Genomic DNA, 57,671 nt, shown 5'->3' with positions numbered 1-57,671 from the left:
CCTCTCCAATGCGGTCTGCTTCACCCCTCAGACGGGCCGTATCGAGGTGAAAATTTATGAGGAGATGCAGCGGATTGTCATGCGGGTGGAAGATGACGGCCCCGGTTTTTCAGAAGACTATCTGCGGCGTAAATTCCAGCCATACATGAGACCTGGAAATGAGCCGCCTTCCGCAGCCCTTGGAGTGGGTCTGGCAGCGGCAAAACGCATTGCCGACCGCATCCATGCCACCCTGACCATCGGCAACCGTTCCCGTCCAAGCGGCGGCGGCTGTGTAATGGTCCAATTTCCCTTGATGGAGGAACTGGCAGAACTCAAAGTGAAAAGCAAGGACACATCGGCTGCAAACTCCGGCAAGCCCACTCCCAAATCTGCCTCCAGGGGTTCTGCAAAGGAACCTTAAAGCACCGGTTTTTCCAACCAGGAAAGGTCAGGCCCCACCGGCACAATCCGGGTGGGATTGATGTCTTCATGGGTCATGTAATAATGCCGCTTGATGTGGTCAAAGCTGACGGTCTCAGCAATGCCTGGCTGATGGTACAGACGGCGGAGATAAGTGGACAGGTGCCCGTAGTCACGAATCTGCCGGAGGTTGCATTTGAAATGGCCATGATAAACGGCATCAAAGCGGATGAGGGTGCAAAACAGCCGCCAGTCTGTTTCGACAAAGGTATCGCCTAACAAAAAGCGTCGATTGGATAGCCGGTTCTCCAGTTCATCCAGGGCGTTGAAAACCTCACCGGCGGCTTTGGCATAACCGATCTGCGTGGTTGCAAAGCCGGCCTTGTAAACACCGTTGTTAACCTTCTCATAAATGAAGGTGCTGAGAGCAGTTTGGCGGTCCTGCAAGGCAGCAGGAAACAGATCGCATTCACGGGTGTGGAATTGCCGGAAGGCCTGGGCGAACATCTGGCAGATATCGTCCTCCGAATTGTTGACGATGGTCTTCTTGTGACGGTCCCAAAGAACCGGAACAGTGACGCGCCCTGAAAAGTCCCGGTCGCTGGCTTGATAAGCCTGGGCAAGGAACTGAAAGCCGTTGACCTCATCCCCGGAGTGCCCTTCTCCTTCACGAAAGGCCCAGCCACGTTCATCACGAACAGGATCAGCAACGGTGACCGTGATCACATCCTCCAGCCCAAGCAGATGACGGACGATCAGCGTCCGGTGAGCCCAAGGGCAGGCCAGAGAGATGTAGAGATGATAGCGTCCGGCTTCCGCAGGAAACTCACCGCCTTCTCCGGAGGTGACAAAATGCCGGAACGCGTCCTCCTGCCGTTGAAAGCCGCCTTCTTCATCTTGTTCTTTGGGAAACTGGGCCATGTGAAGAATTAATGGATGATTCAGTCTGGTGGAGACACCAGGATTTCTGGCGAAGGCCTGATTTTAGGCGATGCAGAGGCGGGTGCCGGCAGCCACATGGCATGGCACTTGCGGCAATAGAATTTCTTCTGGTAAAGTCCCAGGCTGGCCGCCCACTCAATCAGCAGCGGGGTGATCAGAAATTTGCGGGTAAATTGCGGGTATTCCACCGCCAGCGAGCCGCATTCCGGACAGGAAAAAATGTGGTCGCAGATGGGGTCATTGGCCTCCTGCAGTTCCTGGATCAAAGAGACGGCCTCCGGATAAGCGCTCTCATTGACCTGCACGATGTAATGGCCTTTGGGTTTGGTGAGAAACAGAAACCTCTGCATGTCTGCTTCATCATGTACCCGGGTGGTGATAGCCCGGTCGGCGAGTTTGTCCGAGAGCTGGTCAGCCTCCCGAAGACGGTCCATGGTTGCAAGATTGATCATGTTCATATGAATGGGATTTATATGAATTCGTCTCCCGGAAGGCCGGTGCGCTTGTTGAAAATATAGACAGCCATCAACAGGCAAAGAAACGATAGGATTTTCGCAAGCTGCAAGGTGCCGGTCTTGCATTTCGTCAATCTGTGCAAATTTGCATGCCGCCACGTTTTAATTAATTCGTTGATAATCAACGAAAAGAGTCGCCGGAAGGAGCGGGGCATGGGGTGTGCACTGGTAGGAGGGGAACCTGCTCATTGAGCGGCACACAAACTTCATTGCGACTTCCCCATGAACATTGCCCCAACATCCTCCTTTGCCGAAAAAGATGACGAAGCCCTGATGGCCTGCCTGGCAGCCAAAGAACCTAACGCTTTGTGGATTCTTCACCAGCGTTATCACTCCATCCTGAAGTCCATCATCATCTCTGTGATTCATGATGAAACGGAAGCTGATGATGTGCTGCAGGAAGTTTTCATCCAGATCTGGACGCATGCGTCCAACTACTCGGCCGCCAAAGGCAAAGCAGCTGGCTGGCTAATCACTTTGGCCCGCCGCCGTGCGATTGACCGTCTGCGTCAGCGCCACGCCTACCAGCTTGCGACTGACCGGCTGGAGAAGGCTTCCAAGCCTTCCAATGCCTATGAGATCGAAAGCGCTGAGCATGACATTGAGCGCCAGGACATCAGCAACTATCTGAACCAGCTTCTTCAGCAGCTTCCTGTGCCGCAGAAGGAAGTGGTCATCCTGGCCCACCTGCATGGCATGAGCCAGCGCCAGATTGCCGTTCACATGAGCCTGCCCCTGGGCACTGTCAAAACCCGCCTGGAACTTGGCATGCGCAAGCTTTGCCACGCGGCCTGCGCCGTTCATCACAAGGTTATGTAAGCCTAACAAATCATTGAACAAGGGCCGGATCCTGCAAGGGGTCCGGCCCTCTTTTTGACAATCAGCCATTTTGATTGACGGCCACCAGATAATCAAAAGCACGGCGTGCGCGATGTAACGTATCGTGGGTGGTCTCACCGGGGTAGCCTGCAAGCTCCAGAATGAGTGAGCCTTTGAAATGGTGGTGCTTTAATTCAGAAAGCAGCCAGCCCCAGTCTATGCGGCCATCACCGGGATTCAGGTGGGCATCGGAATTACCGTGGTTGTCGTTTGCATGGAGCATTTTCAGGTGGCCGGAAAGCTTGTGGATCACGGTTCCGATTTCCCCGGCCAGGCTGGCATGGCCGGTATCCAGGCAGGTGCCGACATTGCATTCGCGGATCTGTCCCAAGAGGTAAAGCATGTCACTGGTGTGGCCGAACAAAAGGTGTGGAAGCATGTTCTCCAGCAGCAGGTGCACATCCAGCTCACAGCAGCGGCGGGCGACGATGTTGAGTGACTCGGCCGCATAGTTCATGTGCCGCAGGAATTCCTCCTCAGGCGGCCGGCCTTCCCGCTCAGGACCCGGATGCAGGACAATGTGACGTGCTCCCATGGCGGCGGCGGCTTCACAGGCGACAATCAGTTCCTGCACGGCACCCCGACGGGTGGATTCATCGAGGGAGGTGATGTCTATATGATCAGCAAAGGGAGCATGAAAGGAAAAGGGGTGGAGTCCCAGGTTCCGCATCATTTCGCCAGCCTCGCGCACCTGGTCTTTTTGGTGATAGTCCAGGTGTTTGGGGTAGGAGCAGATTTCAATCTGCCGGAAGCCGCTGGCGTGGATGTCACCCAGCACGTCAAAGATGCTGCGATGATAAAAGCAGCCGGTGGAAAGTCCGATGGGCCATTGGTTCATAACATGGGGTGGGTGAGGAGGGTTTGACGTAACGGGGCCAGGCAGTTCCCGGCATCGCAGGGATAGTGGCAGAAACCTTTTTCCTGGGTGGAGACACAGTTGAAATCCACCAGTTCATCCAGGCCGGTGGCACGCAGTCCGGCAAAGATGCGGGTGTAAAAATCAGCCCTCACGGCAGCATTGTAATCGCCCCAGTCCAGTCCCCAGCCGTAGTCCGGGTTCTCGAATTTGGAGCGTATCAGGCCGGCGATGTGGCGCGGATGCCAGCCTTTGGCCAGCAGGCTGCGAGTGACAAGCTGCATGCCCGCCGGTTTCAACAGCCGGTCATTGGGGTCATCCAGCAGCACCCGGATGCATGGGGGCAGGAGATGCGAGGGCGTCTGATGATAAGTTTGTGGCCAGCGTTCGACGGGGTCGTGATGGTCTGAATAGAAGAACTGGTGAAAACGCCGCAGCGGAGAAGTGAGGTATTCTTCCACCAGCTTGGCGGTGCCGTGGGTCTGTTCCGGGATGCGCACGCAGGCACGGCGGGCCAGGTCGCGCACCTCCGCCTCCTCCTGACGAACCTTCAGGGCAAGACGGACATCCATTTCATGCAGGGGGACGACACGGATGAGCGGGATTTGGCCTCTCACCGCTGGGTCGTCCGCCAGTCCCTGCATCCAGGGTTTCAGGTAATAAGTGAAGGGCTGGCGGACCATCCGCGAATACAGTGGATCCCCATACTCAGAGATATCCACAGAGACGATTTCACGGCGGCCAGACCGGCTGGGGCCGACATGGACGGCCGTAATTTCCACCGGGATTTCCATGAGTGGTGCGGCGTCCTCCTTGATGCGGTGTGCGACGTATTCCATGATCAGCGATTGCGCGGAGAAGGAGCTCTGGGCCGTCGCGTCAATGAGATGGGAGAACTCGGGCGGCACCTTCTCCATGCATTCCTGGCGCAGCTCCGGGGCGGGCTCCAGCAGGACAAGACGTTTGGCCAGGGCCGTATGCCTGCCCACGCGCCAGACAAAATGATGCCCCTGGCCGGTCAGGATGTGCAGCGGGCGGATGCCCCAGTGCAATAGCAGGCATTCGATTACACGCACCACAGGTTCCTGAATTTCAAAAGTGCGCTCGGGGTCCAGGTGCGCTTCTGCCGGAGAGTCAAAATTCACATACTCAATGTCGAGATGGAAAATGAGGGATTCTGAATCCGCCAGCGAGCGGGCAATGTCCAGATCCCTCTCCAAAAACCAGTCCAGCTCCTTTGGCGGCATGAGCTGGTCACGGCGAAACTGGCTGCGGTCCGAGTGGGTGACGTAAGCAGCCGTCACCTGGTCCAGCGTTTCACCACCCAGAAATTCGATCAGACGCTGCCGGATGGCATCGTCCCTGTAAAAAGGAGTCATCCAGGGTATTCGTTTCACACGGAATCCCTGCGTGCTCATGGCGTGGCATAATCGCAGCTGATTTTGTGCCTTGGGCAGGTGCTTCAGGATTCCATGTGCAGGCCCTTGAAAAGTGAATAAAGTCACCGGTTCACTGCCTTGCCTGAAAGACCATGCCCCAGACCGCTCCAGCCCCAGCCGCCATTACCAACATTGCCGCCTATCAATTTGCTTCTCTCAGCGACCTGAAGGATCTGCGCGAGCGGCTGGTGAGCCAGTGCAAGGACTGGGGCCTGAAAGGGACCATTTTGCTAAGCACGGAAGGCATCAATCTGTTCATCGCCGGGGTGAAGGAGAATGTGGACCTGCTGGTGGCCGAGCTGCGCAACGTCCCTGGTCTGGAAGGCCTGACGCCCAAGGTCAGCGAGAGTGCGGAGCAGCCTTTCCGGCGCATGCTGGTGCGGATTAAAAAAGAGATCATCGCCTTTGGCGTGGAGGGGATCGAGCCGGCGAAATACACCTCGCCCCGGATGGAAGCACGGACTTTGAAACAGTGGCTGGATGAAGGCCGCCCGGTGACGCTGCTGGACACGCGTAATGATTATGAGGTGAAGCTGGGAACCTTCAAAGGGGCTCATGTCATCGGTGTAAACAACTTTCGGGATTTCCCGGAGGCCGTGCGCCGCCTGCCGGAGGCCATGAAGCAGCAGCCTATCGTTACCTTTTGCACTGGCGGCATCCGCTGTGAAAAGGCGGCTCCATTCATGGAGCGGGAAGGTTTTGAAAAGGTGTGGCAGCTTGAGGGCGGTATTCTGAAGTACTTCGAGGAAGTGGGCGGTGCCCACTACGACGGCGAGTGTTTTGTCTTTGACCAGCGGGTGGGCGTGGACCCGGCGCTGAGCGAGACGGAATCCACCCAGTGCTATGTCTGCCAGTCGCCCCTGACGGAGGAAGATCAAAAAGACGAGCGTTTTGTGGAGCATGTATCCTGCGTCTATTGCTACAAGACCACGGAGCAGAAGATGGCGGAAAACATCGCCGCCCGGCATGAGGCCATCCGCGCGGTGTGCACGCCGCTGCCTGGCAGCGCGCCGTATGACCATCAGCAGCCGCTGAATGTGCCTAGAGCTTGCGATGGCATGACCCTTCTGGACACGTTGACCAGCATCCTGCCGCATGTGCCGCAGGAAGAACTGCTCTCGCGGTTCGCAGACCAGCGCATTTTGAACCAGGACGAGAAGCCTGTGGCCCCAGATCTGATCGTCAGGGCAGGGGAGCGCTACCTGCGGCTGCTGCCGGGAAATGTTGAGCCGGATGTGAATGCGGACATCCGTCTTCTGCATGAGGATGAAGCTGTGGTCGTTCTCGTCAAACCCGCCCCGCTGCCCATGCATGCGGGCGGGAGATTTAACCGGAACACCCTGCAATACATCCTGCAGGAGGTCTATCTGCCGCAGAAGCCCCGGGCCTGCCATCGTCTGGATGCGAATACCACCGGGCTTTTGGTGGTGGCACGGACGCGGCACTTTGCCGGGCTGGTGCAGGGCCAGTTTGCCCGTGGCGAGGTGGAAAAGGTGTATCTGGCCAAGGTGCAGGGCCATCCTCCTGAAGACTCTTTTTTCTCAGATGCACCGATCAGTGATGTGCCAGGTGCCATGGGCAGCCGGGAGGTGGACGAGGAGAACGGGCGCGAGGCCCGCACGGAGTTTAAAGTCATCCTCCGAAATGAAGACGGCACTGCCCTGGTGGAGGCCCGGCCCATCACCGGCCGCACCAACCAGATCCGCATCCATCTCTGGCAGCTCGGTTTCCCGATTGTGGGAGATCCGGTGTATCTCCCCGGCCAGACCGTGGGCGATACGCAGACCCTGGATACTGCAGCCGCCCCGCTCTGCCTGCATGCCTGGCAGGTCGCCTTCACGCATCCCATGACCCAGGAAAGGGTGCGTTTTGAGGCTGAAAAGCCAGCCTGGAGCTAAAAAACTGCCAGGGCTGCCCTTCATTCACCATTTGCCAACTGCCCGATCCGGGGCATTCGTATGTCCTCGACATGGCCTGCAAAATTGACCCCGCTCTGCACACGGAAAAGAAGCCCGACTGGATCCGTGTGAAGCTGCCCCGCGACCCCGTTTTCTGGAGTACGAAGTCCCTTATTTCGGACCTGAAACTGCACACCGTCTGCGAAGAGGCCCAGTGCCCGAACCGCTGGGAATGCTGGAGCCAGGGCACGGCCACCTTCATGATTGCCGGGGACCGCTGCACCCGTGCCTGCGGCTTTTGCGCCGTCAAAACCGCCAAACCCTTTGCCCTGGAGGCCGATGAACCTCAGCGTGTGGCCGCTGCCACGAAGCGCCTCGGTTTGAACCATGTCGTCATCACCGCCGTGGCGCGCGATGACGTCAAAGACGGTGGTGCCGAGCACTTCGCCCGCACCATTGAGGCCGTCCGCGAGGCTGTTCCCCACATCACCATCGAGATTCTGGTGCCCGATTTCAATGAGAAGGAAGACTCCCTGGACGTGGTCATGAGAGCCCGGCCGCACATCTTCAATCACAACCTGGAAACCGTCGAGCGCCTCACCCCCCTCGTCCGCAGCCGCGCCCAGTATCATCGCAGCCTGAAGGTGCTGAAACGCGCCAAGCAGATCTCCCTGGAGCTGGGCACCAAGTGCGCCACCAAAAGCGGCCTCATGCTCGGCCTCGGTGAAACGGAAGTGGAGCTCTTCCAGGCCATGGACGACCTCCTGGAGCACGACGTCACCGTCCTCACCCTCGGCCAATACCTGCGCCCCTCCGCCCAGCATCTCCCCGTCATCGAATACGTCCACCCGGACACCTTCGAAAATTACAAGGAGATCGCCCGCAAAAAAGGCTTCCGCCACGTCGCCAGCGCGCCTTTGGTCCGCAGCTCGTATCACGCGGCTGATTTCAAGCCGGAGCTGGATGTGGAGTGAGTTGTTAACTCGCCAACTCGCCTGTTAAGCTATCGTCACAAAGTGTCGTCTGACGGTTTGCTGCGGGGTTATTCCAGTCCAGGTTTACAGTCGACGTCGCGGCGCGCAGAAACGCTTGAACGTCCCCATGGTTTGGCTTGCTGACAAACCAACACCTGATACGTGTTGAAAAAGCATGCCATTGTTTACCGAAGAAGAACTCAAACAACTTCCAGAGTTCGATGACCTCAACCTCGCACTCCGCGATCCGGAAGAGGTGTTTCGTTTTAGGGCTTATCGGCTTGAGAATGCTGCCGACGTGGCGCGGATCGCTGAATTGGAAAATCTTCAATCAATTTCTATTTCGTTTTCAGATGTCAGTCAGCTCCTGCCAAGATTAGGCAGCTTAAAAAACCTTCAAGCAGTCTATCTTCAGGCCTGCAATATTTCAGATTTCCCTCAAAGTCTTTTCAAGCTCCGCTATTTGCGCTCTCTGTTTATGGGAAATAATTCCCTCACCCATGTGGCGGAGGAGATAGGCGATTTGGTTGAGCTTCAGTGTCTCGGACTGTCTCAAAACAAGCTGCGGCAAATGCCAGAATCAATTGGCCGATTGAGCCAGCTTAAGACACTTGTTCTTTCCTACAACGAACTTGAGATGCTGCCTGAAGCGATTACAAAGTTAGAAAAACTGGATTTTTTGTCTATAGACGTCAACCATCTGAAAAGTCTCCCGAATGACATTGGGAATCTGTCAAATCTCGAATGCCTATCTTTGGATTTCAACAAGCTGACCACCCTGCCAGATTGCATCTGTAGGATGCCTAACCTTCGTTCGCTGTCTTTGGAGAACAATCCGTTTGTTACCCTCCCTGAAGATCTGTCCAAGGTGGAAAATCTCAGCATCTCCATCGAAGCCTCAAAACGTGCGATGTACATGGACTGGTCTTATACACACAGTGTAAAGCCTCCACAGGTTGAGCTGAAGGACATGAGACTTTTGGTGGCTCCTGGCAGCCAGATGTACCAGCCATTCCTGGCGGCTATTCAGGAAGCGCAACTTGCGGATATGAGTGAGGCCATCGTGAAATGCAGCCGGGAAGCTATAGCCCTTGAATCCTCTTCGCCAGATGATTATTCGCAAAAGGCTAGTTCGCGTTTGGGAGGCTTTCCTGATCTGCCGGATCCTTCATACTTTCCGAAAACGGATGGATTTTATTGGATTTTCTTGGCTCAGCTTAATCTAGAGGAAATTGCTCCTTTAAACAGCTTTTTACCACGGTCCGGTTTGCTCTCGTTTTTCCTGGATGATACTGAAGCACTAAACGGCAAGGTTCTTTACAACAGAGGTGATTTTCAGGAGTTAACCACCGTCCGTCACGCAGGTGCCGACGAAATGTTAAGTCCTGAAGATGACTACACGGAAAAGGCTCATCGAATAAAGTTTGGGCGTTTCATCTCATGTCCGCACTCTCCGTCCGAGGAAATCGCAGACGATCTCACTTACGAGAAATGGGAGGCTTTCATTGTGCGTGCCGAGCATCACATCAACGGATACACATTCACCCAACATGAATCGCCGCAAGAACTGGCCGCCAAGGATATGCGGGGCCAGGCGAAAGAGTGGGTGCCATTGCTGAAATTGGGCTGGGATGCCAACGTCGGTTTCTGTTTTTGGGATGCTGGCACCGTGACTTTCAGCATCCATCAGGAAGACCTCCGACGAGAGGATTTTTCCAATGTGCATGTCAGTCTGGAATCATCGTAGAGCGGAATGAAACAGGAAACCTAGTGTTGGCATGGAGCCAATTTTGTATTGAACCCCAGCTCTCTGTACCGCCCCAATACATAACATGATGCCGACCACCCCATGAACCCAACCCTCACCAAAGCCCAGAAGACGGAGATCATCGGTTCCCTCCAGCGTTATGCCTCCAAAGAGCTGGACTGCGAACTGGGAGACATCCAGGCCGGGCACCTGCTGGAGTATATTCTCAAAGAGATCAGCCCCTTTGCTTATAACCAGGGCGTGGAAGATGCGAAGGGATATGTGGCAGCAAAGGTGGAGGAGCTGACCGGAACCTGTTTTGAAGAGGGACTGACTTATTGGAAGTCCGCTTCAGGGGCCCGGCAGGTCAGACGTAAGCCCTGAGCGGGTCTGTCGAGGCCGCGACATGATGGGGCAACCCTGGCGGGTTGATCTTCAGCGAGAGTCCTTCGTTTTCCCTACCGGAGGTCTGGCTCGCCAAGGCTCGCCTGACACTCCGGCTACCATGGGGCAGCCCTGCGGGCTGATGGAGCCAAAACCCTGCCCTTTGCTCATGGCCGCATTTGCCGGAAAGGCCCGAGTTTCGGACATCTTTTTTTGAAAACGGTATAGACTTGGTTTCCAAAAAGAGTGTCCGAAATGCCGCTGAGCTTGCCAGGTTCCCTCAGCCCGTAGGGCTATCCATCAATAGCCCAAGCGTCGGCGAGTCTGGACGAGCCAGACCTCCGGTCAAAGATCACGATGTTTCCAATCTGCCGCCTACTCCGAAGGAGTAGCCGCACCGGCCACGCCACGCCAAACCCCATCCATGCGGCAGACCGATGGGGCAACCCTGCGGGCTGATGGAGCCAAAACCCTGTCCCTGGGTCATGGCGACATCGCCAAAAGTCCCTGGTTTCAGACAACCTTTTTGGAACTTGGTATATGCAGTTAGAAAGGGCAGCATATTAAATAACCTTGTTTATTTCATCGGCCGGATGACCACGATGTCACCCAGCATCTGCTCCTGCTCCACCATCAGGTGGTTCAGCTTCATCAGCTCCAGCATGGCGAGGAAGGTGACGATAACCTCCACCCGGCTGGCGGCGGTGCTGAAAAGGGAGTCAAAGCGCACCCGGCCGCCCATCGGGATGGCCTCAAGCAGGTGCTCGATTTTGTCCGCCACGCTGTACCGGTCACTGACGATCTCGCGGATGTCCGTGGTGTTCTCGAAGCGCTTCAGCACTTTTTGAAAAGCGCGGATGAGGTCAAAGATGCCCACCTGACCGACCACATCCGGGGCAGGGGCGCTCAGGTCCGGCAGCTCTGGGGTGGTGGCAAAAAACTCGTCCGCTTTCACCTCCTGTGTGCCCAGGAAGCTGGCCACATCCTTGAACTTTTTGTATTCCACAAGCTGACGGATGAGTTCCCAACGCGGATCTTCTTCATCCGCATCCTCCTCCGGCGGCTGCTGTATCTGGGGCAGGAGTTCGCGGCTCTTGATGTACATCAGGTTGGCCGCCATGACGATGAACTCGCTGGCCACCTCGATGTTCAGCATCTTGAAGGTGTTGATGTAATCCAGATATTGTTTTGTGATGCGTCCGATGGAGACATCGTAAATATCAATCTCATCCTTTTTGATGAGGTACAGCAGCAGGTCGAGGGGACCCTCGAAAATTTCCAGTTTGACCTTGTAATCCTTGTCTTCCACGCGCGGAGCTTATGGCCGGGATGAGGAGAGATGCGAGGAGAAAAACACCATCCTACGGTGGGATTATGGCGGGCCCGTCATTCGCTCATTGTTTCATCCGGGACTTTTCCGCGAACTCAAACTTGGTGATGTCATCCTTGGGGTAAACCCTCGCCGCAACCTTCGATTTGTCACCAAAGACCACTACTGCGCGCTTCCACTTGCTGCTGCCTTTGGAATACCGTTCTGGAATGGCGAAGAAAAACTCATGCTTTTTACCCTTCTCCAATACATCCGGGACCGTCTCCATCGTGTATTTGGTGAAGGAGGCAGATGGTTTTTCAGCGACATACTGCACCTTCCCTTCGGCTGAATAGAAGTAGGCCTTGATCACGATGTCCGACTTCTTCAAAGGCACTTCACTGGTCACTTTGACGTTGACGCAATCGGTGCCCTCTTTCCAGACGTTGTTATGGTGCAAATATTGTTTGCTCGTCCCCATCAAATCAATGGAGTAGGGGCTTTGAGCCCAAGATGTCAAAGCCGTGAAAAAGATCAATCCGTTCAGCACAAAGGTTTTCATCATAATCAGTGCGGTTAAGTCCTGAGGTTAATACAGGGTCTTAACTCTTCATTTTGCATAAAAACAACAAGTACGTCAATCTTTAGAAAGTAAAGCGACAGCCTTAATGGCATTTACATCCGGCCGTGTGAGATCCTCCAACAGGGCAGGCAATTCCTCCCAGGGGCGAGCATGGCTGATCCAAGGGAGGGTATCAATCCTCCCGCTGTGCATCAGATCAAGGATTCGGGGAAAATCTGAACTGACGGCATTGCGGCTGGCCAGCAGGGTGAGCTCCCGGCGATGCAGCAGGGGATCATCCAGGAGGACGGGTTCCTTGGTAATGCCCACATAAACAATGCGACCGGTGAACCGGGCCAGACGCAAAGCCTGGGCCATGGAGTGAGCGTTGCCAGTGGCATCAAAGACGACCTGGGCCATCGGTTCATCCGGCAAGGATGCCACCACTGAAATGCCAGGGTAATACTGCTGCACAAAGGCGCGACGGTTGGCGCTCAGTTCCAGCACGGTGATGCGGCGAGTGGCGAGCCGGGCAAACTCCAGCACGGTCAGTCCGATGGGACCTGCACCGATGATCAGCACATCATCCTCTTCGGAAAGGGCTGCACGGTTCACCGCATGGCAGCCGATGGCGAGCGTCTCGACCAAAGCAAGCTGCCCGAATTCCAGCGCATTGCAGGGATGCAGTTTGTGGGCAGGCAGAACCATGCGCTCCCGCATGCCGCCGTCGCAATGCACGCCCAGCACGCTGAGCGATTCGCAACAGTTGGTTAGCCCTTTTTTGCAGGCATGGCAATGGCCGCAGTTCAAATAAGGCTCCACCGAGCAGCGGTCGCCCGGTTTCAAATGCGTGACCTGCTCCCCTACGGCCAGGACCTCCACCCCCAGCTCATGGCCCAGGATGCGTGGAAACTCGATGAACGGCATCTTGCCCAGATAACCACTGATGTCTGTGCCGCAGATGCCGATGGCACGGATGGCCACCAGGGCTTCACCCGGCTTGGGGGCAACCGCTTCGGATAAAGGGATCCATTCAAAATGCCGGGGACGGGTGAGCTGAAGAGCGCGCATAGCTGTTGTTGTGCTAGCAGGTCCATCCCGCCAAGGGAAGTGCAATGCGACCGCTGCAGTTATTAATAACTTTCAGGCAGGCCATTCCAAGCCCCGCCCAAATGATCCACCACGTCCCCGGGCAGATTGCTTTCAGGAGCGTTTGACACGGCATGCAGTTCCGCAGCACGTCCGCACAGCCAGGCTCCAAATGCGGCAGCACGATGAAGCGGAATTCCTTGGCCAATGAGCGCGGAACAGACACCCGTGAGAACATCTCCCATGCCGCCCGTGGCCATGCCAGGATGTCCGGTGGTATTGAAAAGTGTATCCTGACCATGCGTGGCGATGACCGTCCGGGAACCTTTTAGCAACAGCGTGTGACGTGGATGGCTGGCCGCCCAAGTTTCCGCCTGATCGCAGCGGCACAGGATGCCCCCGTCCGGCATGAGCCGGGACATTTCCCCTGGATGCGGGGTTAGCAGACGTTGTGAGGAGGCGGTCTGCAGCAGGTCGGGCCTCCTGGCCAGCATAGTAATGGCATCCGCGTCCACGACAGTGGGTGCTGATGCCTTTTGCAGTACTGCCTGGCATTCTTCTTCATGGTCAAAACCCAGGCCGGGGCCGATTCCCAGGGCATCAAAACGCATTTCCAGAGTCTCGCGATAATCCTTCACCATCTTGACCATGACTTCAGCCGGCACCCGGCGCACCAGGATGTCATAAGCCTCCGCTTTGACCAGCAGGGTGACCAGTCCTGCCCCGGCACGCAGGGCACCCCGGCAGGCCAGTTCAGCGGCACCATAAAAGCCCCGTGACCCGGCAAGGATGCCGATGCGTCCGGCCTGGCCTTTGTGAAAATCAAAATTACGCCGTGGCACAAAGCTGCGTAAGAGGGAAGGCGTGACCAAGTCGGACCGGTCCGCATTCTCCGGGCTGAAACTCTCCAAGCCAGGCAATGGTACCAGCGCCAGCCTGCCCACATGGTTGACGGCCAGATCGGCCAAAAGCCCCTGTTTGGCCACGGCCACAGTCGCGGTGACATCGGCAATGACGCAGTCCTTCTCCGGCACCCCGGCATCCCCGTCCAGACCTGAGGGGATATCCATGGCAAAAGTGAAAGCACCATGGCTGCGCCGCAGGGAATTCATCTCAGCGGCCAGAGCCTGAACCGGCGGGCGCAATGGCCCCTGGCTGCCGATACCAAGCAGCCCGTCCAGCAGGACCCGTGGTCCTTTGCGGAACGAAGCCGGGGCGTAATTGAGTTTCCTGACTCCCTTGAGCGACTTCCAGTGTTTAAGCGGCAAGGGTTTAAATTTGGCCACCTCAGCTGCCAGCCGGGCCTGGACGTGCCAGCCGGCTTTTTCCATCTCCCGCGCTGCCACCAGTGCATCTCCTGCATTGTTGCCAGTACCAAGGTAGAGGACCAGCGTGCCTGGTGTTGGGAAAAACTGCCGCACCACCTCGGCGATGCCCATGCCTGCAGCGTCCATCAGAGCTTCTGCGCGCACTCCATTGGCGAAGGCGCGCTCCTCCATCTCCTGCATCTGGCGGCATGTCACCAGCATGGCATTGGATCATTTAGCGCGTTTGTAGGCCACGATGCCCTGGGCGATTCCCTCGGCAATTTTAGCCCGAAACTCTCCGGTCATCATGCGGGCGCGTTCGGTCGGGTTGCTGACAAATCCGCACTCCACCAGGACGGCCGGATTGCGTTCCGTTTTGCGGATGACATGGAAACTGGCATGTTTGACCCCCCGGTTGGTCATGCTGGTCCGCTGCACCAGATAGGCCTGAATGTAGGCCGCCAGGGTGTAGCCTTTGGAGAAATGATAAAAGGTCTCCACACCGGCTCCGCTGCCGCCACGGCTGTAATTATAATGCACGCTGACAAAGATGGCGTTGCCGTAGCGGTTCCCTGCGGCAGACCGGTCCTGCAGCGGGATGAAAACATCCCGGCTGCGGGTCATGATGACTTTGATGCCTTCTTTCCTGAGCAGTTGCTCCACGCGCCGGGCGGTATCCAGCGCCAGGTGCTTTTCATAAACATAACCGATGGAGGCACCGCGGTCATGGTCGCCATGGCCGGCATCCAACACCACGGTATCAAAAGCCTGGGCCAGGGGTGCAAGGCAAAAGCCGATGGCCAGCATAAGCCAGAGAGCCTGAGACCGGAGAGAGGTGACATTCATGCAGAAAAACGGGGGGAACTTTTGGCGGGCCGTCAAGGAACGGACAGGTGGAGAGAAAAGAAGTTGGACAGCCGTCTTCAATACTTCCAGTAAGCCCGGTTCACGAGGGACGGTCAAGCAGTTTGGCTCATCCGGAGGCAGGCATTTTCAGCGCCACCTTCCGGTTTTTGTGCCTTTCCCCCACAAATTCCCTGGATGACAGAGCAGGCTGCTACCTCTCAGTCTTCCAGGACCCGCTTCCGCAGTTCTTCGGTGGGCTGGCCGGCCAGATTGCGCTTCAAATTGAAGGCCAGCTTTTCACGCGTGGCCGGGGCCACCTGGTCCAATATAGCGTTATTAATCTCCGCTGCCGCAATGAGACCCCAGTTTTTAAATTCGTTTTCGACCATCAGTTCCTCAATCCTCTGACCGATCTGGCGGATGGAGCGCTGCTCCAGTTCCTCCAGCAGGGGGAGGCGTTCGCCGGTGGAATTGCCTTCACCATGAGATTCGCGAGATGGGAAGGCACCTGCCTGGTCAGTAACCTGCTCGCTCAATTTGTCCAGGGCTTCGGAAATCTGCATGTTATCCAAGGCGACCAGAGAAGCGCCATTATCAGACTGGTAGGCGTGAAAATGGCCGCGATCTGTGACAACAAGAAGGGAGGGAAGTTTTTTCATGGGTGAGTTTCCAAAAATTTGAAGATGAGGATAGCGGTCGCCACCGGATCAAAGAGATGGCGATGCTGTGCAAAAGTATCGGTAGAGCCAGCCCATCTGGACCTTCCAAGAGATGGAATGCATTTATGATCCAGTAAACAGACAGGTCTGTCTTTGTGGAGAGTGGCTAAGTAATTTGGTTGCGGGAATGTCCCCCGTTTGATCTATATCAGCGATGAGCCTTAAATATTTCGTTCTCAGCTTGGTTTTGCTTTATGGTGATTCACTTTCCATCCGGGCGGAAGAAGACCTGGACGGGCCTCCGGTAGTGACCGCTGCGGCCTGGGGCATCGCCGATGCTGAAAGCAAGAAACTGCTGTGGTCACATCTACCGGATGAACCGCGCAAAGCTGCCAGCACGACTAAAATGATGTGCGCTTATGTCATCCTGGAAATGGCCGACAAGACTCCGGATATCCTGGATGAATGGGTGTCCATCTCCAAACTTGCCGCCGGAACGGCCGGGTCCACGGCGGAGGTGGAGGAAGGGGAGCAGGTACAAGTCCGCGACGGTCTCTACGGACTGCTGCTTCCTTCTGGCAATGACATGGGCAATGCCTTTGCCGAGCATTTTCATCCACGCCTGCCGCCACCAGGAGAAGAGACGCCAGAAGGTGCCAAAACTCCGGCTTCAGGCACAAGGATGAATTTTGTGGCGGAAATGAACCGCACCGCTCAGCACCTCGGGATGAAGTCCACCCGTTACCACATTTCTTATGGGGATGGTGGCACAGCGGAGGACCGGACCACCACCGTGCGCGACCTCATCGCCCTGGCTCATGCCGCGCAGAAGCATCCCCTTTTCCGCCAGATCACTGCCACCCAGACTCACACAACCCGGGTACGCCGCGCTGACGGAGGCGAGCGTGAGGCTGTCTGGGAGAACACCAACCAGCTACTCAAGGTCGGCAATTATGATGGCATCAAAACCGGCACCACTCCCACTGCCGGCCGCTGCCTGGTGGCCAGCGGGAGCCATCAGGGCCACAAGCTCCTCGTCGTCACCCTCGGCTCCACATCCGACGAAGCCCGGTTTGCCGACAGCCGCAACCTGTTCCGCTGGGCATGGGGGCAGAGGAAGTGATTATTCGCGAAAGAACGGCCGACAGTTAACATCTGGTCATTAAATAAAACCAGTCAATGGTGGAAAGGGATGGCCCTTGCGGGTCTTTTACAAGTCTGCGGTTCGTGGGAACGTTCCGTCAGGCTTGCCAACCCTTCCTGCCATGAATTGCTCCGCTGTTGTTTCCTTCCTATTGCTCCTGTCCGCGACGCTGGCGGTTCACTCAGCATCCTTTGAACCGGAAGGCCGGCTTCTGGACCTGGCTCTGCCGCCTGGGGAAGGGGACCGGTTTCAGCAGGCGGATTTTTCCTTCTGGCTGGCGGACCCTTCACAGCCGGTGCGCGGCATCATCATTCATCAGCATGGTTGCACCAATGCCTCGCCGGACAAACATCCGCCCGTCACCGTGGATGCCCACTGGCGGGCGCTGGCGCGCAAGCACCAGTGTGCGTTGCTGTCGCCACAGTATCAGGTGGCGGGAAAGTGTGATGAATGGAACGATCCGGAAAGCGGCTCCGAGCGTGCTCTGCTCAGGGCGCTGGAGGACTTCGCCCAGCGCACCGGTCGCCCGGAGCTGGTGGAGGCACCCTGGGTCTTGTGGGGCCATTCCGGCGGGTCCAGCTGGTCCGCACAGATGATTGTCCGGCATCCAGGCAGGGTGCTCGCGGCCTCTTTTCGCGGCGGCTGTCACAAGCAGTTTGGTGTGCCGGAATTCCGCGCCCAGTTTGGCCCGGTGGCCCGTGAGATACCGATGCTTTTTGTCTGGGGAAAACGTGAAACGGTCCCTACCTCCAGCCACTATGTATCTTGGGAGCCGATGAACGCCATGTATCGCGATCTGCGCGCCCAGGGCGGTCACGTGGCGCGGGTGGTGGATCCACGCTCGGAACATGGATGTGATGATTCCCGCCTGCTCATCATTCCTTTTTTTGACCAGGTGCTCACGGCCCGCCTGGCCAGTGAGCAAATGCCCGGAGCTCTCATGGATCTAGCCTCGCTTGAGGCGCGAGAAAGCACCCCAGAGAACCTCCGTGACCCCGCTCTTGCCTGGCTGCCTTCGCCGGAGATCGCCAGCCTGTGGCAGGAGTTTTCCAGAACCGGCACGCTGAAGCCGGTCAGTCCTCGTCTCACTGCGCCCAAGCTCAAAGCCGAACGCAATGCTGACGGCCATATTCTTCTGACGTGGCAGGTGAAGCCTGCACTGGTGGGCGGACTGCGTGCATTGCGCATTCATCGCGATGGCAAAGTCTGGAAGCAGCTTGGCGTCCTGAAAGACGAGGCGTTTGTCGCTACGGCGCGTGATGCTCCACCGGAAGGTCTGCGCGATTCTTTCCTGGTGGATGAAAGGACCTCATCTGGTGAGAATCCCGTTTATACTCTCACCTATCTCGATGCTGGAGGCAATGAATCGCCTGCCAGCCCGCCGGTTTCAGCCCCTTAAAATACAATCATGAAAACGCGCAGCCCACTGTTTTTAATCTTTGTATTTTTGGGAGCATCCTTGGTTAGTCTGACATCGGCTGCCTCGCCAAACATTATTCTCTTTCTCATTGATGATCTCGGCTGGAAAGATCTGGGCTGCCAGGGCAGCAGCTATTATCAGACACCGAACATTGACCAACTGGCCCGCGAGGGAGTGCGGTTTACCGATGCTTATGCCGCCTGCGCCGTCTGCTCGCCCACTCGCGCAGCCATACTCACAGGCAAGTATCCCGCCCGGCTGCTGCTGACTGACTGGCTGCCCTCCGGGCGATGGAAACCCAAGGCACCGCTGCGTGAAGGCCGCTTCCTGCGCGGCCTGCCGGTGGAGGAATTCACCCTGGCCGAGGCCCTGCGCGAGGCCGGATACAGCACGGCCAATATTGGCAAATGGCACCTCGGCAGCGAGCCCTTCTCCATGCCTGAGCATCACGGCTTCGATGTCAACATCGGCGGCAATGCCCATGGTGCTCCCGGCAGTTATTTTTATCCTTATGACGGAGACTGGCTCGTGCCCTCCACCGGTCTGCGCACCCAGTGGACCATCTTCCCCGATGGCCAGCCGGGCGAGTATCTGACCGACCGCCTGACCGATGAAGCGGTGAAGCTTATCCAGCGGTCCAAGGACAAACCCTTCTTCATCTACTTCCCTCATTATGGTGTGCATTCGCCTCTTCAAGGAAAACCGGAGATGGTGGCCCGGTATGAAAAAATTCCGGAGGATCAACGCCAGGGAAACCCCAAATATGCCGCCATGGTGGAGAGCGTGGATGAAAGCGTGGGCCGCGTGATGCAGGCGCTCCAACAAGCGGGACAGGCGGACAACACGGTCATTCTTTTCACCAGTGACAACGGCGGCCTGGCCAGTGCGACCAAGCACGATCCGCTGCGCGGAAACAAAGGCGCCTATTATGAAGGCGGCATCCGCGTGCCGCTTATTATCAAATGGCCCGGTGTCGCCAAGGCGGGTTCGGTCTGCTCCGTTCCGGTCACCAGCACCGATCTCTATTCCACGTGCCTGGCAGCTGCCGGCCAGCGCCTGCGGCCTAACCAGCATTTGGACGGCATCAACCTCCAGCCCTTGCTGACAGGCGGCACGGAGCTAAAACGGGACTCCCTTTTCTGGCATTATCCGCATTATAATTCGCATCCCTCAAGCGTGCCATCCAGCGTCGTCCGCAAAGGTGCCTGGAAACTCATCGAGACCTTCGACCCAGCCGGGCTTGAGCTTTATAACCTCGACGATGACCTCAGCGAGACGCGCAACCTGGCCGCTGATAAGCCGGAGAAGCTGGCCGAATTGAAGCAGGACCTCGAAGCCTGGCGGCAGAGTGTGGATGCGGAAAAAATGCTGCCCAATCCGGACTATTCCCCCAAAGATGCGTCCGATGAAATACGCCCCAAAAAGAAGAAGGGAAAGAAGAAGCCATGAGGGCGATTACCCAAAGCGTGGCCTGCTTTTTGCTGGCCTGCAGCTCCCTGGTCCACGGCCAGGATAAACTGAACGTCCTCTTCATCGCCGTGGATGACCTTCGTACCTCATTGGGCTGTTACGGCGACCCGGTGTCCAAAACACCGCACCTTGATGCTCTGGCCAAAAGCGGTCAGATTTTCACCCGTGCCTACTGTCAGCAGGCCGTGTGCAATCCCTCCCGGCAGTCTGTCCTTTCCGGCCGCAGACCGGATTCCATCCGTATTTGGACACTGGTGGACCACTTCCGCCAAACTGCGCCGGATGTGGTTTCGCTGCCGCAATACTTCAAGGAACAGGGCTGGTTCGCCCAGGCCTTTGGGAAGATTTATCATGGCCAGACCGGCATGAGCGATCCGCCCTCCTGGTCCGTGCCCGAGCAGTTTCACGATGTCCCCAAAGGCGATGATTATCTGCTGCCGGAAAACCAGGCCGGACCTGACAATAAGAATGCCAAGATGGCTTCCTATGAGGCCGCAGACACGGGAGATGATGCCTACCGCGATGGCCAGGTGGCCGCTGCCGCCATCCAGGCGCTGCGGGAAAAGCGCACTCAGCCGTTCTTCATCGCCGTCGGTTTTCGCAAGCCTCATCTGCCTTTCAGTGTGCCCAAGAAATACTGGGATCTCTATGATCCGGCGGCCATCCCGCTGCCGGTGCATCCAACATCGCCGACGGGTGCGCCGGAGATTGCCCGTCATGAATGGAAAGAGCTGAGAGGCTATGCGGACATTCCCGCCGAAGGTCCGCTTTCAGCGGAAAAACAGCGCCAGTTACGCCATGGTTATTATGCCGCCGTCAGTTATACGGATGCGCAGATAGGCCGTGTGCTAGAGGAACTGGACAGCCAGGGCTTGCGTGACAAGACCGTCGTCGTTCTCTGGTCGGATCACGGCTTTCATCTCGGAGAGCAGGATCTCTGGTGCAAAGACACCAACTATGAACTCGCCACCCGCGTGCCATTGTTTCTGCGGGTTCCCGGTCAAAAAAATCCCGGTGTGCCTATCCCCGCCCTGGCCGAACTGGTGGACCTTTATCCGACACTGGTGGAGCTTTGCAGCCTGCCACGCCCCCAAGGTCTGGACGGGAAGAGCCTGGTGCCATTGCTGCAGGATGCGACAGCAAAGGTGCGTCCCTTTGCCATCAGCCAGTTCCCCCGGCCCTGGCAGCAAAAGGAGCAACCGCAAAACATGGGTTACACCCTGCGAAATGAACGCTGGCGTTATGTGGAATGGCTGGATTTTAACACCCGTCAGCACCTGAGCCGTGAGCTTTATGACATGCAGGACTGCCTCATCGAGCACAGCAATCTCGCCGAACAAGCAGAGTATGCCGCCACTGTGGCTGATCTCAGCCGCCAGCTTCACGCTGTGTTGGACCCGAATGTGCAGCCTCTCAAAAAATCACGGAAGAAGAAAAAATAGAACGCTTATGACATCTGCCTTTCGTATTAATACTGCAAAGTTTGTTAGCCTGTTGTCACTCTGCATTGTCCTGTTCCTTGCCAGTCAGCCTGTCCGCTCGGCAGAGCCGGAGCCGTCCGCTTACGATCTGGTCGTCATCGAGGCCACACCAGGCGGCATTGCCACTGCTGTGCGGGCTGCCCGTGAAGGCCTGAGCGTTCTGCTGGTGAACCGATCCCAGCATCTGGGCGGAATTGTCTCCAATGGCCTGGGAGTTTGGGACACGCTTTATGAAGGGCGGCGCTCACCCATTTATGATGAGGTCCGCCACGACATCATCGAACATTATCGCACCACTTATGGCGAAGGCTCCCCGCAGCACAAAGCCGCCCTGCCCGGTAAAAGCGGGCATACCAATGGACGTTTTGAACCGCGCATTGCCGAGAAATTTCTGACGGCTTTCGTGGAGAAGGAAGACAACATCACGCTGCTGAAAGGCTACGTGCCCATCGCACTCGCCCGCGATGGCCGCCTGCTGCGCTCCATCACTTTGAAGGAGTTTCACGGGGACAGGACTCGCATCATCCATGCAGCCGCTTTTGCCGACTGCACTTATGAAGGCGACCTTCTCCCGCTCGCCAGGGTGGCCTATCGCGTGGGCCGCGAAGCCCGTGGCGAATTCAATGAACCCCATGCCGGCAAGATCTACATGCGCGCCGTCAAGACTGCGCCCACGCCCCAAGCTGCCGGGATGGCAGAACTGCATGACCGGCTAAACCTGCGCAAATTCCCCGGTTTCCAGGAGATCGTGCAGCCGGAAAGCACCGGGGAAGGGGACCTAAATGTCCAGGCCTTCAATTACCGTACCCTGCTCACCTCGGACCCTGCCAACCGCCTGCCGGTGGAGAAACCGGCGGCTTATGATCCTGCTTATTTGAGCACGTTGGAATTCGGCTCCATCGTCTCCCCTTTACCTAACCAAAAGATTGGGTGGAACCGTCCGCAGCTTGTCGGCCCACACCAGGCCTATGTGGAAGGAGACTGGGAAACCCGCCTCAAGGTCATGGACCAGCACTGGCAGGCCACCATGGGCCTGCTTTATTATCTGCAAAACGATCCCGCCGTGCCAGAGGAGCGCCGCCGTTTCTTTAGTGCTTATGGCCTGGCCAAAGACGAATTTCAGGACAACGGCCACCGGCCGCATGAGTTCTATGTGCGCGAAGCCCGCCGCCTCACCGGCCGTCACATCATGACCCAGCATGATTTTTCCCTGGCTCCCGGCATCATTCGCACACCCATCCAGCCTGACAGCATCGCCTTTGCCGACTGGTACATGGATGCCCATGCCTGCACCTGGGGCAAAGTCCAGGGCAGCCTGGATGAGGGCAAAATGATGCTCCACGCCGAAACCTTTCCCGCTCAAATACCTTACCGCTCCCTGTTCTCCCCTGATGTGGACAATCTCATCGTTCCCGTCTGCCTCAGCAGCACCCATGTGGCCTGGGGGGCGATCCGCCTGGAGCCCACCTGGATGCAGGTCGGTGAGTCAGCCGGCTATGCCTGTGCCCTGGCCAAGAAAATCCAGACCACCCCCGCCGCGCTGGATACTGGCCTTCTCATCCGCACCCTGGCCAGTGCGCATTCCATGATCACCTTCTTCAACGACGTGGACATTTCCAAAGACGATCCCGCCATCACCGCTGCCCAGATCTTTTCCACGAAAGGCTTCTTCCACGATTACGATGCCCGCCTGGACCAGCCATTGAAAACCGATACCGCCCAAGCCTGGTTGCGTGCGCTAACTGATGGCGACCTGAATGCAGAAAAAACCGCCCAAGCCGTGGTCGAGGCCGATGCGGTTGATTCCCCCGCAGTCACTCGTGAGTCCTGGACGCGCCTCCTCAAAGAATACAAATTGAAAGCCTCATCTGATTCGACGGACAAATCTCTCACCCGCGGCCAGGCCCTGACGGAGCTGCTGAGCCTCTTGCAGCCTCCTTGACGCAGAATGCAATGCCAGCCCCCGTTTGCATATGGGAGCTTCCTTGTCATGTTCACGCCCACTCATGTCCGCCTCTGCCGCCCACGCCCCCACCGTCGTCATCGAGAATTTCTACCCCTGCATCGAAGGCGGGCGGCATCCCATCAAGCGGGTGGTCGGTGAGCCCCTGGACCTCTGGTGCGACATCTTCATGGACGGCCATGTGGTCATGTCCGCCGTGGTGAAATGGCGTCAGGCCGGCAGCCGTCGCTGGTATGAAAGCCCCATGCGCCCCTTGGAAAACGACCGCTGGCAGGGGCAGTGTATCTTTAACACGATGGGCCGCTGGGAATATGCCGTGGAGGCCTGGTCAGACACTTTTCGCGGCTGGAAAAAGACCTTCGCCATCCGCGTCCAGGCCCAGGATCCTGACGTGCCGGTAGAAGCTCTAGATGGAGCCCGCCTGCTCACCGAAGCCGCCGCCCGTGCCCGCACCGCCGGGGTGGAAGCCGCTGCCACTCAGCTTGAGGATGTCGCCGAACTCCTGTCCCAGCTTCCCCCCCAGGAGATTATGGATGTCCTGCTTTCCGATGATCTCCAGGCCCTGATGGACCGTTTCCCAGACCGTAGCCTCTCCACCACCTCCACGCCCATGCGCGTCATCGCAGAGCGTGAGCGTGCGCGCTTCTCCGCCTGGTATGAGTTTTTCCCGCGCAGTGCCGAAGGCCGGATGGACAGGCACAGCACATTCCGTGACTGCTTGCCACGTCTGGACGATGCCCGCGCCATGGGTTTCGATACCATCTACTTCCCGCCCATCCACCCCATCGGCATCACCGCCCGAAAGGGAAAAAACAACACCCTGACAGCCTATGAAGGCGATGTCGGCAGCCCCTGGGCCATCGGCGGACCGGCCGGCGGGCATCGGGACATCGAGCCGCAACTTGGCACCATGGAGGATTTCGTCTGGCTCGTGGAAGAAGCCAGCAAGCGCGGCCTGGAAATTGCCCTCGACTTCGCCATCAACTGCTCCCCGGACCATCCATACGTCAAAGATCATCCAGATTGGTTCTATCAACGTCCCGACGGCAGCATCCGCTATGCGGAAAACCCGCCCAAAAAGTACCAGGACATCTACCCCATCAATTTCCACTGCGCCGATTGGAAAAACCTCTGGCGCGAGCTCATTGACGTCGTGCTTTTCTGGGTCAGCAAAGGCGTGAAAATCTTCCGGGTGGACAATCCCCACACCAAGCCCGTCTCCTTCTGGGAGGAGCTCATCAGCACCGTTCATCGCAAGCATCCCGAGGTCATCTTCCTGGCCGAGGCCTTCACCAAACCCAAGATGATGCAGGTGCTTGGCAAAATAGGCTTCACCCAAAGCTATACCTACTTCACCTGGCGCGAGGACAAGGCCGGCCTAACCGAATACGCCCGCGAGCTCATGCAGGGGGAGATGCGCTGGTACTACCGGGGAAATTTCTGGCCGAATACGCCTGACATCCATCCCTATTACCTGCAAAACGCCCCCGCCAGCATGTTCCGCCTGCGCGCCGCCCTGGCCGCCACCCTCTCCAGCACCTGGGGCATGTATGCCGGATACGAGCTTTGTGAAAACAAGCCCCTCCCAGGCAAAGAGGAATACCTCGATTCTGAAAAATTTCAGCTCAGCCAGCGGGATTACAATGCCCCCGGGAACATCAAAGGCTTCATCGCCCGCCTCAATTCCATCCGCCGGGACAATCCGGCCATGCATCTTTACGACAACCTCGTCTTTCACGGCGCGGATCATGACCAGATGCTCTGCTACAGCAAATGCACCCCGGATTTCAGCAACCGCATCCTCTGCATCGTTAGCCTGAACGGCTACGATCCCATTTCCGGCATGGTCTATCTGGACCTGGGTGCACTGGGGCTCGGCCACGACCAGACGTACCGCGTCCGCGACCTCATGCACGGGGGGGTTTATGAATGGAGTGGAGCTGCTAATTTTGTTTCCCTCTCTCCGGATGGAGCCAGTTTGCACATCTTCCAAGTTGAACCGCTTTAGTCAGATTTAAGCTTTAGACCTAACTGCAGTGGGCTTTTAATCGGGCGTTATGTGGGCTTAGTTGACCTTCATGATTCCGATAATACGTGTTGATTGTAATTATGGTAATTCTATTGTGTTGAGTAATTTAGAATTACCTTTCCCCATGCAACTCTCTTCGACATCCACCAAAGGAGCTGGAAAATTTCAAGTCCTCATTGCCTCTGCCACGGAGGATACCGCGCGTCTTCTTGAGCCTCTCCAGCAAATCTCTTATCCGGATGGGAATTCTGAGAGCGGCGGTTTGTTCCGCCCGAAGCAGCGGATGCTCTTCCACCCGCTGGATTATAATTTGGTGGATCTGGTCATGCGCAGCCGCCAGTCCGAATGGCCTTTTGCCACGGTCATAGTGGATGTGCAGCCCGGCACAGAAACCAAGGCTGAGCAGATTCTGAATGCCCTTTATTATGCGGAACCTGCCCTGGGGGTCATCATTCTCCTTTCAGATGGCGCGGCCCTGTCCCAGCCGATGCTGGACCTCATCACCCACAGCTCGCGGATGACCTTTGTCCAGATGCCAGGCTCCATTGCCCAGATTTATCAGGCATTAAAAATGATGCTTGCCCTGTGGGATCTGCGCCAGCGGCAGGGAGAGGCTGAAAACTCGCGCCAGGGCACGGATGAGGGCGAAACTGGAATACGTGGGAATTTAATCGCTGCCGAAGGATCTGCCCCTGCCATGCATCTGGAGGTCGTGGGGAGCCTTGCCGCAGGCATCGCTCATGAATTCAATAATGTACTGACCGTCATCCAGAGCCAGATGGACCTGGCGATGCAGCAGGCGGCCAGCATGCCAGCAGTGATGAAGCTGCTTAACCAGGTCATGGAAACGGCACGCAGTGCCGCCACCCTGTCACGCAAGCTCGTCTCATTCACTCCAGACGAGGAAAGCAATCCGGAAGCCGTCAATCTGAACAGCGCCGTGGATGAAGAAGTGATGCTGCTCAGCAAAACACTGGGGGATCACATTCGTGTAGAGGTCAATCACTCTCCGGAACTTCCATCAGTCTGGGCAGATCCTGCCACCATCAGCCAGCTGATCATCAATGTGGCCATTCATGCCCGCAATGCCATGTCAGAAGGCGGCACTTTGCAGATTACCACCAACCGCATCAGCCATGAAACCGGCAGTAAATACGCACGCCTGTTCCCGGATGCCGCCCATGGTGACTATGTCATGCTGACCATGGAGGATCCCAATCCGACTGACGAGGCGGATCCTCAGCGCGTGGTGGTGACCCTGCCCAGCTCCGTGCAGCGTGCTGCCGATGACCGCCTGACCTGGATTCAGCACACCATCCAGGCAGCCGGCGGTGCTTTTAATGTGACCCTTCTCCCAGGGATGATCCGCACCTATCAGATGCTTTTCCCCCTGGCTCGAGATTCGTCCAAGATACCGGAGGAAACAGCTTCTTCCCATCAAATCACAGTTCGAAGTGAATCTATGGAGGTTCAGCCCTCCACCGTCCTGGTCGTGGATGATGACGATACCATCTGCATGATCATGAGCCAGGTGCTGGCCACCAAAAAGCACCGGGTGCTCATCGCCAAAAGTGCCGATGAAGCCTGGCAGCAGTGGTGCCAGCACCGCAGTACCATCAAGCTGCTCATCACGGATATCAACATGCCCGGCGGGGCAAACGGAGTGACCCTGGGGCATGCCATTCAGGAACAGGACGGTTCCGTGCCCGTCATCTATACCAGCGGTCACCGGGCCGTACACCAGTTTGCCGAGCTGGAAATTGGCAATAATTACCTGCCGAAACCTTTTGGGATGAATGATCTCCTGGCCGTGGCTAACCGGGCCCTCCTGTCCCATTCCCATGGGCAGTACGGATTGAGCTGAGGCGACGACATTCCGTCAGGCAGAAAGGAGGGAAGCAGCAGGCAGCACCGTGCTGTCTTCCTTCATCATTCTGCACTTCATTGAGATTAGGATTGTTATGCGGGGGATTCTTTCGTTATTAGACAAAGGAATTCCGTGAGCAGACATCTGCCATCGGAAATCCGCTGATTTCAATAGATGGCCAGTGCATTAGGACGGTATTTCCCCCGGTCTTTAATGCTTTGGTCACGTCCCTGCTCTCATCTGCCGATGTCGAAACTGGTTCCCTGGTCATTTCGTACTCTGTCCTGCTGGGTCTCCCCCGGTGCCAGTTTCGTGGCTGTGGCCAGCGCTCTCCTGGTTTTGACCGGCTGGACTTTTGACATTGAAGTGCTCAAGCGCATCCTGCCGGGGATGGTTTCGATGAATCCGGCCACGGCCATCGCGTTCATGCTGGCAGGGTTGTCTCTATGGCTTTTGGTGCGGGAACAATCGCTAAAGTCACAGAGGGTGGCCCAGGGGCTGGCATTGCTTGTATTGCTGCTGGGTGCGCTGCGCCTGTTTGGGTACATTTTGGGGACTGACCAGGGGCCGGACCAGTGGTTGTTTGCGGCCAGTCTGGACGATGAACCGTCACCTTTCCCCAACCGCATGGCCCCCAATGCCGCACTGGGTTTTGTCCTTCTTGGCAGCGGCCTGCTACTGATGCAGCGCACCACTTCGCGGGGCAGGAGGCCGGCTGAATATTGTGCCCTTCTAATTGGCCTGGTTTCCCTGCTGGCGCTGCTGGGTTATGCTTACCAGGTCACCTGGCTTTATGGGGTGGAGAGCTTTATTCCCATGGCTCTCCACACCGCTGCCGTTTTCCACCTGATGGCCGCCGGACTGCTCTTTGCACGCCGGGACCAGGGATGGGCCTCCTTCATTTTGAGTGACAGTCCGGGCGGTGCGCTGGTGAGGCACCTGTTTCCGGTCATGCTTCCATGCTTAATGTTGTTAGGCTGGCTGCGCCTGGAGGGGGAGCGCCGGGGGATGTTTGCCGCCGATATGGGCACGACGATGTACACAGTCGTGGCGATTCTGATGGTCAGTTTGTTAATTTGGTGGAGTGCGCGCATCCTGCATCGTGCCGACCAGGCCCGTTTGCATGTGGAGGAAGATCTGGAACGGTTTTTTACCCTGTCCCTGGACATGCTCTGCATCGCAGGCAAGGACGGTTCTTTCAAACGCATCAGTCCTGCTTTTTCCACCTGTCTCGGATATACAACAGAGGAACTGCTGGAACGTCCCTTCTTTGATCTTTTGCATCCTGAGGATCGCGACCGCACCCTGGCCGAGATGGAAAACCTCGACTGCGGCCAGTTTCCGGATCACTTTGAAAACCGGCTGCTGTGTCAGGACGGCACATGGAAATGGCTGTGGTGGAAAGCCCAAAGCCTTCCGGAAGAAGGTCTCATCTATGCGACCGCGCGGGATGTGACGGAGCAGAGAAAAGCGCAGGAGGAGATCCGCCTGCTCAATGCCGCCCTGAATGAGCGTGCCACCCAGCTGGATGCCTCCAACCAGGAACTGGAAGCCTTCAGCTATTCCGTCTCCCATGACCTGCGGGCTCCGCTGCGCGGAATCGCCGGCTTCACTCAGGCCCTGGAAGAACATGCAGGCCGCACGCTGGATGCCACCTCTCAGGGCTACCTCTCCCGCGTTCGCCGCGCGGCCGAACGCATGGGCTACCTGATTGATGACCTTCTGAAGCTTTCCCGGCTGACCCGGGCTGAAATGCATGTGGAAGCCGTCAATGTCAGCCACCAGGCGGAGTCCGTCCTGGCGCAACTCCGTCAGCGTGAACCCCAGCGCCAGGTGGAGTGTGACATCACCCCGGACATCATCGTTCACGCTGATGCAGCCCTTTTGCGCATCCTCCTGGAAAACCTTCTCGAAAACGCCTGGAAGTTCACTTCCAAAAATCCCTCCGCCCGCATTGAAGTGGGACTCACCAGCACGGCGGACGACGCCAAAGTTTGCTATGTCCGGGACAATGGCGTTGGATTTGACATGCGCTATGCATCGAAGCTTTTCGGGGCTTTTCAGCGCCTGCATTCCATGGTGGAATTCCCCGGGACCGGCATCGGGCTGGCCACCGTCCAGCGTGTGGTCCGGCGCCATGGCGGCAAGGTTTGGGCAGAGGCCGAATTAAATAAAGGCTCGTCCTTTTATTTCGTTGTATAAAACTTACCAAATTTCAGAATCCACCTATGAACTCCAAAGTCATCTTGCTGGTCGAGGATAACCCTGACGACGAAGAGCTGACGCTCATGGCTTTGAAGAAGAACAACATTCTCAACGAAGTCGTCGTGGCCCGTGATGGCGTGGAAGCCATCGAATTTTTATTCGGAGACGGCCCTGAATCCTGCTCCCAGCGGCGGGTGCTGCCTGCCATCATCCTTTTGGATCTGAAATTGCCCCGCATGGACGGGCTGGAAGTGCTCAAGCGTATCCGCGCTGATGAGCGCACCCGCATTCTCCCGGTGGTGGTCCTCACCTCCTCCCGTGAGGAAGGGGATCTGCTGGAGAGCTACTCCCTCGGCTGCAACAGCTACGTCCGCAAGCCGGTTGACTTTGCCCAGTTTGTCGAAGCCACCCGTCAGCTTGGCCTGTACTGGCTGCTGCTCAATGAAGGACCACCCGTAAAGCCATGAAACCTCTGCGTATCCTGCTCGTTGAAGACTCGGATGATGACGCCCAGCTCATTCTGCGCTGTCTGCAGCGGCACGGGTATGCCTGCACCATCCACCAGGTCATGACTCCGCAGGCTTTGGAGCAGGCTCTGGCCAGCCATAGTTGGGATATCATCTTATGTGATTATGTGATGCCCAGCTTTGATGCCCTCGCTGCCCTGGCCATCGTCAGCCGGCACGGGGAGGACATCCCGGTCATCATCGTCTCTGGCACGGTGGGGGAAGATGTGGCCGTGGCCTCCCTCAAGCACGGTGCACAGGACTACATCCTTAAACAGAATCTGACCCGCCTGGGACCCGCTGTGGACAGCGAGCTGGGTGCCGCCTCCGCCCGCCGTTACAACCGCCTCCTTGAGGCCATTGCGGCCAGCCACTCTGAGGTGCTGGAAATGATTCTGAACGGCTCCGCGCTCACGCCGATTCTTAACCACATTGTGCACAGGATTGAAAAGCTCAGCCAGAACAGCGCCCTATGTTCCATCTTCCTCACCAACGAGGCCGGCACGCATCTCATTTCCGGAGCTTCCCCCAGTCTGCCTGAGGAGTTCACCCGTCAGATCACGCCCCTGCCGGTCGGCGCTGAGATCGGTTCATGCGGACGTGCCGCTGCACTGAAGCAGTCCGTCATCATTGAGGACATCACCCAGCATCCCAACTGGGCCTCCGTCCGGCCGCTTCTTCTTCAGCATGGCCTTGGTGCCTGCTGGTCAGTGCCTGTGTTTTCATCCGGCCGGGAGGTGGTCGGCACCATGGCGGTTTATTACCGCACTCCCCGCGCTCCCACCACCGATGAGCTGCGCTGGGTGGAATCTGCGGCCAAGCTGGTGGGTGTGGCGATCGAACGCTGCCGCTCGGAAGTGCGCATCCGGGAGCAGCTCAATGAACTTTTGCGCTGGCAAAATGCGATGCTTAACCGCGAAGACCGCGTGCAACAGCTCAAAGGCGAGGTTAACGAACTGCTGCTGCGTCTGGAGGAGCCAGTCCGCTACCCCAGCCAGGCATGACCATGAAAGCCCCTATCCCTGAAGATGAAGAGCAACGGCTCGCCGTGCTCCGCGAGTACGAAATACTGGACACCCTCCCTGAACCGGCCTTTGACGAGCTCCTCGCGCTTGCCGCCCACATCTGCCAGGCCCCCCTTGCCGCCATCAGCTTTATTGATGAAGACCGCCAGTGGTTCAAGGCAGGCATCGGGATGGAAATGAAAGAGACGCCCCGGGACGTCGCCTTTTGTGCCCATGCCATCCTCACGAAAGACAATGTCACCATCGTGCCGGATGCCACCCTGGATGAGCGCTTTGCAGACAATCCGTCTGTTACTGGAAGTGCTGGCATCCGGTTTTATGCGGGAGCTCCCCTCATCGCCCGGGACAACCATGCCCTGGGCACCCTGTGTGTGATTGACCGCAATCCACGTGAACTGACTCTCAGCCAGTCGGCTTCCCTTCAGGCCTTGGGCCGTAATGTCGTGGCCCAGTTGGAATTGCGCCGCCATGCACGCCAGTTTGCCAAGGAAGTGGCGGAGAAAGAACGCATCGCCGCGCAGTTGAGGGAGCAGAACGCCCAGCTCATCCGCAGCGAGCAGGAGACTGTCCACCTTCTGGAACTGGCCGAAAAATCACGCAACGCCCTCCTGAGCGTGCTGGAGGATGAGCAGCGTCTAGGCCGCGAGCTGCGCCGCTGGGCGGATGCTTTTGAAAATTGCGCCCAAGGCATTCTTATCTGTGTCCCTTCCACCCGCCAGATCTTCGCCTGCAACAGGGCCTTAGCCGACCTGCTGGGCCAGCCGGCCGAGCAGATCGCCAGGCAGTCTTTGCTAGCCATCTTCGCTGCAGATCACCATCCCGACGTCTTGCTGGCTATTTCCGAGGCCGATGAAGGAGGGCAGGCCAAGCTTGAGCTGCCAATCCTCCGCGCAGACGGTTCCAGCTTTGTTGCCCAATTGGACATCGTCAGCGTCTGTGAGACAGAAGGGGCACCTCTCTATTGGGTGGTGACTGTGCAGGACATCACGGACCGCAAGACGGCAGACCTGCTCCTGGCCCGCACCAACCGTGCGCTGAAAATGATGTCCGCCTGCAATGAATCCCTCGTCCATGCCAAGGATGAGGAACATCTGCTTGCAGAAGTATGCAGGCTGGCCGTGGAAATCGGCGGCTACAGGCTGGCCTGGGTAGGGTATGCGCTGCATGACGAGGACTTCTCCATCCGCCCCATGGCCTTTGCCGGGCATGAGGAGGGCTACCTCCAGGAAATCCGTCTAAGCTGGGCTGCGAACGCGCCTTCCGGTCAGGGGCCTGCTGCCCGATGCATCCGGCACAGCCAGGCCTTTCTGTTTGAGGACATCATGGATGCATCCTCCGGGTTTGTATGGAAGCAGGCTGCTCTTGAAAGGGGGTATCGCAGCGTCGCCTGCCTGCCGCTGAATGACGAAAACCGCACTTTTGGCCTCCTTGCCCTTTACTCAGCCGAGGTTCAGCAGGTTGGTGATGACGAGATCAAGCTGCTCCAGGAAATGGCTGAAGACCTTGCCTTTGGCATCCGCCATCTTCGCAGCCGGCAGGAGCAGCAGCGCATGCAGGATGTGGTGCTGAAGGTCTCCCAGGCGGTTTCCGCCGGCCATGAAGAAAATTTCTTTCAGTCTCTGACACGCAACATGGTGGAGGCCCTGGGGGCGGATGGCGGAATGATCGCCCGTATTCACCCGGAAGACCGCCGGGTCATTGAGACACGCGCTTTGTATCTCAATGGGGAGTTTGTGGACAACCTCTCCTACGTCCTGGCCGGCACCCCTTGTGAAGGCGTCAGCCTGGGCTACACCTGTGTTTTTGAAACGGCTGTACAAGCACAGTTTCCTCAGGATGCCTGGCTCAGGGAGAAGGGCATGGATGCCTATGCCGGCATTCCCCTGATGGATACCCGCTCCAAGGTCAATGGCATCATGTCTGTTTTTTACAAGCGCCCTCTGGAGCAGGTCTCGCTGGTTCATTCCACCCTGAAGATTTTCGCAGCACGGGTCGCCGAGGAGCTGGAGCGCCAGGTGACGGATGAGCGTCTTCGTGAGCAGGCCTCCCTGCTCGACAAAGCCCAGGATGCCATTCTTGTTCGCGACCTTAACCATTGCATCACCTATTGGAACAAAAGTGCCGAGCTTCTTTACGGCTGGAGTGCGGAAGAGGTCCTCGGGAAAAAGGTCACGGATGTTTTCTATCAGGACAGCGCCGCTTTCGATGCCGCCATCCGCCAGCTCTTTGATGAAGGGGAATGGGTCGGTGAACTCGACCAGTTTTCCAAAGATGGAAAACCTCTGACCATCGAATGCCGGTGGACCGTGGTTAACGACAGCGATGGCAGCCCCAGGTCGGTACTCTGCATCAATACCGACATCACCGAAAAGAAGAAACTCGAGCAGCAGTTTTTGCGCGCCCAGCGCATGGAAAGCATCGGCACCCTTGCCGGCGGCATCGCCCATGACCTTAATAACGTGCTCGCGCCCATCATGATGGCGATTGACCTCCTGAAGATGACCGTGACGGACAAAGCCGGCCAGGACATCCTGGCCACCATCTCCCAGAGTGCGCAGCGGGGCGCGGAGATGGTCAACCAGGTGCTCTCTTTTGCCCGTGGCATGGAGGGGCGCCGGATGGATGTGCATGCCATTGCCCTCATTCGTGACATTGAAAAAATCGCCCGGGACACCTTCCCCAAAAACATCCAGATCTTCACCGAATGCCAGGAGCACCTCTGGCCTGTGGCCGGTGATCCCACCCAGCTGCATCAGGTCATGCTCAATCTCTGCGTGAATGCCAGGGATGCCATGCCCGAGGGCGGCCGCATTGTAGTCTCCGCCAGCAATGAGCAACTGGATGAAAGCTATGCCGTCATGAACCTGGACGCGCGGCCTGGCCCCTACTTGAAAATCCAGGTCAGCGATACCGGGACAGGCATCCCCCAGAATATCATTGAGCAGATCTTTGATCCCTTTTTCACCACCAAGGAGCTTGGAAAAGGCACCGGCCTCGGGCTTTCCACCTCCCTGGCGATCGTTAAAAGCCATGGCGGATTTTTCCAGGTAGATAGCGAGCGGGGGCACGGCAGCCGCTTTACCATCTTCCTCCCTGCTCTGGAATCCGCCGGCCCCGTCACCACGGAACTCCGGAGTGAAGACCTTCCCTATGGCTCAGGCCAGACGGTTTTGGTTGTGGATGATGAGGAGACCATTCGCGAAATCACCCAGCAGACTTTGCAGACCTTCGGTTACAAGGCCCTCCTGGCAGCGGATGGAGCAGAGGCAGTCACCCTTTACGCCCAGCACCGCAATTCCATCGCCATCGTCCTCACCGACATGATGATGCCGGTCATGGACGGCCCGGCCACCATCAAGGTGCTCAGGAACATGAACCCGGAACTGAAGATCATCGCTGCCAGCGGTATCTCCACCAATGATGCTGTGGCCAAAGCCACCAGCCTGGGCGTCCGGCATTTTGTCTCCAAGCCTTACACAGCCGAATCCCTCCTCCTTGTGCTTAAAGACTGTCTCACCACCAAGGGGTGACGATCCAGGAGTTCTTGATGATGGGATTTCCCGCCTGAATCTGCTTGCCCGGTCCCCTTCTTGCCCTACTTGAGGGAGATCACCGCTCCAGGACCGGCGCGGCCTTCCTCATGTCTGTCTCCAAGCATCTTCATTTCATCGGCATCTGCGGCACCGCCATGGGCTCCACCGCCGTGGCCCTCCGCTCCCTGGGTTATACCATCTCCGGCTCCGATGAAAAAGTTTATCCCCCCATGTCCGATGTCCTCCGGGATGCCGGCATCACCTTGACGGAAGGTTACACCGCTGAAAACCTGCCTCCTTCCGCTGATCTTTACGTCGTCGGCAATGCCATCTCCAGGGGCAATGAGGAACTGGAAACCCTCCTGGAGCGCAAGCTCCCCTATGTCTCCATGGCTGAGCTGCTGAAAACTGAGGTCATCCAGGGCAAGCGCAGCTTCGTCGTCAGCGGTACCCATGGCAAGACCACCACCAGCACCATGCTCGCCTGGATCTTTGAGCATGCCGGCAGGGAGCCTGGATTCATGATCGGTGGTGTGCCGGAAAACTTCACCAGCGGTGCCCGCTTTAACCATAGCGATCTCTTTGTCATCGAAGGGGATGAATATGACACCGCCTACTTCGACAAACGCTCCAAGTTCCTCCACTACCTGCCGGAGTGCGTCGTCGTCAATAACATCGAGTTTGATCACGCGGACATTTTTGCCGATCTCGATGCCATCCTGCTCTCCTTCCAGCGCCTCCTCAACAGCGTACCCCGGAATGGCCTGGTGCTGCTCAATGGCGATGACAAAAACTGCCTCTCCCTCAAAAGTTACTCCCCGGTGAAAACCGTCGGTTTGGGGGAAACCTGCAGCGAGCGCATTCTCATTACCCGGGCCAGCCCGGACGGCACCGCCTTCGAGATCAATGGCGTGCCCTTTAGCGTCCCCATGATCGGCGAGTTTAACGTGCGCAATGCCGCCATGTGCATCTGCGCCGCCCGTCATGCCGGACTGTCGGATGATGAAATCCGTGCCGCCCTGGAGACCTTCAAAGGCATCCGCCGCCGCCAGCAGGTGCGCGGTGTTGCCGGGGGCATCACCATCATGGATGACTTCGGCCACCATCCAACGGCCTTGCGGGAAACTCTGCGCGGCCTCCGCCAGAAATATCCCGGCCAGCGCCTGTGGGCTGTCTTTGAACCGCGCTCCAACACAAGCCGCCGCAACGTCCTCCAGAACGAGCTTATCGAGGCCCTGAAGGAAGCCGATGGATCCGTCATCGCCTCCGTGGCCAATCCGGAAAAAGTTACCGCCGCTGAGCGACTGGATCCCGAGTTCGTCGCCCTCAGCGTCAGCTCCGCCGGCCGCGCCTGCTTTCACGAGCCGGATACCAACGCCATCGTCGCCCGGCTCAAGGCGGAAACCCGGCCAGGTGACGTGATTGTCATCTTTAGCAATGGCGGATTCGACGGCATCCATGGCAAACTGCTGTCCGCCCTTTCCTGATCCCCGCCATGTCACCCGCGCCTGTCTTCAAGCTCCTCTTTGTTTGCCTCGGCAACATCTGCCGCTCACCGGCAGCGGAAGGGGTCATGCGCCGGGTCATTACAGAGGCAGGCCTCGCAGAACAGGTGTTCATAGACTCCGCAGGCACGGCTGGCTGGCACACTGGCAAGCGGGCGGACCAGCGCATGATGAACGCGGCCACCGCCCGTGGTTTTGAGCTGACCAGCTTCGCTCGGCAAGTACAGGACGCCGATCTAGGAGAATACGACCTCATCCTCGTCATGGACCGTAGCAATCAACAGGATCTCCGCGCCTTTGACCGGGAAAGCCTGCACGCGGCCAAAGTCCGCCTTTTTTGCGAGTTCTGCAGCCTTCATGAGGAAAGTGAAGTGCCGGACCCCTACTATGGCGGCCCGGAGGGATTCGACAAAGTGCTGGACCTTCTGGAAGACGGCTGCGCTGGGATCCTCAAACATATCCGCCAGCACCTCGGCATCGCTGCCTGATCCTGACTGGCGGTTCATCATTTGTACTCGCCATCCGCCTGCCTGCTCGGTAAACCGTGGCTGTCATGAATGTCCGTATCGCCCTGGTCCTTCTATCTTGCCTTCTCAGTATCGCCACAGGCCTCGTCATCTCGCGGGGCGGCGTGGATGTCAGCAAAGGAACTACAGGCGGCAGCGACGGCCCCGTGATTGGACTCAGCATGGACACGCTCAAAGAAGAACGCTGGATCGGCGACCGCGACCTCTTTGTCGCCCAGGCCAAAAAACTCGGGGCCACCGTCCTGGTGGAATCAGCCAACAGCGACGACACCCGCCAGCTTCGGGATGTGGAAAGTCTCATCACCCGTGGCGTGGACGCCCTCGTCATCATTCCTCATAACGGGGCGGCCATGGCCCGCGCGGTGGAGATGGCTCATGCCGAAGGCATCCCCGTCCTATCCTATGACCGCCTCATCACCGGTGCCGATACCGACCTTTACATTACTTTTGACAACATCAAAGTGGGCGAGCTTCAGGCCCAGTTCATCGCCGACCGCCTGCCTGCCCAGGGTCCCCTTCGCCTCATCCGCATCTACGGTGCCAAGACTGATAACAACGCCGTCCTCTTCAAGCAGGGCCAGGACAACATCCTCAATCCCCTCATCGCCTCAGGCCGCATCGAAGTCGTCTTCGAAGACTGGGCCGAGGACTGGAAGCCTGAGAATGCCAAGAAGATTACCAACGCTGCCATCACTAAGGCAGGGCAGGGAATAGATGCCATCCTCGCCAGCAACGACGGCACCGCAGGCGGAGCCATCCAGGCCCTCATTGAAGAAGGCCTTGTTGGCAAAGTCATCGTCACGGGTCAGGATGCGGACCTCGCCGCCTGCCAGCGCATCGTCACCGGCAGCCAAACCATGACCGTTTACAAACCCCTCACTGTTCTCGCCAACCAGGCCGCCGACCTCGCCGTCCGCCTCGCCACCCGCCGCCCCATCATCGCCAAAAACGAAACCGACAACGGCAAGACCTCCGTCCCCTCCATCTTCCTGCCCATCATCGCCGTCACCCAGGAAAACCTGAAAGAGACCGTCATCAAAGACGGCTTCCGTTCCGAAAAGGATGTCTATGGCAAATAGCCCCTCCTGATGAGGTGGAAGCCTACCGCTTCCTCGTCAGCATGATCTCATTGCCTTCCGTGTCTGAACACATGGCCAAGTGGGGTGGTTCGTCATCCTCAGGCTGCGGATCGCGGTTCAGCTTGCCACCTGCGGCCACAATCTCCGCTGCACCTGCGATCACATCCGGCACCTGGAAGGTCAGGCCGGTCCAGGTCTTCCCCCCTTCGCCACCGCCATGGATGGACAGGACACTGCCGCAGATTTCCACCTCGCCGATATGCGGATTTTGTTTGATGAGCTTGCCGCCGAAGACGTCGGTATAGAACTTCAGCGCGCGCTCCATGTCCGCCGCCCAGATGGTGTATTTGAATCGTTCTACAAGCATCCCGGTTGATAAGTGGGTTCAGCACGTCATGCCACCGGGAATGTCATTCACGGGTGATGAATTCATCCATGTTCAGCAGGATGCGGGTGGTGGCCACCCAGGCTGCGGTTTCATGGTCCGGAGTATTCGTGACCGTATAGGCACCCACTGCCGTTTTGGCTTCCTCACTGGCTGCCTGATAATGGTATCTTGCATCATCCAGCAGTTTCTGAAGGGCCTGCAGTTCGTTAAGTTCAGGCATACGGCTCACGCATAGCCGGAAGGCGCGGGTGATGCGGGCGGTATCGGTGGGGTACTCTTCTTTGAGGATACGGGCTGCCAGGGCCTGGGCGGTCTCGTTATATGGCTCGGCATTCAGTGTGGTCAGGGCCTGAAGCGGGGTATTCGATATGGAGCGTTTCACATTGGCCACATTCGAGTCCGGGCAGTCGAAGGTGGTCAGGTCGGGGTAGGGGGAGGTGCGTTTGAAGAAAGTATAAATGCCCCGCCGGTAACGGTCTGCGCCAGCACTGGTGGCCCACTTGAAGTTGTTGGCATAACTCAGGGCGGCGACATCCGCAGGCATGGGTGGGAACACGCTCGGGCCGCCGATCTTGGGTGCCAGGAGGCCGCTGGCCGCCAGGCCCAGGTCACGCACAATCTCCGCCTCCACCCGCAGGCGGTTCTGCTTCCACAGCAGCTCGTTTTTCGGGTCCTTGGCGGAGGCCTCCGCCCGGTCCATGGACTGCTGGCGGTAGGTGCTGCTCATCATGATGGTCTTCAGCAGCTTCTTCCGGCTCCAGCCCTGGTCCATGAAGTCCGCTGCCAGCCAGTCCAGCAATTCGGGATGCGTGGGGCGGTCGCCGCGCACGCCGAAGTCAGCCGAGGTTTTCACCAGACCTTCGCCGAAAAGCTTGCCCCAGATGTGGTTCACCGTCACGCGTGAGGTCAGCGGGTTCTCCCGGCTGACCAGCCACTGCGCCAGGTCCAGCCGGGTGCCGCTTTCTGCTTTCCTTTTTGGAAGCACATCCAGGGTGCCCGGCTGCACTTTGTCCGTCGGTTGCAGGAAGTCGCCCCGGTATAGAACATGCGTTTCGCGTGCGTCCCGGCGCTGGGCCAGCACCCGCACGTCCATGAGGGGTGGTTTAGGAAGCTTGTCCTGGGCAGCCTTCAGCGCTGCCGCTGCGGCGACCACTCTTGGATCGGTTTTCTCCAGCCAGTCATAGAGCGCTTGGATCACCACCGGATTTCTGCGGCGGGGTTCTTCATCCAGGATTCTCACCACAGCAGATGGTGCAATGGAATCTTCTGTCTCCACATTCGAGGCCCGCACACGGAAGCGGCCAATGCTGTGCTCATTTTTTCCGTAATGCTGGTCTAACAAAAGGGTTAGAGTCTGGTTCGCAGACGCAGGCTCTGCCAGTTGCAGGGTAAGCTTGTGCGGCTTGCCAGTACCGCCGCTGATGGCCCAGCCTGTCTCCAGATCCCCGTCCACTGTACCTGCCGCCTTGAAGCCTGACTGCTCAAAGGTCGCTTTGGGAGAATGCAATCCCACGCTTTTGCCCGCAACCATCAGCGTCACCTCATTGAGCACAAAGTTGCCTCTCGAACTGCGTCCAGGGCCTTTGCCCGGCAAGGAATCATCGGCTAGGACCTCGATCTGAATCGCATAGACCGGGGCATCTCCCGTTTTCATTTCCAGGGTATAACGGTCCGTCTTGCCCTGCTTGCCTGATGCCAGCACTGAGTCATCTGGCAGATGCTCAAATTTGCTGCCCGCCTTGCTGGTAATCTTGGTGATTTTTAGAGGTGAAAACGCAGCCGTCGCCTTGGCTTCACGGGCCTTTTTCAGCCGTGCCTGGACACCCGGCTCCCACTTGGTCAAAGCTTGTGGCAGATTTGCTTTGGCTTCGTCCAGGGTCTTTTGCAGCGGAATGAGCTTGCGCGTGGAGGCTCCGTTGGCTTTCTCGTAGCGGCTCCATTCCTCCGGGGAAACCGGGGCCTGCCGGACCACTTCATCACCATTGTTAAAGTAGGCATAAAGCTGAAAGTATTCCCGATGGGTGATCTGGTCATACTTGTGGGTATGGCAGCGCGCACAGCCCACCGTGAGGCCCATCCAGACAGCCCCCACGGTCTCCGTGCGGTCCATGCAGGCTTCAACGCGGAACTGCTCCTGGTCCGTGCCGCCTTCGGTATTCGTCAGGGTCTGGCGGTTGAAGGCCGTGGCGACGATCTGCTCAGGGGTGGCGGATGGCAAAAGATCCCCAGCGAGCTGCTCGATGGTGAACTGGTCAAAAGGCAGGTCCTCATTGATGGCTCGGATGACCCAGTCGCGATAACGCCAGGCATCCGGACGGGGCCGGTCTTTTTCATAACCGTCGCTGTCCGCATATCGTGCCATGTCCAGCCAGTGACGGCCCCAGCGCTCGCCGAAATGCGGGCTGGCCAGCGCCTGGTCCAGCATGACCTCATAAGCGCGGGGAGACTTGTCCGCCACAAAAGCATCCACCAGCTCAGGAGAAGGCGGTAGGCCTAACAAATCGTAGTGAACACGTCGGACTAAGGTGATGCGGTCCGCCTCAGGCGATGGCGTCAGACCTTCAGCCTGGAGGCGAGCATGGATAAAGGCATCCACCGGGTGCTTTCCCTTTGGCACCGCAGGCTTGTCCACCGGCTGATAGGCCCAGTGCAACTCATACTTCGCGCCATCGGCGATCCATTGCCTCAGCAGTTCCGTCTCCCGCTCGGTGATGGGTTTCTTGGCCCGGTGTTTGGGCGGTGGCATCTGCTCATCGGGATCGGTGCTGGTGACTCGGGTGATGAGTTCGCTAGCCTCAGGTTTGCCGGGGATGATGCCGTGGGCACCGCTTTTCAGAGTCTTCAGCGCATCCTCACGCGAAGTCAGGGTCAGGCCGCCCTTGGCATCGTCAGGCCCATGGCATTCCAGGCAGTGCTCGGCAAAGAGCGGCTGAATGTCGCGGGCAAAGTCCACCGATGCGGCTGCAGGCAGGGCTGCCAGGAGGACCAAGGGTGTAGCGAATGAAACACAGGATGCCATGTTGTCTTAACGTTCTAAAAGGTCCCGGCTTTACCAAGTCGCACCCAATTCCCGACAGCCGGTTACCGGGAAGAGGTAGCGGTAAACCTGAACCTCCAGGTCCTGATGAGGAGGCAAAAGAGTGACAGGCTCCCGGCTATATTCCCCGCCCTCGATGTCCTCCAGCTCATCCAGCCGGGCCAGACCGTCGTTATCCACTTCCCAGATCTCTCCGGTGATGCTCAGGCCGCCGGTATCTGCCAAGACCATGCCAGGATAACCGCCGAGGTCATATAGCTTATACCTCGGAACAGTCCTCGCTTCCGCCACAAACCGTTGTCCTCTCATGTATCCATGATTGGACCCGCCGCGCTTCAGGGTGCCATAGAGGAAGAGGAGCATGGGAGATCCAGTATGCGGTTTTCAGTGTTCGGTATTCAGTCCGACCCCGTTACCGGGGGATGAGGTCATCCCGGTCGGTCAGCCATTGGGGCAGGGAATAGCGGTTCTGCTCAAGCTCTGCTGCACGTGCCAGCACCGGTTCGGGAGCTGTTTGCACGGTGAGCACTTCTTTGGCCAATCGTGCGGCCCACTGAGGCCAGAAATCTGGGGACAGAATTACCTGCTGGACGCTGCCCTGATGCAGCAGGCCCAACTTGCCACGACGCTGGCCCGCACCCGCCACTTTTACCGGTCCCCGGATGACGTCATGCACAGCGGGAGCGACAAAGCAGAACGGGGCCTCAATGACATCCTCCTGCATGGCCAGCCGGCAGCCCGGATGTCCATTATGGCTGAGCGCGTCAGCCAGGGAGCCATGAATCCGCCGATAGCTTTCCAGCGCCGTTGTTTCCGACCATGGATCCGCCGGAGGAACAATGACCGAATACGTATAGTCCCCCTGATGCAGCACCACGCCGCCCCCGGTCCAGCGCCGCACGACCGGCCAGCCCGGCAGCGCATCCTGCAGCTTCGGCAGGCTCTGTGCATACCCCAGTGTGACCGTCGGCTGGTCCCAGGTATAGACCCGCAAGACCGGGATCTGGCTTTGCTCCAGCCAAGCCTGATCCACCGCCATGTTCATCGGCCCCGCCTGGGTGCCATCAAGATGCAGGATGAGCTGGTTAAAAAAGGGTTCGCCAAAGGACACGGGGGTAATGCAAGTGGGATATTCAGTGGCTAGGGACATGAACTTACTTATGCTCTCTGAGGACGGCGCAATCACGAACGGACTTTACTAAATCCTCTTTGATGTGTTCCCAGCTCACATGGGTTAGGCTCTCCGGTTCAACGTCCTCCTCGGCGTCATCAAAATAGATCATGCTGCGCAATACGATCATGGGATCGTGTTTGGGGTATTTGCGTTGGTAAATTTCTATCAGAGCGTCCACTCCCAGTTTTTCAATCAGGGCATGGAGGTCATAAAAGTCTTTTTTGGCACCCCGGTTTGAGATTGCTCCAAGCTTCATGCCAATGACGTCGGGCAGGCTGAACATGCGGATGCCTTCGACGGTTTCAGGAGGCTCCAACAAAGGCTGACGGTAGGTGACAAAATCAACCTTGAGATCATCCACAAAGGCATTGAACCCGATTTGGTTGGATCCCTTGACCTCAAAATTTTCCACATCCTGCTGCAAGGCATAGGCGAGTGTTTCTACATCAAAACTCTCCGGTGTGAAAAAATCTAAATCAACCGAGCGCCTGTGTCCAAAACGCAAGGCAAGCGAAGTCCCACCGACCAGACTGAACTGAGCCAAGCTAGGATGCTTGGTAAGCTGCCTCAATAAATCCAGGGAGTCTGGGGGAAGGGCGGCGAGGTGCAGCATCGGAAGTCCTCCTTTTTAAGGTTTAGCATCACGCACAGAAAATTGACGGTTCGCGGTTCAAGGGTCCGCAGCCGCGTAACAACTTGACGGATTTTTTCATCGCCATAGTGGAACCGCACCTTTTGCCAGCCCTCCAGGCCACCGCGCTCGACGACACGGCCGATGATTTGAGTGGCGTGCTTGTCGAGGTCGAGTTTTTCAGGGGCGGAATCCCAGAAAAGAGCCCGTGGCAACCCCAGGGGAGTCTTTGGCTTTTCTGGGGGTGGATTCATTCGCTTAACTTACATCCCTCTCGGCAATACCTCAACTACATCGGCGAGTACACGGCCCGAGGCGTGGCGGAGTTCGTTGCAGCGGCCAAAGAGGATCTGGCCGCTGGTGGCGCCGAGGAGTTCCGCGAGGCGGGCATCCACGGCGATTCGGAAGAAGCCGCGCGGGTGGCTGCTGTGGGCGACCTGGTATCGCTCCAGGATGGCGCCAAAGGGGACGCGGCCTTCGATGACGAGGGCCTGGGCTTCTTCCGGCAGGAGATCCAGATGAATGCCGATGGCTCCGAACTCGACGGGCTTGCCATCGCTGCGGCGGTTCAGCACACTGGCGCGGACCAGGTAGTTGCCGATGCGGGCGCGGGCGTGGACGTCGAGGTCAATCTCGCAGCCGTGGCCCTCCCGCAGGCGGGGGGTCATATCAATGTCGTGGACGAGGAACCAGCGTTCATGCTCCGGCAGCTCATCCGGCTCCACAAAGGTCACCCGGGGACGGGCGCTGCCGATGCCGTAAAAGAACACCAGAGGCGCCAGGTCATCCTCGCGGACGGTTTCAGGGCGGGGATGGGCATCAAGTGTAGCGGGCATACTGGCGATGCTGGGGCAGGAAGAAATCGTGCAACAGACGGTCCACTTGCAGCAGGCCGTCGCGAGTCAGCGTGATGTCCTTGTCGGTGAGCTGGGCAAAGCCTTCGCTCTGGAGATAGTTCAACTGGGGGGCAAAAAACTTGAGGGGATCCTCACCAAATTTTTCCTGGTAATAGCCAAACTCGCTGTGTCCCAGCTTCAGCTTGAGGATAAATTCACGCACGAAACGTTCCTCGTGGCTGGTTTCATAGGCGCGGAAGATAGGCAGCTGACCGGCATCCACGGCCTGCATGTAGGGGCCCACTTCAGCCTGGTTCTGGTAATGCACGCCGCCCAGATGGCCAAAGGAGGCCACCCCGCAGCTCAGCAGATCCGCACCTTCCCAGAGGGCGTCGCGGTAGATGAACTTGATGCGCTCCGGGTCCTTCACCACGGTATAGGCGCTGGTGACAGTATAACCATTTTTGACGAATTCATCAAAGGCGTAGCTGACCCAGTCGCGCTTGGTCTGCCAGTTGGCGACGGGAGCGGTTTCTTTGCCTTCTTCCCGCATCTGCTTGTAGATGGTGGTGTTATACGGCACTTCCATCTGGTAAATGGTCACGGCATCCGGCCCAAGGGCGATGCCCTTGGCCACAGTGTCCTTCCAGTTTTCCCAGGTCTCGTTCATCATCCCGGCGATGAGGTCAATGTTGATGTGCTCAAAACCGAGCGTCCGGGCGAAGTGGTAGGCTTTGTCCACCTCACCGCTGCGGTGGGCACGACCGTTGCTTTCCAGGATGTGATCATCAAAGTTTTCCACACCGATGCTCAGACGAGTAACGCCGACCTCACGGATGCCAGTCAGCTTTTTCTCATTCAGGGTGCCCGGCTCGGCCTCAAAGGCGACTTCAGCAGCGCCGTCCCAGCTCACTAGGTCCTTCATGCGGCTGGTGAGGTCCTTGAGCTGAGGCACGCTCAGATAGCTGGGGGTGCCGCCGCCGAAGTAAACGAAGTGCGCTTTGCGACCGGCGATGTAAGGCTGTTTGGCGAAGCGCTCCATCTCCCGCATGCCCGCATCAATATAGGCTTTGATCTCGGCGGCGTTTTTGTCGGTATAGACTTTGAAATAGCAGAAATGGCAACGCTTGCGGCAAAAAGGGATGTGGAAATAGACGCCGAGGGGCACGTCTGTGGGGGCCGGACGGGCGAGCACGCCTTCCACCACTGGCACCTGGTCCGGTTTCCAAAACGAAAACGGGGGATAGTTGCTGACGAAATAATTGCCGACTTCGGTCTCTTCGACCTTCTTTTCAGCAGGTTGTGGGGGGGATTCCAGGGTGGTGGACATGATAAAAATATGAACAGGGAACGAAGCAAGTTGTTCACTTCTACGAGATAAAGCTGCTTGAAATCGGGCCGTCTGTCCAGGTGAGACGCATGAGCGGACGATTTATTGCCTAATCCTTCAAAGGAGATCAGGGCGGTGAATCTGCGGGCGGATTCTCAAAACGGCGGCGGAGCTCGTTGAAGTAGCGCCGCACCTGCTGGCGGCGGCTGGGGGGGAGAGCGGCGTCATCCAGGGCTTCTTCTTCTGCCTGGAGGAATTCGACGGCGGTCTGGGTGGAGGTGCGGGTGGCGGATTCCTGTCGGGTGCCGCCTTCGACGGCACGGACGCTGGACTGGCCTTCATTGTTCTGCTGGGCATTGACCACGCTGCTGCCGCTGGTGTCCTGTTTTTCCGTGGGGTCGGCGTTGAGATCGGCCTTGCCCACGCCGGGATCGCGGCCGCCGGGCATGGTGACGGAGATGCTGGGCGCACCTTCGGAAGGATCGCCTGGAGGGCCGCCGAGGATGAGCATTTCGGGCGGTTTGTCGCCGGGCTTCTGGCCAGGGACCGGGGCCATGAGCATGGGGGTGCCTTGTCCTTGCTGGCCCGGTTGCCCCGGCTGGCCGGCCTGGCCCATCTGCATTTGCTGCATCTGGCCCTGCTGACCTTGCTGGCCGGGGGATGGTTGCATCTGGCTCTGGTTCGCCTGGCCGAGACCCGGAGGCTGGAGGGACTGCTGGCCTGCCTGCCCCTGCTGACCGGGCTGCGACTGGCCCACCTGAGGCGTCTGGCCGCTCTGGCTCTGCTGGGGGCTTTCATTGGCGGCATTCATCTGCTGCATGCCACCGGCCTCATTTTGACCGGCGATGTTGCTGCCCGCATCGCGGAGTTGCTGGGCCAGTTTTTCCAGCTCCTCGCGGGATTTTTCACGCAGGGCCAGGTCGCGCATTTTGTCGGCCAGTTTTTCAAATTCGGCCCCGGCGGCGGCGGGCTGGGTGGCCTGCATCTGGTCGCCTGCCTGCAAGACATGCTGGCCGACGGTACGCTGGCGGTCCTCCTTCTCGGCAGCTTTTTCCACTTCCTGAAGGGTCTCTTTGAGGCGGTCGCGGGTGGTTTCGGGGAGCTGGGGTGACTTGAGCTGACTGGCCAGAGCATCGGCGGTGCGGGCGGTCTGAGCGGCGTTTTTCGCGGCTACGGCATCGCCGAGGTCAGCGGTATCGGCCTGGGTGCGGAGGGCCTGGACGAGTTTGTCGGAGGCCCAGGCATCCTTTTCATCGCCCAGGCGTTCGGCCAGCTTTTCCGCCTCGCGGGCGCGGCGTTCCAGGTCGGACATCACTTGGCGGGCATCCTGCCCCTTGGCATTTTCCAGGCTGGCTGCGGTGGCTTTGAGATTTTCCTTCAGCTTTTCCAGATCCGCCTTCTCGCTCTCCTCCAGACCCGCCAGGTTTTTCTTTTCCCAATCCGTCTTCGCCAGCTTGTCCGCCTCCGCCTGGGCAGCGGCCAGCATGGCGGCGTCCAGAGGGACTTCATCGCGCTTCTTTTGCACCAGAGTGATGCTGTGGATAACGATGAGCAGGACCAGTGGGACTTCCAGCCAGCGTTTGAAAAGCGGCAGCGGCAGGTCACGCGCGAGGCTTTTTTGCGCCTGGGACAAAAGGCCGCGCTGATGTTGCAAATGATCCTCCTCCATGGAGGTGCGGGCCGCTTGCTGCTCAAACCACCAAGCGCTGGCAAAGGCCTCCCGGCGACCCGTCTGGGAATCCCAAAAAGCCAGAGCACTGTAAGCTCCCGGCATCTTCCAAGTGGCCAGACCCGCGCTGCCAAAAATCCAAAGCGCAAAAACAAACGTGCCCCAGCCCACCAGCCCCCCGCTGCCAGTAACGAGCAGCCCCACGACGATAAGGACCAGCAGCCCGCTCACCGGCCAGACCATGCGCCTAAGCCACCCCAACCAGCGCCGCAACCACACCCGACGCTGCACCTGCTGCGCGACCGGCGCGAAGGTGGTGGTGGAGGGTGGGGCGGAGGTCATGGGGAGGGTCCTGCTTAGATAACGGCGCTGAAGGTCAAAGCTCCAGCATGAATTGTGGTACAAGTGAAGACTGTGAAAGTAATGTGGGCACTCCTGCCCGCAACCGAAGATCTAACGATCCCCGTTTGCATAAATGGAGTTACGAAGTCTTCAGAAGCAGCGTTCGTGGCGCTTCAAACCATGGCGACGCACCTCAAGTGTGAGGCAAGCGGATGATCTCTTTTGGCCCCTATATCGAAGTTACTGCCGCTCCTCAGGCAAATAATGAAGATGGCGGTCACCGACAAGTTCCGAGGCTTCACAGGCTTTCTCGAAACGAAGTTTGAGCAAGTCGTAGGTCATGGAATCCAGGAAGATTTTATTTTCTTCGCAGTGATTCCACAGCCGCCAGACATCAAAGCCATTTCCTTCGCCAAGATCGCCCCAATCGAAATCAATGGAGATACCAGGAAATTTCATTTCGACGCCATAACCATGGGGCCGAATTCGGATGCCGATGGTCTGGCCCAACTCTGGAAGGTTCATCTGATGGCAAGACCTTGCCCATCCAAGATTTGAGCTAGGTAAAGGAACGCCAAGGCGCTCGTGCAAAGTGGTCACCGCCAGGTCTTGGGCAGATCTGAAAGCCGTAATGACCTGAATTAGGCTGGGATGCATAGATAGGACTTCTGGATTCGAACCTGAATGAACTGTCATAAATGAGCATTGCCAGGATCAAGATGACAAGCCACTTTTTCCCTGGCCTGCCTCGCAAGCCTTTGTGTAATGAAAGCATGATTCCGCTGAAACAAGCCCTCCGTTCATGGGAGCTTTATCGACTGCCTTTTAATCTGGTCCTTTTCGTCTTTGGGCTGTACTGGTCCTGGCCTTTGCGCGAAACAATGAAGGAGGAGGCTTGGTTTGGGTATTGGGGGAGCGTGCTGGCGTTTGGGGCGACGGCCAATGTGTTTTATACACTGGGTCCGGCCTTGGAGGCCTATTGGTTGGCTTTTCGAGGGCGTGGATTTGGTCGCTGGCGGCTGGGCTTTTGGGTGGGAGGTCTGGCGCTTTCCATTCTCATGACCTGGGTGTTTGTGTGGTCGGTGGAGATTCTTTATGTAGTGCTGTTTCCGTCTCGGGGGTGAAGGGGCCTGTAATAAGGTGTGAGGGCATCCCGCCCTCAAGGAGCGGGACTTGCCAAGTCCCGGCGTCGCGGATTCCCCAATCACTGACAGCAGCGCGATGACCTCGCACGCAGGCTGAGGCCAGGATGGCTTCACTCCTTGGGTCTCCCGATGGGGTCATTTCACAGGAAAGCGTTTACCCATGCTCACACGGACCTCAACCGCATAACCCAGAGAAGCATAGAAGGCCTGAACGCCTTCATTGCCTTCCATGATCTGGAGATTGATTTTCAGGCAGCCTTTGCGAGTGAGCGCCTGTTCGGCATGGCGAACCAGATTGGATCCGATGTCACGATGACGATAATCGGGCAGCACGGCCAAGGAGTATAACCAGCCCCGATGCCCATCATATCCGGCCATGAGGGTACCAACGACTTTCTCCTCACAAACCGCGACATAAAAGAGGTCGTCATCCATCGCCAGCTTCTGGTCGATCACGAGGCTGGGTTCATTGTGAGCGGTGCCGTAGCCAAAGATGGTGTGCCATAATCGAACAACTTCTTCGCGGTGGAGCGAATTGATGAATGAACCAATGGAGATGTTGCTCATTGTCTTTCCTCCCGGGCGATGATGTTGACTGCGATGAATGGTCTTAACGCCGTGATCAAAGCATCCCCCGAAATTCTTCCTCGGTGAGCACCTTCACGCCCAGCTTGGTGGCTTTGTCCATCTTACTTCCCGCATCTTCTCCGGCTAAAAGGTAGGTGGTTTTGCCGCTGACGCTGCCGCTGACTTTGCCGCCATTGGCGCGGATGGTGTCGGCGATGGTTTCGCGGTCCTGGCTGAGGGTGCCGGTGATGACCCAGGTGCTGCCTTTGAGCTTGTCGCTGGCGGCTTCGACGGTGCGCTGGGCGAAGTTTAAACCGGCGGCGCGGAGGCGTTCGAGCAGGGCTTTGTTGGCCTCGTCATTGAACCAAGCATGGATGCTGGGGGCGACGATGGCACCGATGTCGGGGCATTGGGTAAGCTCTTCAATGCTGGCAGCGGCGAGGGCATCAATGCTGCCGAAGTGCTCCAGCAGCTTGCGGGCACCACCGGCACCGACATGCAGGATGCCGAGGCCGAAGATGAGCCGCCAGGGGTCCTGCTGCTTGCTGGCCTCGATGGCTTTGAGGAGGTTCTCGATACTCTTGGTGCCCATGCGCTCCAGGCGGGCGAGCTTGATCTGGTCGAGCGCATAAATGTCGGCCGCATCTTCCACCGTGGGACGGTCATGAAAGGGGGTGTCCACAAGCTGGGCGACGACGGATTCGCCCATGCCGCTAATGTCCATGGCACCCCGGCTGACGAAGTGCTCCAGGCGGCGCTTGACCACCTCCGGGCACTTGGGATTGGGGCAGCGGATGACGACCTGTTCTTCATCCTTGTGAACACCGCTGCCGCAGATAGGGCAGTGGGTGGGTACGGGGATGGGGGTCTCATTGCCGGCGCGCAGCTCCTTTTTGACGATGACGACGGCAGGGATGATCTCGCCCGCTTTTTCGATGACGACGGTATCGCCCACATGGATGTCTTTGCGCTGGATTTCCTCGAAGTTATGCAGCGTGGCGTTGCTGACGGTGGAGCCGCTGAGGAAAACGGGGGTGAGGCGGGCGACGGGGGTCAGCGCACCGGTTCGGCCGACCTGGATGTCCACGGCCAGGAGCTTGGTTTCGGCCTGCTCGGGTTGGTATTTATACGCGATGGCCCAGCGCGGGGCTTTGGAGGTGGAGCCGAGTTCCTGCTGATCGGCAAAGGAGTTGACCTTCACCACGGCTCCATCGGTTTCATAGGGCAGGGAACCGCGCTTTTCATTGAGTTCGCGGATGGCTTCGAGCAGGCCCTCAGCGCTGTTCTTTTGCCAGATAAAATCAGCACGGCGGAGACCGGCTTTTTTCAGCAGCTCATGCACTTCAGTCTGGGTATTGATAGGCATCCCCCAGGCATCGGCCAGGCCATAAAAAACAATGTCCAAAGGGCGCTTGGCCACGGCTTTGGAGTCGAGCTGCTTGAGGGTGCCAGCGGTGGAGTTGCGCGGGTTGGCAAATCGGGCTTCGCCGGCTTCCTCGCGCTCCTGGTTCAACTTGGCAAAGTTGGCCTTGGTCATGAAGACCTCTCCGCGCACCTCGAAGGTCTGCGGGCCGTCTTTGGGCAGGCGCAGGGGGAGGCTCTTAATGGTCCGCAGGTTGGCCGTCACGTCGTCGCCGGTCTGTCCATCACCACGGGTGACGCCGTGTTTGAAGATGCCGTCTTCATATCGGATGCTGATGGCCACGCCGTCCACTTTTGGCTCGATGACGCAGTCGATTTTATCGCGGCCCAGGCCCTTTTGCAGGCGGGCGAAAAAGGCGGTCATCTCAGCCTCGGAGTAGGTGTTGTCCAGGCTCATCATGGGGATGGTGTGCCGGATCTGCTGGAATCCCTCAATGGGCGCGCCGCCGACGCGCTGGGTGGGGGAATCGGAGGTGAGGAGGTCAGGAAACTGGGTTTCGATGGCCTGAAGCTCGCGCAGCATGGCGTCGAACTCCTGGTCGGTGATCTCCTGCCGCGCCTCGACGTAGTAGAGGTGGTTGTGGCGGTGGAGCTCGCTGCGGAGCTGCTCGGCGCGGTGGGTGGCTTCGGCGTGGGTCATGCGGGGTTTGTTTAGCTGGAAAGGGGCGGGATGGAAAAGGGAATTTTGCCATGGGCGGGAGATGATTTTGGTAGCCACCGGGCGCAAGGGATCGCAAAGATGGAAGAATCGTGGTCCTGCCGCCGCTTTCTCCTTTCCCCCTTTCTGTCCCCCTGTGAATCTGCTCAAATCGCTCGATTACTCTGTCCTCCAGCAGTGCATGCACTGCGGCATGTGCCTGCCCACCTGTCCCACCTACATGGAGACGAAAAAGGAGCGCAACAGCCCGCGTGGCCGCATTTCCCTGATGCGCAGCGTGGCGGACGGGGAGCTGGAGGTGACGAAGGCGTTTTCAGATGAGATGTATTACTGCCTGGGCTGCCTGGCCTGCCAGACGGCCTGCCCGGCGGGGGTGAACTATGCGGAGCTTTTCGAAACGGCCCGTGCTGAAACGGAGCGGTCAGGAGTGGCGCAGAGTGCCGAGCGCGACTTCTGGCGCTGGCTGACTCTGAATGTCATGTTCATGCATCCCCGGCTGCTGCGGCTGGCGGGCTGGGGCCTGCGGTTGTGGCAAAAGAGCGGCCTGGATGTGAAACTGCGGCGGGTGAAGTTCTTCGGCCTGCTGCCCAAAAAACTGCGCGACCTTGAGCCGCAGACGCCAAAAGTTTCACCCGCATTTTCCGATTCGTTGATTGAAGCGGTGGAGACTCCGGTAGAGAAGAAATATCGTGTGGGCCTGCTGACGGGCTGCATCCAGGACCTGGCCTTTTCCAACATCAACCGCGATACGGCGGATGTGCTGCTCGCCAATGGCTGCGAGGTCGTCACTCCCCGTGCGCAGTCCTGCTGCGGATCTCTGCATGCGCACAATGGCGCAGTGGAGCTGGCTCGGGAACTGGCGCGGCGGCAGATAGACAGCTTTGATCTGGACAACCTGGATGCCATCATCACCAATGCAGGCGGCTGCGGATCGCACCTGAAGACCTATGGCCATCTCTTGCACGAAGACCTGCTCTATGCGGCCCGTGCCCGGCAGTGGGACCGCAAGGTAAAGGACATCCACGAATGGCTGGTGCAGACCGGCATCCGCAGGCCGGAGCATGGGGCCGGTGTGACAGAGGTGACGTATCACGAGAGCTGCCACCTGTGCCATGGGCAGAAGGTGGTCAGCCAGCCCCGGCAGGTGTTGCAAGCCATCCCCGGCCTGGTTTTAAAAGAACTCCCAGAAAGCAACTGGTGCTGCGGCAGCGCAGGCATCTACAACATCACCCAACCGGAGCAGTCCGCCAAGCTGCTGGACCGCAAGGTGAAAAACATCGCTCAAACCGGCGTCACCGTGGTGACCACCTCCAACCCCGGCTGCCATCTGCAACTGGCCAACGGGCTGGGAGCCTCGGCATCAGTCACGCAGCCGGTGACGCTGCTGGCCAAGGCGTATCGGGAAGAAACTGCATCCGTTTAAATTTATGAAGAACTTGATGTTAGGCCGCTGGTTGCCGTTGATGAGCGTGGCAGCGACGCTGGTGGCAGGGCAGGGGAGTCTTCTGGCCGCAGAGGCGGTGGAAAAATCCAAGATGCCCAATGGTGAGGTTTCCTCCCGCTCGTTTGTGGACCAGTCAGCGCTGGTGAGCAAATTCACCACGGAGCAATACGCGCACCAGTCCTCCATGCGCATCGTCAACGGCATGGGATACGTGGTGTATCAATGCAACGAAAACACACCGGAAGAAAACAAGTCCGGGCAGGTGGCGCGGATGGCCATTTTTAATATCCTGAACCCCACCGCGACGGCGACGTGGGTAGATGTCGCACAGGTGGGGGAAACATCAGACGGAGTGACCCTTGGAGGCACGTTTGTCTCCGGTCCCATGCTTCACGTCCTGAATGAGAAGACGCTGCGCATTTTCTTCGTGGGCCGTTTGGGCAGCGACAAGATCTCCGGCTACCGGGCCTTTTACAAGGACTACGACATCGCCACCGGCAAGCTGGCCGGGTTCAAAGCCCTGCGCTGCACCATCGGCAAAGATCCGTCCAAAGTGATGGACCTGGCGGTACCGGCGATCCAGGCCCATCTGGACTTTTTGTTCGGCGCGGGCTTTGGTGATCAATTCGCCAAAGGCATCAGCACGCCTTGTGATTTTATGGAATTTGACGGGAAGCTTTACAGCTCCATCCAGATCAAAAACTCCGTGGACGGAGTGACGAAGTTGATGACCAATGTGCTCATGCGCAGCTCCGACCAGGGGCAGACCTGGGAATTGCTGGGTGCGCCGGATCCACGGCTGCTGACGACGGCGGTTAAAATTCTGGCCGAGCCAGCCATGACCCAGGACCGCAACTACGTGTATCTGCATCTGCGCACCAATGTCGTGGAGGGTGGCTATGTGCTGTGCAAAGCCAAGAAGGCCGACCTTTATGCCTTTGATGCGCCAGTGAAAAAATGGACTTATGGCATTGGCCGGCCCACCATTGCCGACTTTGGCAAACCCATTGGGAAAGTGGCCATGTTTACTGCCGCCAGCGTGTCCATGGGTGGCCAGCAGATGACCCGCAACAAATGCGATGTGGTGCAGATTGACCCGTCCTATAAGAAATACACGAAGGCTTTCTCAGTAGTGGATTACAATGCGGTGAACACGCCGTTTATGTACCTCTATCGGGATGAGATGTTTGTCTCCTACTCCACCGGACGCCGCCGTTTGCATACGAAGTTTGGCACGTCTGAGATCGTCTTCAGCAAGCTTCGTCGCGAGTTTTTTGTACCTTCTGAATAAACCTTCTGGCACAAAGCACCGTTATAGAACAGGGTCTGCCCGTTTTCAGAAAAAGATGGTCTTCTTGCCAGGCCGTAGGCCGGATGTGTTCTGCGCAAGGAAAGTCCGTGGTTCTGAAAGAGTCCGCCCGCAGAACTATCCGGCTTTCAGTGGCGGTGCCCTTTTTCCCTGCGAGGTCTTTGCGAAACAACGAATGCCTTTTGGACTCCGCACCTTCAAAGAAAGCCGGATAATTCGGCGAATGTAGCCGGGGGCAGCGATCCAGTTTGCGCCGAACACATCCGGCCTAAGATCCGGCGCGATGTCATGAAGTTCGTTTTCACGACATGTGGTGTTAGTTAACTGAAACGGTCATTAAAAGCCGGTGGTGGGAAACCAGCGGCTGTAGGTGTTTTCATCCAGACGGGTGAGCGGGATGGAGAGGGGCAGGGGAACGCCTTCTTTGGCCCACTTCAGCATCTGGCTGCGGTCACCCATTTGGGAAATGACATCCATGAGATTGCCATGAGGCTTGAGGCTCCAGCCGTCCTTCACCGTGGGGTCCCAAATGGCAATGCCAGTGGCGCCTTTTTGATAAAAGCCGGTGATCTTTTTGCAAAATTCCTGGGGCAGACCGGTCTTCCAGGAGATGACGAAAGGGTAAACGCCGATCTGGGTGCCTTTCGTGAGCCGCATATAATAGTCCATGTCCGGCTGGGCAAAGGAGGTGTGATAGGCAAACCAGGTGACGCCCAGGTCATCCACGAGACCCTTTTCAATCCAGCGTGGGAGATCAATTCCCCACTTTTGGTTATCCACTTCCTTGCTGAAAGTGCCAAGGGAGATTTGGTAGCGTTCTTTGCGTCCCTGCGCGGCGGCGGTCTCGTCCAGCAGGCGGCGGATGTCCTGCATGAACTCCGTCATGATGGCCGCGCGGGTGGCGTAGATGCGTGGATCGTCCTCGGGCACGGTGCGGGCGTCGGCTCCGTGCATGGCCTGGAAGCGGTCGCAGAAGGGTTTCTCCCAGAGCATGAGAGGCATGCCCCGGTTGAAAAGCATGCCGACGCCTTCGGGCTGCAGTTCCAGGGTTTCGCGGAGGATGTCCAACAAATGCTGGCGGACCTCCGGGAAGGCGTGGCTCATGTGCATCGTGGCGGACCCATCGCGGTCCACACAGCGCCACTCAGGATGAGCAGCATAGAATTTGCTGTCGAAGGTTTCCTCATACGGCATGCTGGCCTTCCAGCCTGCGGGGCGCAGCATGATATGGAATTCCACGCCCTGCTCACGGGCCACGTCGCGGGCAACTTTTAGGGGGTTGATGCCGGCCTGATGCAGTGCTTTGACGGACTCGACAAACGCCTTATGGGCATCACTGCTGAAGTCCAGGGTGTCTTCACCAGGCAGGTTGCCGACCTTTGTAGGATACGTGACAAGATCCGCCCCGAGCACTTGGAACCACCATTTTTTGAAGTCGGTGTTTTCAAAACCCCGGAAATTGGCGCGCAGGTCGGCCTCCGTGCGCGGCTGGAAGGGCCAGATCCACGAATGCCCGTCAAAGGTGGCGATGGAGGTGCGGGTCGCGGGGTTGGGTTTACGTGCGGTCCAGGACTGCGCTTCAGCATCGGTGAGGGGGACCAGTTTGATGTAGCAAAGCGTGGCCGAAAGACCGGGCAGGGAGGCAAACTCCACCGACTGCCCATTCAGATCCGCGACCGTGAGAAAGCCCTCCTGGATCACATCCCGGCGGTTCGGCAGCAGCGCCAGATTGTTCGCCATCCGGCGGTAAATCGGCTCATCACTCAGCTTCGCGCGCCAGCCGTTTCGCATCTCCTTGGACAATGCACCCACCGTGGAGGCACCGATGTAAACCGCATGCCAGCCTTTTTGAGTAAGCGGCACCCGGACCTCCGGCGCTCCGGTCTGCGCATAGCAGGACAAAGCCCATCCCTCGCTATCTGCAGTGGAGTAGGGGATCGCCTTCCATTTGCCCTTTTCCCGCCGCCCCTGGGTGAGTGAATCCGCAGGCAGGGCTTTGGAAAGATCGCTTATCACAACAGCCTCCGCATGCTGGCTCCAGTGTCGCGAGTCCGCCGGAAACATCGCCTTCTCAGCCTTCGCCGTCTCCGGCGGTGCGGCCCTCAGTGAAAGACAGGCCAATGCGAGGATAAGGAGGACGGATTTCATAAAGCTGCGGTGGGAGGCTGGCCGAAACAAGGCGCTGCGGAAGGACGTTACTACGTGGTCAAAAGCTGAAGTTTGCTCCGCGATGAAAATGCTTTCCTTTATGTTATGCCTCGTGACCGCCATGTCTGCGATGGGTGCCGCGGAGGCCAGGCGGCCTAACATTGTATTGATCGTCGCCGATGACCTGGGCTTTTCCGATCTCGGCTGTTATGGAGGTGAGATCAGCACGCCGAACCTGGACCGGCTGGCGGCGGAGGGAATGCGCTTCACCCAGTTTTACAATTGCGCCGTCTGCAATGCCTCCCGGGCGGCCATGCTCACCGGCCTGCATCCGCGTTCCGGCAAAGGCGGCTATCTCCAGGACAACATGGTCACGGCGGCCGAGCTGCTGAAGTCGGCCGGATACGCCACCGCCATGAGCGGCAAGTGGCACCTGGGCGGACATCCCACGCGGCCCATCGACCGGGGTTTTGAGGAATATTACGGCGTCATGATCGGCGCGGTAAATTACTTCAACCCCAACCAGCCGGACCCGCCCGGCATGAAGCACAGCGGACCGCCGCAGCCCTTCGTTCACAATGACCAGCCCGTGAAAGAAGTGCCCGCAGATTACTATGCCACGGATGCCTTTGCGGATCACGCCGTGGCGCAGATTCGTGAGCTGGGGAAGAATCCGGACAAACCCTTCTTCCTGCACCTGGCCTTCACCGCCCCGCATTATCCCTTGCAGGCCAAACCGGCGGACATCGCCAAATACAAAGGCAAGTACGAGGCCGGCTACACCGCCTTGCGGACTTCCAGGTATCAAAAGCTCCGCGAACTCGGCCTCATCTCCAAAAAATGGGGCCTGCCAGAGCCGGACCCCAAGCTGGGCGATTCACGCTATGATGTGTCACCGCCCCCCTGGGAATCCACCGACTCAGCCTGGGAGGCGGCCAAAATGGAAGTGTACGCCGCCATGGTGGACTGCATGGACCAGGGCATCGGCCGCGTCATGCAGGCGTTAAAGGACAGCGGAGCGGATGAAAACACCCTCGTGCTGTTTTTCTCCGACAACGGCGGCTGCGGCAGCCAGTCCTCGAAAACCGCCCACGAAGCCTTTCTAAATGGTAAACCCGTGGGCGACAAAGATTCCTACATCCTCGGCGGCACCGGCTGGGCCTACGTGCAGTCGTCGCCCTTCCGCCGGTTCAAAACCTGGACCTATGAAGGCGGCATCTCCACCCCCATGATCGCCCGCTGGCCCGGCCACATCCCGGCAGGCGGCCTCGCCCACTACGTCACGCACCTCGTGGATCTCATGCCCACCTTTGTCGAAATCACCGGCGCAGAGTATCCTGCGACACACCGGGGCCAGCCCCTCATCCCGCTGGAGGGCCACAGCCTCCTGCCCATCTGGCAGGGGCAGGGGGTCCAGGAACCCCGCCGCCTCGGCTGGGCACTCTACGGCAGCCGCGCCTATCGGCATGGACGCTGGAAAATCGTCTGGGGCGTCACCGCCAAAAAATGGGAGCTCTTCGACATGGTGGAGGACCGCACCGAGATGCACGACGTCGCCGCAAAGAACCCCCAGGTCGTCGCCCGCCTCGCCCGCGAGTGGCGCGCCTGGGCGGACCGCTGCGAACTCCCGCAATAGCACCCTCGGCCGCCACGTTCCCCTCACAGCATGCCAGACCGTCGCCGCTTTCTCAAATCCACCGCCGCCGCCCTCGCCGCCGCGCCTTTCGTCCAGGCCGAAACCAAAATCCCGCCCGTTAATGGCAGCGCCAAGGCCCCCTTCCGCGTCCTCTACAGCAACGACACCACCAACATCACCAGTTGCGTCAGCCCCTTTCACAAAGCCCGCGAGCCCTTCCGCGCCGCTATGCTGGAGGCCACCGTGGACGAAGTCGCCGGCCTCGTGGACGCCCATTTCCTCCAGCCCGGCCTCGGCATGGTCCCCATGTGGCCCAGCAAAGTCCTGCCCCTGGAGCCCCACTACGCCTGGATCAAAGAACGCTACGGCGTCG

At 58.2% G+C, this 57,671-nt stretch carries 48 protein-coding genes (2 of these 48 cut by a window edge); 25 read left to right on the top strand and 23 right to left on the bottom strand.

Annotation, left to right across the window (positions count from 1 at the left end; all coding sequences use genetic code 11):
* A protein-coding gene (locus WJU23_RS11695; protein WP_346332752.1) for a response regulator crosses the window boundary here: on the top strand, positions 1–403 show its 3' end. It extends 854 nt beyond the left edge of the window; only the last 403 of its 1,257 coding nucleotides appear in the window; its start codon lies off the left edge, out of view; its stop codon occupies positions 401–403.
* Here WJU23_RS11695 and WJU23_RS11690 read toward each other — a convergent pair.
* Positions 400–1,323, bottom strand: a complete 924-nt coding sequence (locus WJU23_RS11690; protein ID WP_346332751.1) for a glutathione S-transferase C-terminal domain-containing protein — start codon at positions 1,321–1,323, stop codon at positions 400–402. The genes WJU23_RS11695 and WJU23_RS11690 overlap by 4 nt on opposite strands.
* Before the next feature lie 20 nt (positions 1,324–1,343).
* Positions 1,344–1,778 carry a hypothetical protein gene (locus WJU23_RS11685; protein WP_346332750.1) on the bottom strand — a complete coding sequence of 145 codons (435 nt, stop codon included), beginning with the start codon at positions 1,776–1,778 and terminating at the stop codon, positions 1,344–1,346.
* A gap of 303 nt (positions 1,779–2,081) precedes the next feature.
* Between WJU23_RS11685 and WJU23_RS11680 the strand changes: the two genes are divergently transcribed.
* Entirely contained in the window at positions 2,082–2,678 is a 597-nt protein-coding gene (locus WJU23_RS11680; RefSeq protein ID WP_346332749.1) for a sigma-70 family RNA polymerase sigma factor, read from the top strand.
* 61 nt (positions 2,679–2,739) lie between these two features.
* Here WJU23_RS11680 and WJU23_RS11675 read toward each other — a convergent pair whose 3' ends face one another.
* On the bottom strand, positions 2,740–3,576 hold the full coding sequence (locus WJU23_RS11675) for a sugar phosphate isomerase/epimerase family protein (protein WP_346332748.1): 837 nt from the start codon (positions 3,574–3,576) through the stop codon (positions 2,740–2,742).
* Complete coding sequence (locus WJU23_RS11670; RefSeq protein ID WP_346332747.1) at positions 3,573–4,973, bottom strand: hypothetical protein; 1,401 nt, start codon at positions 4,971–4,973, stop codon at positions 3,573–3,575. Before WJU23_RS11670 ends, WJU23_RS11675 begins: the two co-directional genes overlap by 4 nt.
* A 152-nt stretch (positions 4,974–5,125) precedes the next feature.
* Here WJU23_RS11670 and WJU23_RS11665 point away from each other — a divergent pair, with 152 nt between their 5' ends.
* The 4 genes from WJU23_RS11665 (at position 5,126) to WJU23_RS11650 (ending at position 10,036) form a co-directional block, all read left to right on the top strand.
* Positions 5,126–6,931, top strand: a complete 1,806-nt coding sequence (locus WJU23_RS11665) for a sulfurtransferase (protein WP_346332746.1) — start codon at positions 5,126–5,128, stop codon at positions 6,929–6,931.
* Positions 6,932–7,002: 71 nt separating this feature from the next.
* Positions 7,003–7,905 carry a lipoyl synthase gene (gene lipA, locus WJU23_RS11660; protein WP_346332745.1) on the top strand — a complete coding sequence of 301 codons (903 nt, stop codon included), beginning with the start codon at positions 7,003–7,005 and terminating at the stop codon, positions 7,903–7,905.
* A gap of 175 nt (positions 7,906–8,080) precedes the next feature.
* Complete coding sequence (locus WJU23_RS11655) at positions 8,081–9,652, top strand: DUF1963 domain-containing protein (RefSeq protein WP_346332744.1); 1,572 nt, start codon at positions 8,081–8,083, stop codon at positions 9,650–9,652.
* Positions 9,653–9,754: 102 nt separating this feature from the next.
* A complete protein-coding gene (locus WJU23_RS11650; RefSeq protein ID WP_346332743.1) occupies positions 9,755–10,036 on the top strand; it encodes a DUF2164 domain-containing protein in 282 nt (93 codons plus the stop codon).
* 577 nt (positions 10,037–10,613) lie between these two features.
* Here WJU23_RS11650 and WJU23_RS11645 read toward each other — a convergent pair.
* From WJU23_RS11645 to WJU23_RS11620, 6 genes are all read right to left on the bottom strand, one after another.
* The gene (locus tag WJU23_RS11645; protein WP_346332742.1) at positions 10,614–11,345 is read right to left on the bottom strand and encodes a segregation/condensation protein A; all 732 of its coding nucleotides are present in this window, start codon (positions 11,343–11,345) and stop codon (positions 10,614–10,616) included.
* An 85-nt stretch (positions 11,346–11,430) separates the two neighbouring features.
* Positions 11,431–11,910 carry a hypothetical protein gene (locus tag WJU23_RS11640; protein ID WP_346332741.1) on the bottom strand — a complete coding sequence of 160 codons (480 nt, stop codon included), beginning with the start codon at positions 11,908–11,910 and terminating at the stop codon, positions 11,431–11,433.
* Positions 11,911–11,982: 72 nt separating this feature from the next.
* The gene (locus WJU23_RS11635; RefSeq protein ID WP_346332740.1) at positions 11,983–12,978 is read right to left on the bottom strand and encodes a zinc-binding alcohol dehydrogenase family protein; all 996 of its coding nucleotides are present in this window, start codon (positions 12,976–12,978) and stop codon (positions 11,983–11,985) included.
* A gap of 62 nt (positions 12,979–13,040) precedes the next feature.
* A complete protein-coding gene (locus tag WJU23_RS11630; protein ID WP_346332739.1) occupies positions 13,041–14,525 on the bottom strand; it encodes an NAD(P)H-hydrate dehydratase in 1,485 nt (494 codons plus the stop codon).
* Positions 14,526–14,534: 9 nt separating this feature from the next.
* Positions 14,535–15,149: an N-acetylmuramoyl-L-alanine amidase gene (locus tag WJU23_RS11625; RefSeq protein ID WP_346332738.1), complete on the bottom strand. Its 615-nt coding sequence runs from the start codon at positions 15,147–15,149 to the stop codon at positions 14,535–14,537.
* A gap of 218 nt (positions 15,150–15,367) precedes the next feature.
* Entirely contained in the window at positions 15,368–15,808 is a 441-nt protein-coding gene (locus tag WJU23_RS11620; protein WP_346332737.1) for a host attachment protein, read from the bottom strand.
* A 214-nt stretch (positions 15,809–16,022) separates the two neighbouring features.
* On the opposite strand from WJU23_RS11620, the gene WJU23_RS11615 reads away from it, so the two are divergent.
* The 14 genes from WJU23_RS11615 (at position 16,023) to WJU23_RS11550 (ending at position 37,562) form a co-directional block, all read left to right on the top strand.
* Positions 16,023–16,931 (top strand): hypothetical protein, encoded by a 909-nt coding sequence (locus tag WJU23_RS11615; RefSeq protein WP_346332736.1) that lies wholly within the window; start codon positions 16,023–16,025, stop codon positions 16,929–16,931.
* A gap of 142 nt (positions 16,932–17,073) precedes the next feature.
* The gene (locus WJU23_RS11610) at positions 17,074–18,351 is read left to right on the top strand and encodes a hypothetical protein (RefSeq protein WP_346332735.1); all 1,278 of its coding nucleotides are present in this window, start codon (positions 17,074–17,076) and stop codon (positions 18,349–18,351) included.
* 9 nt (positions 18,352–18,360) lie between these two features.
* Positions 18,361–19,821, top strand: coding sequence for a sulfatase (locus WJU23_RS11605; RefSeq protein WP_346332734.1), 1,461 nt, complete (start codon positions 18,361–18,363; stop codon positions 19,819–19,821).
* Positions 19,818–21,284 carry a sulfatase gene (locus WJU23_RS11600; protein WP_346332733.1) on the top strand — a complete coding sequence of 489 codons (1,467 nt, stop codon included), beginning with the start codon at positions 19,818–19,820 and terminating at the stop codon, positions 21,282–21,284. Before WJU23_RS11605 ends, WJU23_RS11600 begins: the two co-directional genes overlap by 4 nt.
* A 7-nt stretch (positions 21,285–21,291) precedes the next feature.
* Positions 21,292–23,265 (top strand): FAD-dependent oxidoreductase, encoded by a 1,974-nt coding sequence (locus WJU23_RS11595; protein WP_346332732.1) that lies wholly within the window; start codon positions 21,292–21,294, stop codon positions 23,263–23,265.
* A 64-nt stretch (positions 23,266–23,329) separates the two neighbouring features.
* Positions 23,330–25,294, top strand: a complete 1,965-nt coding sequence (locus tag WJU23_RS11590; RefSeq protein ID WP_346332731.1) for an alpha-1,4-glucan--maltose-1-phosphate maltosyltransferase — start codon at positions 23,330–23,332, stop codon at positions 25,292–25,294.
* Positions 25,295–25,439: 145 nt separating this feature from the next.
* Complete coding sequence (locus WJU23_RS11585) at positions 25,440–27,179, top strand: response regulator (protein WP_346332730.1); 1,740 nt, start codon at positions 25,440–25,442, stop codon at positions 27,177–27,179.
* 249 nt (positions 27,180–27,428) lie between these two features.
* Positions 27,429–29,384, top strand: coding sequence for an ATP-binding protein (locus WJU23_RS11580; RefSeq protein ID WP_346332729.1), 1,956 nt, complete (start codon positions 27,429–27,431; stop codon positions 29,382–29,384).
* Positions 29,385–29,410: 26 nt separating this feature from the next.
* Complete coding sequence (locus WJU23_RS11575; RefSeq protein ID WP_346332728.1) at positions 29,411–29,854, top strand: response regulator; 444 nt, start codon at positions 29,411–29,413, stop codon at positions 29,852–29,854.
* Positions 29,851–30,897 carry a GAF domain-containing protein gene (locus WJU23_RS11570; protein ID WP_346332727.1) on the top strand — a complete coding sequence of 349 codons (1,047 nt, stop codon included), beginning with the start codon at positions 29,851–29,853 and terminating at the stop codon, positions 30,895–30,897. Before WJU23_RS11575 ends, WJU23_RS11570 begins: the two co-directional genes overlap by 4 nt.
* Before the next feature lie 2 nt (positions 30,898–30,899).
* A complete protein-coding gene (locus WJU23_RS11565; protein ID WP_346332726.1) occupies positions 30,900–34,448 on the top strand; it encodes a PAS domain S-box protein in 3,549 nt (1,182 codons plus the stop codon).
* A gap of 110 nt (positions 34,449–34,558) precedes the next feature.
* Complete coding sequence (gene mpl, locus WJU23_RS11560; protein ID WP_346332725.1) at positions 34,559–35,938, top strand: UDP-N-acetylmuramate:L-alanyl-gamma-D-glutamyl-meso-diaminopimelate ligase; 1,380 nt, start codon at positions 34,559–34,561, stop codon at positions 35,936–35,938.
* 8 nt (positions 35,939–35,946) lie between these two features.
* Positions 35,947–36,444: a low molecular weight protein-tyrosine-phosphatase gene (locus tag WJU23_RS11555; RefSeq protein WP_346332724.1), complete on the top strand. Its 498-nt coding sequence runs from the start codon at positions 35,947–35,949 to the stop codon at positions 36,442–36,444.
* Positions 36,445–36,509: 65 nt separating this feature from the next.
* On the top strand, positions 36,510–37,562 hold the full coding sequence (locus tag WJU23_RS11550; protein WP_346332723.1) for a substrate-binding domain-containing protein: 1,053 nt from the start codon (positions 36,510–36,512) through the stop codon (positions 37,560–37,562).
* Positions 37,563–37,584: 22 nt separating this feature from the next.
* Here WJU23_RS11550 and WJU23_RS11545 read toward each other — a convergent pair whose 3' ends face one another.
* From WJU23_RS11545 to WJU23_RS11500, 10 genes are all read right to left on the bottom strand, one after another.
* Positions 37,585–37,929 carry a VOC family protein gene (locus WJU23_RS11545; protein WP_346332722.1) on the bottom strand — a complete coding sequence of 115 codons (345 nt, stop codon included), beginning with the start codon at positions 37,927–37,929 and terminating at the stop codon, positions 37,585–37,587.
* Positions 37,930–37,972: 43 nt separating this feature from the next.
* Complete coding sequence (locus tag WJU23_RS11540; protein ID WP_346332721.1) at positions 37,973–40,939, bottom strand: PSD1 and planctomycete cytochrome C domain-containing protein; 2,967 nt, start codon at positions 40,937–40,939, stop codon at positions 37,973–37,975.
* Positions 40,940–40,999: 60 nt separating this feature from the next.
* On the bottom strand, positions 41,000–41,350 hold the full coding sequence (locus WJU23_RS11535) for a gamma-glutamylcyclotransferase family protein (RefSeq protein ID WP_346332720.1): 351 nt from the start codon (positions 41,348–41,350) through the stop codon (positions 41,000–41,002).
* A 49-nt stretch (positions 41,351–41,399) separates the two neighbouring features.
* Positions 41,400–42,137 (bottom strand): hypothetical protein, encoded by a 738-nt coding sequence (locus WJU23_RS11530; RefSeq protein ID WP_346332719.1) that lies wholly within the window; start codon positions 42,135–42,137, stop codon positions 41,400–41,402.
* A 4-nt stretch (positions 42,138–42,141) separates the two neighbouring features.
* Positions 42,142–42,774, bottom strand: a complete 633-nt coding sequence (locus tag WJU23_RS11525; RefSeq protein ID WP_346332718.1) for a nucleotidyl transferase AbiEii/AbiGii toxin family protein — start codon at positions 42,772–42,774, stop codon at positions 42,142–42,144.
* Positions 42,729–43,046 (bottom strand): hypothetical protein, encoded by a 318-nt coding sequence (locus WJU23_RS11520; protein ID WP_346332717.1) that lies wholly within the window; start codon positions 43,044–43,046, stop codon positions 42,729–42,731. Before WJU23_RS11520 ends, WJU23_RS11525 begins: the two co-directional genes overlap by 46 nt.
* Before the next feature lie 9 nt (positions 43,047–43,055).
* The gene (locus WJU23_RS11515; RefSeq protein ID WP_346332716.1) at positions 43,056–43,628 is read right to left on the bottom strand and encodes a hypothetical protein; all 573 of its coding nucleotides are present in this window, start codon (positions 43,626–43,628) and stop codon (positions 43,056–43,058) included.
* The gene (locus WJU23_RS11510) at positions 43,612–44,958 is read right to left on the bottom strand and encodes a coproporphyrinogen-III oxidase family protein (protein ID WP_346332715.1); all 1,347 of its coding nucleotides are present in this window, start codon (positions 44,956–44,958) and stop codon (positions 43,612–43,614) included. The genes WJU23_RS11515 and WJU23_RS11510 overlap by 17 nt, the downstream gene beginning before the upstream one ends.
* Positions 44,959–45,085: 127 nt before the next feature.
* Positions 45,086–46,969, bottom strand: coding sequence for a hypothetical protein (locus WJU23_RS11505; protein ID WP_346332714.1), 1,884 nt, complete (start codon positions 46,967–46,969; stop codon positions 45,086–45,088).
* Between the two features lie 240 nt (positions 46,970–47,209).
* On the bottom strand, positions 47,210–47,626 hold the full coding sequence (locus WJU23_RS11500) for a hypothetical protein (RefSeq protein ID WP_346332713.1): 417 nt from the start codon (positions 47,624–47,626) through the stop codon (positions 47,210–47,212).
* 116 nt (positions 47,627–47,742) lie between these two features.
* Here WJU23_RS11500 and WJU23_RS11495 point away from each other — a divergent pair, with 116 nt between their 5' ends.
* The gene (locus tag WJU23_RS11495; protein ID WP_346332712.1) at positions 47,743–48,093 is read left to right on the top strand and encodes a hypothetical protein; all 351 of its coding nucleotides are present in this window, start codon (positions 47,743–47,745) and stop codon (positions 48,091–48,093) included.
* A gap of 156 nt (positions 48,094–48,249) precedes the next feature.
* On the opposite strand, the gene WJU23_RS11490 is transcribed toward WJU23_RS11495, so the two are convergent.
* Positions 48,250–48,681, bottom strand: coding sequence for a GNAT family acetyltransferase (locus WJU23_RS11490; protein ID WP_346332711.1), 432 nt, complete (start codon positions 48,679–48,681; stop codon positions 48,250–48,252).
* A 55-nt stretch (positions 48,682–48,736) separates the two neighbouring features.
* Positions 48,737–50,743 carry an NAD-dependent DNA ligase LigA gene (gene ligA, locus WJU23_RS11485; protein ID WP_346332710.1) on the bottom strand — a complete coding sequence of 669 codons (2,007 nt, stop codon included), beginning with the start codon at positions 50,741–50,743 and terminating at the stop codon, positions 48,737–48,739.
* 154 nt (positions 50,744–50,897) lie between these two features.
* Between ligA and WJU23_RS11480 the strand changes: the two genes are divergently transcribed.
* Together WJU23_RS11480 and WJU23_RS11475 are read left to right on the top strand one after the other, a co-directional pair.
* A complete protein-coding gene (locus WJU23_RS11480; protein WP_346332709.1) occupies positions 50,898–52,184 on the top strand; it encodes a (Fe-S)-binding protein in 1,287 nt (428 codons plus the stop codon).
* A gap of 4 nt (positions 52,185–52,188) precedes the next feature.
* The gene (locus tag WJU23_RS11475; RefSeq protein WP_346332708.1) at positions 52,189–53,496 is read left to right on the top strand and encodes a hypothetical protein; all 1,308 of its coding nucleotides are present in this window, start codon (positions 52,189–52,191) and stop codon (positions 53,494–53,496) included.
* Between the two features lie 354 nt (positions 53,497–53,850).
* Here WJU23_RS11475 and WJU23_RS11470 read toward each other — a convergent pair whose 3' ends face one another.
* Positions 53,851–55,662: a hypothetical protein gene (locus WJU23_RS11470; RefSeq protein WP_346332707.1), complete on the bottom strand. Its 1,812-nt coding sequence runs from the start codon at positions 55,660–55,662 to the stop codon at positions 53,851–53,853.
* A 100-nt stretch (positions 55,663–55,762) separates the two neighbouring features.
* On the opposite strand from WJU23_RS11470, the gene WJU23_RS11465 reads away from it, so the two are divergent.
* Positions 55,763–57,298, top strand: coding sequence for an arylsulfatase (locus WJU23_RS11465; protein ID WP_346332706.1), 1,536 nt, complete (start codon positions 55,763–55,765; stop codon positions 57,296–57,298).
* A gap of 30 nt (positions 57,299–57,328) precedes the next feature.
* On the top strand, positions 57,329–57,671 hold the start of the coding sequence (locus tag WJU23_RS11460; RefSeq protein WP_346332705.1) for a hypothetical protein. Its footprint extends 1,307 nt past the window's final position; only the first 343 of its 1,650 coding nucleotides appear in the window; the start codon lies at positions 57,329–57,331; the stop codon falls past the right edge of the window.

The sequence above is a fragment of the Prosthecobacter sp. SYSU 5D2 genome, assembly GCF_039655865.1.
Lineage (GTDB): Bacteria > Verrucomicrobiota > Verrucomicrobiia > Verrucomicrobiales > Verrucomicrobiaceae > Prosthecobacter.
The sequence above is the reverse complement of the archived record's forward strand: the minus strand, read 5'-3'. Positions and strand labels throughout refer to the sequence as shown.

Coding starts and splice junctions, on each gene's coding strand:
- WJU23_RS11690 (WP_346332751.1), bottom strand. CDS start 1,323: ATGGCCCAGTTTCCCAAAGAACAAGATGAAGAAGGCGGCTTTCAACGG.
- WJU23_RS11685 (WP_346332750.1), bottom strand. CDS start 1,778: ATGGACCGTCTTCGGGAGGCTGACCAGCTCTCGGACAAACTCGCCGAC.
- WJU23_RS11680 (WP_346332749.1), top strand. CDS start 2,082: ATGAACATTGCCCCAACATCCTCCTTTGCCGAAAAAGATGACGAAGCC.
- WJU23_RS11675 (WP_346332748.1), bottom strand. CDS start 3,576: ATGAACCAATGGCCCATCGGACTTTCCACCGGCTGCTTTTATCATCGC.
- WJU23_RS11670 (WP_346332747.1), bottom strand. CDS start 4,973: ATGACTCCTTTTTACAGGGACGATGCCATCCGGCAGCGTCTGATCGAA.
- WJU23_RS11665 (WP_346332746.1), top strand. CDS start 5,126: ATGCCCCAGACCGCTCCAGCCCCAGCCGCCATTACCAACATTGCCGCC.
- lipA (WP_346332745.1), top strand. CDS start 7,003: ATGGCCTGCAAAATTGACCCCGCTCTGCACACGGAAAAGAAGCCCGAC.
- WJU23_RS11655 (WP_346332744.1), top strand. CDS start 8,081: ATGCCATTGTTTACCGAAGAAGAACTCAAACAACTTCCAGAGTTCGAT.
- WJU23_RS11650 (WP_346332743.1), top strand. CDS start 9,755: ATGAACCCAACCCTCACCAAAGCCCAGAAGACGGAGATCATCGGTTCC.
- WJU23_RS11640 (WP_346332741.1), bottom strand. CDS start 11,910: ATGATGAAAACCTTTGTGCTGAACGGATTGATCTTTTTCACGGCTTTG.
- WJU23_RS11635 (WP_346332740.1), bottom strand. CDS start 12,978: ATGCGCGCTCTTCAGCTCACCCGTCCCCGGCATTTTGAATGGATCCCT.
- WJU23_RS11630 (WP_346332739.1), bottom strand. CDS start 14,525: ATGCTGGTGACATGCCGCCAGATGCAGGAGATGGAGGAGCGCGCCTTC.
- WJU23_RS11625 (WP_346332738.1), bottom strand. CDS start 15,149: ATGAATGTCACCTCTCTCCGGTCTCAGGCTCTCTGGCTTATGCTGGCC.
- WJU23_RS11620 (WP_346332737.1), bottom strand. CDS start 15,808: ATGAAAAAACTTCCCTCCCTTCTTGTTGTCACAGATCGCGGCCATTTT.
- WJU23_RS11615 (WP_346332736.1), top strand. CDS start 16,023: ATGAGCCTTAAATATTTCGTTCTCAGCTTGGTTTTGCTTTATGGTGAT.
- WJU23_RS11610 (WP_346332735.1), top strand. CDS start 17,074: ATGAATTGCTCCGCTGTTGTTTCCTTCCTATTGCTCCTGTCCGCGACG.
- WJU23_RS11605 (WP_346332734.1), top strand. CDS start 18,361: ATGAAAACGCGCAGCCCACTGTTTTTAATCTTTGTATTTTTGGGAGCA.
- WJU23_RS11600 (WP_346332733.1), top strand. CDS start 19,818: ATGAGGGCGATTACCCAAAGCGTGGCCTGCTTTTTGCTGGCCTGCAGC.
- WJU23_RS11595 (WP_346332732.1), top strand. CDS start 21,292: ATGACATCTGCCTTTCGTATTAATACTGCAAAGTTTGTTAGCCTGTTG.
- WJU23_RS11590 (WP_346332731.1), top strand. CDS start 23,330: ATGTCCGCCTCTGCCGCCCACGCCCCCACCGTCGTCATCGAGAATTTC.
- WJU23_RS11585 (WP_346332730.1), top strand. CDS start 25,440: ATGCAACTCTCTTCGACATCCACCAAAGGAGCTGGAAAATTTCAAGTC.
- WJU23_RS11580 (WP_346332729.1), top strand. CDS start 27,429: ATGTCGAAACTGGTTCCCTGGTCATTTCGTACTCTGTCCTGCTGGGTC.
- WJU23_RS11575 (WP_346332728.1), top strand. CDS start 29,411: ATGAACTCCAAAGTCATCTTGCTGGTCGAGGATAACCCTGACGACGAA.
- WJU23_RS11570 (WP_346332727.1), top strand. CDS start 29,851: ATGAAACCTCTGCGTATCCTGCTCGTTGAAGACTCGGATGATGACGCC.
- WJU23_RS11565 (WP_346332726.1), top strand. CDS start 30,900: ATGAAAGCCCCTATCCCTGAAGATGAAGAGCAACGGCTCGCCGTGCTC.
- mpl (WP_346332725.1), top strand. CDS start 34,559: ATGTCTGTCTCCAAGCATCTTCATTTCATCGGCATCTGCGGCACCGCC.
- WJU23_RS11555 (WP_346332724.1), top strand. CDS start 35,947: ATGTCACCCGCGCCTGTCTTCAAGCTCCTCTTTGTTTGCCTCGGCAAC.
- WJU23_RS11550 (WP_346332723.1), top strand. CDS start 36,510: ATGAATGTCCGTATCGCCCTGGTCCTTCTATCTTGCCTTCTCAGTATC.
- WJU23_RS11545 (WP_346332722.1), bottom strand. CDS start 37,929: ATGCTTGTAGAACGATTCAAATACACCATCTGGGCGGCGGACATGGAG.
- WJU23_RS11535 (WP_346332720.1), bottom strand. CDS start 41,350: ATGCTCCTCTTCCTCTATGGCACCCTGAAGCGCGGCGGGTCCAATCAT.
- WJU23_RS11530 (WP_346332719.1), bottom strand. CDS start 42,137: ATGTCCCTAGCCACTGAATATCCCACTTGCATTACCCCCGTGTCCTTT.
- WJU23_RS11525 (WP_346332718.1), bottom strand. CDS start 42,774: ATGCTGCACCTCGCCGCCCTTCCCCCAGACTCCCTGGATTTATTGAGG.
- WJU23_RS11520 (WP_346332717.1), bottom strand. CDS start 43,046: ATGAATCCACCCCCAGAAAAGCCAAAGACTCCCCTGGGGTTGCCACGG.
- WJU23_RS11515 (WP_346332716.1), bottom strand. CDS start 43,628: ATGCCCGCTACACTTGATGCCCATCCCCGCCCTGAAACCGTCCGCGAG.
- WJU23_RS11510 (WP_346332715.1), bottom strand. CDS start 44,958: ATGTCCACCACCCTGGAATCCCCCCCACAACCTGCTGAAAAGAAGGTC.
- WJU23_RS11505 (WP_346332714.1), bottom strand. CDS start 46,969: ATGACCTCCGCCCCACCCTCCACCACCACCTTCGCGCCGGTCGCGCAG.
- WJU23_RS11500 (WP_346332713.1), bottom strand. CDS start 47,626: ATGCATCCCAGCCTAATTCAGGTCATTACGGCTTTCAGATCTGCCCAA.
- WJU23_RS11495 (WP_346332712.1), top strand. CDS start 47,743: ATGATTCCGCTGAAACAAGCCCTCCGTTCATGGGAGCTTTATCGACTG.
- WJU23_RS11490 (WP_346332711.1), bottom strand. CDS start 48,681: ATGAGCAACATCTCCATTGGTTCATTCATCAATTCGCTCCACCGCGAA.
- ligA (WP_346332710.1), bottom strand. CDS start 50,743: ATGACCCACGCCGAAGCCACCCACCGCGCCGAGCAGCTCCGCAGCGAG.
- WJU23_RS11475 (WP_346332708.1), top strand. CDS start 52,189: ATGAAGAACTTGATGTTAGGCCGCTGGTTGCCGTTGATGAGCGTGGCA.
- WJU23_RS11470 (WP_346332707.1), bottom strand. CDS start 55,662: ATGAAATCCGTCCTCCTTATCCTCGCATTGGCCTGTCTTTCACTGAGG.
- WJU23_RS11465 (WP_346332706.1), top strand. CDS start 55,763: ATGTTATGCCTCGTGACCGCCATGTCTGCGATGGGTGCCGCGGAGGCC.